Source organism: Arthrobacter sp. TmtSoilC77, from assembly GCF_059739415.1.
Genome location: NZ_AP046050.1, coordinates 4,476,893 through 4,530,386, shown reverse-complemented (window position 1 = coordinate 4,530,386; position 53,494 = coordinate 4,476,893). Strand labels below are relative to the sequence as shown.

The window sequence follows — 53,494 nt, the reverse complement described above, 5'->3', positions numbered from 1 at the left end:
TTCGATCCGACAGCGGCCAAGACCGCTACTCGTCCCGCCATTTGAGCCGGAGGATTTCGAAAGCTTCCTGGATGGCCGCAGACTCGTGAGGCAGCTGAACGTTTTGGGCGCCGGTGAGTTTCGGGCTGACTGCCCCATTATCTGGCCGTTCGAACATCGCCCATAGTTGAAGGTCGTCGCCGTGGCGGGAACTGAAGGTGACACCGTCCACTGCCGTGGATTCGTAAAGCCACGCTGCTATTGCCTGGGTCAGCTGTCTGGGGCGCGCGTCTTTCAGCGCCGCTGCGTCGAAATCAGCCAAGCCAAGGCTCAGTGCCATGCCGATGAAGTGCGGGTACAGCGCGCTAACACTCTTTGATGCCGTGACGGCGCAGTATTTGCCGGACAGCTCGGCACGTGCTGCCGCCCGGCTGTCGAGCCATTCGCGCGGCACTTCGCCAGGGCGGACTGAGGGATGAAGGATGTTATCTTCGTCGTCCTCCTCGATCTCGTCCAGTTCCGCAGTGAGCCGGGCGTCCGCGCGGAAGCCCGCCAGCACTTCGAGGAGGCATGCCTTCAGGCTGGAGCCGGCATAGACAGTGCGGAAGTTGCCGTGCAGATCATCCCACCGCCCGGGAAACCTGCCGTCCGTGGCCCATTCCCACCCACTCCATGCCCAGGGCTCCGGATGGAATCCAATGCGCCACACTGTTCCTGCTGCAGGGAGTAGGGTCAGTTCGTCCTGGGTCACCGTCAGCCCGCTGCCGCGAACGCCCGGGCAGCGGCAAGGACCGCTTGTGCAGCCTCGTCCACGTGGCCTTCACGAAGCAGCCGTGCAGGAGGGACGTCATCCAGTTGGGGGTTCATGCCTTGGAACCAGGCCTGCACCACGACCCTGGAATCCCGTTCGGCCAACAGTGCTGCCACGTGATAGGCATGCCGCAGCCGGGTCATGACCTCGGCGGATGGCTTCCGGTCGCCGTCGGCCCACTGGCGTACGGCGCGGGTTTCCTTCACTGATCCGATGTAGGCAACGAGTTTAGCGCCGAGGATGTCCCTGAGGTCGCGGACCAACTCGGCCTCAGGCAGCCTGATGGAATCTTGATGCGCTTTCAGCCCTCCACGGGCTCCTGCGACTGCTGTCATAGGGTCATACTTTCATAGATCGCAGGCCTGATCAACGGCTGAATCACACCCTCGATCACATGTGCTAGAGCGGTCCCGGCGAACGCTTAGGCTTCATCCCCGGTCCGTTACCCCCGCCAAGGCGTCAGCCGCGGCCACCACCCCGGAACGTTGCGCCGGTACTCGAGGTACTGCTCACCGTACGTGTCAGTGAGGGTCGGTTCCTCGTAACCCTTCACGAAAGTGACGACGGCGATGAGGGCTATCGCAGCATAGATCACGAGCCACCAACTGCCGAAGAGCAGCGCCTGGCCGAGGATGATTGTGAGCACCGCAAGGTACATGGGATTGCGCACGAATCGATAAACCCCGGTGACAACCAGCCTTCGGGTGGGCGCAACCGGCGCGGGCGTTCCCTGGTGAAGGGCGAACAGCGCGAAGGCGTGAAGCAGGAAAGCTACCCCCAGGGTGATCGCGATCCAGGCGACCGGCACCACCAGCCACGTGCCGCCGTCCCAGTCGTAAAGCCGCCATCCGGAGATGAGCCAGGGGATGAGACCCGCCACGATGCCAGGCGCGAGGAACAGGAAGACGATGGTCCCGATCCATGCGCGCGCTGACTGAGCCATGTCAGTCAGGTTAGTCCTCGGCTTGAGGGCTGACGTAGCTCACGCCGCCAGCCCGGCCCCCGCCAACGCCGGAACAGCATCAACCCGAACAGGCAACTCGTGAAGCATCGCGTAACCCTGCAGTTGTTCAAGCGCATCCGGTTCGATCAAGGCACCAGTAAGGTCCATCTCGACGTCCCTGCCGTCGGCCAGGCTGTTGGTGCGTTGAACGATTGGATACAGCGCGTGGAGATTGGAGGTGGTCACATGACCTGTTGCTGCGATCTGGATCTGTGCTCCGTCAAGGTCGACTCGAACAACTACAGAGAGCTTCTCGCTGGTCAATATGCTGCCTTTCATCCGTTCGCTGCCACGCTGCAGCCACCCCAGCGTAGGCAGCAAATGTGATCTGCGCAACATTACGGCCCTGCGGCGCGGCACCATGAGAGCCCGCCGGGAATGCGCTATGCCATGAACGCCAGGTCTTCCGCCGCCACTGGAAATTGCAGCGCTTCCCCCCTGGACAACCGCAAAGCTTCGCCTACTGCGCTCGCCGCCATCCGCTCCAGCTCGTTACCCAGCGACCCCGCCAGATGGGGTGTCAGCAACACGTTGGGATGCGTGTAGAACCGGGAATCGGAAGGCAGCACCCACGGCGTCGTCACGTCCAGCACAGCATATAGATCGCCGCGCTCAAGCCGGGCCAAGAGGGCGTCCTGGTCCACCAACTCGCCGCGCGAGGTGTTGATAAAAGTAGCCCCCGGACGCATCCGATCGATGCGACCGGCGTCGATCAGGTTCTTTGTGGACGGTAACGACGGCGCGTGGAGGCTGACGATGTCGCAGCCCGCCACCAGTTCATCCAGGCTTACAAGCTCGACGCCGAGAGCGCCCGCCTCAGCGGCGGACAGGTACGGGTCGGCCACCACGATGTCCAGATCGTAAGCGGTAAGCAGCCGGATGACGTGACGGCCGATCTTTGACGCCCCGATAATTCCGACGCGCTTGCGGTAGTTGCCCATGTCGGGGAAGAGCTGTTCAGGGAGGACCTCCATCCGGGTGCTGTGCAGGGCGCGGGCTATTTGCAGGACCCGTTTGTTGGCCAGGACGATCATGGCCACGGTGTATTCGGCCACGGGAATGGCATTGGCGTCCGCGGCGGAACTCACCAACAAGCCCCGCTCCCAGCACGGGCCACTGATGTGGTGCTTGACGCTTCCGGCGGCGTGCAGGACGTAATGTAACCGTGGGGCAGCGTCCAGCACGTCGTCGTCGATCATTGGACAACCCCAACCAGTGATGAGGATGTCCGCTTCAGCCAGGAGTGCCCGGCCGGATACTGAACCAAAGTCCTCGATCGGATTCCGGCTGAGGAGGTTCAAAGCAGGCTCCAGCGGGTCCAGGCTTCGGGGCGGGAACACGGCCCGGGCAGTGTGGACAGGCATGGCCAAGGCAACGTTCAGGCTCATTTAACGCTCCCTGCCGTGAGACCGGATTTCCAGAAGCGCTGGAGCATGATGAACGCGAGCAGCAACGGAATGATGGACAAAAGTGATCCTGTGATGACCATCGGCGTGAACTCGGGCTGGGGGAGTGAGTATCCCTGCCAGATCGAAATTCCGACGCTGACAGGCAGCAGCTGCTGGTCCTGGAGCATTACCAGCGGGAGCATGAAGTTGTTCCACACGCCAACAAACTGGAACAACGCAATGGTGATGTACCCCGGCATCATCATGGGCAACCCCAGGGAAAAGAAGGAGCGGATCGGTCCGGCTCCGTCCACGCGCGCTGCCTCCAACGTTTCGCCTGGAACGTACGCCGCCGAATAAACGCGGGCCAAGTACACGCCGAACGGGTTGCAGAGTACGGGGATGAGGATGGCCCACATGGTGTTGGTGATGCCAAATACGGAGGCCAGCAGATACATCGGAAGGACTGTGGCTGTGTTGGGAATCAGCACGCCCACAAGGACCAGACCGAAGAATGAGTCCTTGCCGCGGAACTGGAATTTATCGAAGGCGTAGCCAGCCATGACAGAGACCAGTCCACCAAAGATGGCCCCGAACGCGGCATAGAACATGGAGTTGGCCATCCAGCGGAGGAACACGCCACCATCCTGCCCAAGAACCGCGCCAACGTTCTCCACAAAGGAAGGTTGCCCGAAAGCATAAGCACCGGTGGAATAGAGGTCGGCGGCGTTCTTGGTGGAGGCAAAGAACAACCACAGGACAGGCAGCACCATGTAGGCGCAACCCAGTATCAGCAGCGCGTTCACGGTGAACGCACTTGCCAGGCCGCCGCGGGTGCCACGACTCCGGCGGCGTTTCCTCGACGGCGCAACCGGACCGGTAACCCCTGGACGGGACAACGTTGAGGTGCTCATGCTTTGTTCATCCTTGAGCTGAAGCGGGTGACGGCCCAGGACAGCACCGCTGCCATGAGCGCGATGATGATGGAGGCCGCGGCGGCCTGGTTGAGGTTGTGCCGGTTGAAGGCGGCATCGTAGGCCCACATGTTGGGAACCCAGGTGCTGGTTACGGAGGCCGTTGCTTTGGAAATGATGGACGGCTCCGTGAACAACTGCAGGGTTCCGATCACTGTAAAGAGCATGATGACGCCAAGTGCAGGCAGGATCAGCGGCAGCTTGATGCTGATGGCGGCACGGATTTCGCCTGCGCCGTCCACCCGGGCGGCTTCCAGGGTTTCCCGTGGAACCGCCTGAAGCGCGGTGAACAGCACAATGACGTTGTAGCCCGTCCACTCCCACACCGCGATGTTCACGATGGACGGCAGGATCATGTGGTTGTCCAGGAAGTCCAGGGAAATGCCGCCGGTTTCCAGGACCGAAACGATCGGGCTGACACCGGGGGTGTAGAGGTAGGCCCAGATCAATGCAGCGATGACGCCCGGCACCGCGTGGGGGAGGAAGACGAGGAGCTGGAACAGCTTCCGGGCACGCGCTGCCGCAGCATCAAGCAGCAGTGCGAAGGCCAAGGCGCCGCCCACCATGCACGGGATGTACAGCAGGCAGTACATGATGAGGCGACCTATGCCGCCCACAAAACTTTCCGATTGCAGGACCTGCAGATAGTTCTCAAGTCCCACGAACGAGGTCTTGGCCTGGCCGAAGCCGAGTCCGGACTTCTGCTGGGCGAAGAAGCTGAGCACGATCGAGTAGATGACGGGTGCCACCATCGCCAGGGTAAACACCGCGAAGAACGGGGTCAGAAAGAGAGCGGCTGTGCGGCCGCCGGTTCCGGACATCGTGAGGGGTTTACTCCGGGAGGTAGCAGGTGCCTGGTTGGCCATGATGATTCTCCTCGCTGGTGGGGCGCCCCTATGAAGAGGCCGCCCCACCGTGCGGGCCTACTCCTTGACGGAGAGGCCGTTCTGCTTGAGTCCGGCTACGGTTGCGGTCTGGGCGGTATCAACGGCGTCCGCGACCTTGCCGCCGGTGGTCAACTTTCCGTAGGCGTCCTTGAGAGCCGTGTTGGTGATGTCCCAATTGGGACCCCATTGCCACCCCGGGGTAATGGTGGAGTAGGCGTTGTCGAAGACCTCGTAGATGTCGTTGCCGAAGTAGCTGGCATCGAATGCCTGCTGCGCAACCGGTGTCAGTCCCGGGAAGGCGAGGAAAGCCGAACCGGTGTTGCCGCGCGCTTTGATGGCGTCCGGGTTGGTTGCGAGGAACTCGATGAACTTGGCCGCAGCGGCCGGGTTCTTGCTGCTCTTGGTGATGTTGAAGCTCGAGCCGCCATAGAACGCATCTGCCGGAGTTCCCCAGTTGGGCACCTCCGCTGCGATCCACTGTCCTTTCTGGCCGCTTGCTTCGGTACGCTTCTGGATGCCGGTGGCACTCCAATTGGCGCCCAGAACACCGACGACGGCGCCGCTCGCCAAATCTGCCGACCATTCGTCGCTGAAGGACTGTTGGACCTTGACGATCTTTTGGTCGATCAGCTTCTGCCAGAAAGCAGCGACTTTTTGGGTGGGCTCATCGTTCACGCCAACCTTCCAGCTGTCGCCTTCGGTACCGAACCATTTGGCGCCGGCCTGCCATGACAAGGCGGCAGTAAGTGCGGCTTCGTTGGGGTTGAAGCTGGCCAGGTGTGCTTCGGGGGCTACTGCCTTCAGCTTCCTGCCGGCCTCTTCGAATTCGTCCCAGGTTTTGGGGACGCCGACGCCGGCCTTGTCCAGCATGTCCTTGCGGTACCACATGATCATCGGCGCGGCGTCGTAAGGGAGTGCGTACGTCTCTTCGCCGAATTGAACCAGGGCTTTGGTCCCGTCCGTTAGCTTGTCCACTGTTTCGGCCTTGTTGATCAGCCCGTCCAGTGGCTGGAGCTGGCCGTTGCTGACGAACTGGGGAAGCTGTGGGTATTCGATGGTGGCAACGTCCGGGCCGTTGCCGGCGGTGATTGCTGTGGACAACTTGGCGTAGCCGCCGCTCGCTCCGTTGGGGACGGTTTCGAAGTTGACCTTGATTTTGCCCTGGCTCGCGTTAAAGGCTGCGGCCACCTTGTCCATCCCGGCCATCGACGACCAGAAAGTGATGGTCCCGGACGGGTCTTCAGTGGGCGTTGGCGTGGCTGCCGGGGTGCTGCCACAGCCGGTGATGAGGGCAGCACTTGCCATGATGCTGGCTGCTCCTAGCAGAAGCTGGCAACGCTTCATTCTGTTCTCCTTTGAAGTTCACGATGCGAAGTCGTGGTGTGCGCTGGGGGCACCTTGGACTAGACACAATGAAAGCCACAAAAGTGAACACAGACAACGAAGTGAACAGAAGTAAACAAACGATGAGGCGGGCTCTACACCTGTGTTGAGTCCCGAACCACCAACTCGGGCGAGAGGTTCACGCGCTGCAGCGCGGACGTGCTTCCACGACGTGCGCCGATCCGGTTCAGGCACATCACCAGGGCCTGATGCCCGACGTCGTACTTCGGTGGTGCCACCGCGGTCAGGGGAACGGCCCCCAGGGCGGCGATTTCGTCGTCGTACGCAATGATCGCAAAGTCCTCCGGAATGCGAAGCTGCCGTTCCTGGCAGGCGCTGGCGAACTGGAGTGCGTCCTCATCAGTGTGGACAATCGCGGCTGTGACGTCGGTTTTTGTACACCAATCGAGGATGCCGCCCACCACCAGTCGATGGGCCTCGGGATCATTCAGGGCCCGGGACATCGAACGAACCATTGAATCAACGTCGCGATGTCCGGCACGCTGCATGGCCAGGTGGTAGCCATCGATAAGCTGCGGCGCAGTCGGGCTGTTCTCGCGAAGACACATGGCGATCTTGCGGTGGCCAAGGCCCAGGAGATGGTTGACGGCGATTTCCGCGCCGCGCACGTGATCACTTCGCACGGCTTCGAGGCGGCCGTGGTCCAGTGCGTTGTCAATGGAACGCTCGACGACGACTACCGGCACCACAGCTTCAGCCAACAGGTCCATCGTCTCTGTGCCAGCCAAGGATTGCTCGCTCGGCGTGATCAGGATCCCGTCCACGCCGTGTTCATAAAGGCGGCGGAGCTGGCGGCGTTCCTCCTCGCTTGAGTAGTTGGTCACGCCCAGCACCAACCGCACGCCCGCTTCCTTGGCAGCCGCCTCGGCGCCGCGGATCACCCCCGGGAAGTAGTACGACGCCGAGGGAACGATCATGCCGATCGTCGCCAAGGGTCGCCTCCCGCCCGGTCGCCAGGACGTTGATTGCTGTGGTGTCGCACTACTTCCGGAAGCACGGCCGCCGATGGGAACAGCTCCACCATGGACCCGCTCGAGCAAGCCCTGTCCGGCAAGTAGCGCGAGGTCCCGGCGCACTGTCATGCCGGACGTTCCAAGCTTGGCCGCGAACTCGGCAGCGTTCAGGGATCCGTGAAGGGCCAATTCCCTCAGGATGAGCTGTTGACGATCCTCGGACAGCATGCAGGTTCCCGCCTTCAAGTTCACTTGTGTTCAGTTTGTTCATTATGAACTATCACGCAACATTCGGTCGGGTATGAGAGGTGCACGTTCGGTTTTGTTCAACTCGCGCCATGAGGCCGATGAGGAGCCTAAGGTTAGGGCTCACCGTGTCCGCACCCCCGCAGGAGACCCATGGCCACCGGCTTCACCATGCCCGCACCGGATTACCAGCTCAGCCCCATCACCGGATGGACGCGCGAGCACTGGGTCGCTTTCGCGGATCAGCAACTTCTCGCGGTGCGCCCCTGCTTCTCCGCGCAGAAGGCACTGATCCGGCTAAACGGCCGCCCGTCGTCGTCGGGTGTTTTTTCCGACGGCATGGAGGGGTTCGCGCGCACCTTTATGCTGGCCGCCTTCCGGGTGGCGGGAGAGCAGGGCAACGACCCGCACGGCCATCTTGACCTGTACAGGACGGGCCTCCTTGAGGGGACGCGGCCAGGTAGTTCTGAAGCGTGGCTGCCCATTTGTGACCGCTCGCAGCCGATGGTGGAAGCCGCCTCCATTGCACTGGGCCTGCAACTGACCAAACCCTGGCTATGGGACACACTGTCCGGGGACGAGCGGGCCCAGGTGGCCGAGTGGCTGCAGGGTTCCTCGCGGAGCACCTGCGTGGACAACAACTGGGTGCTCTTCCAGGTCCTGATCGCCGAGTTCCTGGCTGGCGCCGGATTCGAGCACAACGCGGCGCAGATCGAACATGGACTGAAGCGGCTCGAAGACTGGTACGTCGGCGGCGGCTGGTACCGGGACGGGGACAACGACGGCACGGGCGATTTCTTCGACTACTACTGCGGCTGGGCCCTTCATCTTTATCCGGTGTTGTGGGCCGGGTTTGCGGCCAACCGGCACCCGGAAGCCCAAGCAAGGTCCGAAATCTACAGGTCGCGGCTCGCCAGGTTCCTGGCCGATCACGTGAGTTTTTTCGGCGGGAACGGCGCCCCGGTTTTCCAGGGCCGCTCCCTGATCTACCGCTATGCCGCCGTGGCTCCCTTGTTCCTCGGGGAGGCCATCGGCGCGACACCCCTCAACCCCGGACAGACCCGCCGCATCGCCAGCGGCGCAGCAAAATACTTCCTCGATGGCGGCGCTTACGACGACGGGCTGCCGTCGCTCGGTTGGCTCGGCGCCTTTGAGCCGATGACCCAGGAATACTCCGGTCCAGCGTCGCCGTACTGGACCTCCAAGGCGTTCGTGGGACTTCTCCTCCCCGCCGACCATCCAGTGTGGACCGCCGTCGAACAGCCCTCGCCCCTGGAGGGCATTGACGCCGTTCAACACGCAGAAGGCCCTAATTACCTGCTCCACTCCACTGCCGTGGACGGTATCGCCCGCGTGCTCAACCACGGCAGCGACAAGTACTACGCCCCCGGACCGGACGACCCCCACTACCGCCGCCTCGCATACTCGAGCCACACCGCGCCGCTCTTCACCAAGGACCCCGTGGACAACCACTTCGCCGTCCTCGATGCCACTGGAACACCCAGCCGTCGCGCGAGGATTCACCGGCTCAAAGCCGGGCATCTTCAAGCCGGGCATCTCCAAGCCGGGCATCGCCAAGCCGCAAGCTGGCATGCGCCAGTCTGGAGCGACGAGGAGGATTCCGCCAATTCCCGCTGGCGGGTGGCAACAGCGACAACTGCTGCCAGCGGATATGAGCTCAGGGTCCACCTTGTTGAGGCGCCCAAAGTGGAGGCGACCAACCCAGGGCCCGCGCGGTCCGGGCTGCGCGTCCGCGACGCCGGATATGCGCTCGCAGATACCCGGCCGCCTGAGCTGCATGACCACGTTCTTGGAGTCGGCGGACTTTACACAGGCATATGGCCTTTGCACGGATACTTCGACAACGGCACGTTCCGGGCCGAGGGCGTCTCGCCGTTGGGTGGGCACGCTGCGTGCGGATACCTGGAAGGCCGTTTGGCAGGCGGCCGCAGCATCTTCGCCTCACTGGTCTACCTGGGACGCGAGGCACCCGCAGCGGTTCCTGCCGACGTCGTGATTAACGACGACGGCACGCATGTAAGGGGGCACGTTACCCTGTCGACGGGGCAACAACTGGAGGTCCTTTTCGCCTTCTGAACCTGCCTTCGAAGCACGGCGGATTCTTGAGGGAATCTTGAGATGACCCGGCGTCCTTCTTGAGGGCCCCGTCCCATGGTTGAACTATCAGCCAATGGAGTTGATGGGAACTCTCAGGAAGGACCACCGAAATGCCTGACCAGATCGCAGCCACGTCCCTGAATACCGGAGCTGCCCACGTGAAGTCCGACCCCCTCGCGGGTACCGGGGAAGCTGACGGCCGTGGAGGCGAAGTCCCTGGCCAGGCCCGTGCCGTCACCAGCGTCCGCGAGCAGTTCAACCCTTTGGGTGTAGGGCTTCGGAGCATCTGGCCACAGTCGGTGTGTGGCTTCTAGCAAGCCACTTGCGCCCCGTGGTCTTGTGCTCGTTCGAGTGGCACCATGGTGACAAGTCACAAAATAATAAGGAGGCTTGTCATCAAAGAGGAGATGAAGAAGGCCGCTGATGTGGCCGAGGAAGCCTCAAACTCACGTGCCCTGGTTGTTGTAGCGAGGGCTGGATACGCCGTCAGCGGACTCCTGCACTTACTCATCGGGGTTATTGCGTTTCAGCTCGCCTTTGGGCGTGGTGGTGAAGCCGACGTCAGTGGCGCTGTTGCCGAACTGGCCGCCCAACCGGTGGGTCCCATCCTGCTCTGGGCGTGCTTCGGCGCCTGCGCTGCCTTGGCCCTGTGGCAATTGGGCAACGCAACCCTCGGCTACCGCAGGGCATCGGACAACAAACCATCCAAGCGGCTTTCCGCTGTGGCCCAGGCAATCGTGTTTGCCGGCCTGGCGGCCACCATCCTGTCTTTCACTATGGGGCAGGGAAAAAACAGTCGGGAGTCTGCCAGCGATGTAACAGTGACGCTCATGAAGGCGCCGTTCGGCATAGTCCTGCTTGTCGCAATTGGCGCCGGCATCATGATCACCGGCGTTGTGTTCGCGGTCCGCGGCTTTATGCGGACCTTCGAAAAGGACCTCGCGCTCTCGGTAAAGGAGCCGACCCGCAAGCTGCAATCGGGTGTTGGAGTGGTGGGCTACATCGCCAAAGGCATTGCCCTGTTGCTCGTTGGCCTACTGGTGGTCATTGCCGCGGTCCGTGTTCAGCCCGAGCAATCCACAGGACTTGATGGAAGCCTGCGGGCTTTGAGGGAGCAACCGTATGGGCCGTACCTTCTGGCGGCCGTTGCCGTGGGCCTGATCGCCTACGGAATATTCCTCATGGTGAAGGCCAAAACGCTGCGGACCTAGCCCTTTGCGCGCGTTTAGAGTCCAATGTGCCTGGGTACAGCCAACGGTAGCCTCGCAAGCCGGGAATCAGACATCTGAGAAAGGCCAGAACCATGACTCAAGCCGACCCAAACCACAGTGGACAGCAAGGAAGCGGGGATCATCGCCTCACCTCTGCCCCGAAGGATCCCCGCAGCGGATATCACTCCGACGAATTTCCCCAACAGGAGCAAGAACAGCCCGGCCTGACCAAGCCCTTGAACCCCCAGCCCGATCATGGCGAGTCCAGCTATGTGGGGCACGGCCGCCTGCAGGGCAAGAAAGCCCTGATCACCGGCGGTGATTCAGGCATCGGTGCCGCTGTAGCCATCGCGTATGCCCGAGAAGGCGCGGATGTGGCCATCAGCTACCTTCCGGAGGAGGAAGAAGACGCGAAGTCGACGGCGGAATGGATCCGTGAGTGCGGGGCGCAGGCACTGTTGCTGCCCGGCGACGCGCGCGACGAAAAGTTTGCTGCTGAGATTGTGGAGCGAACGGTGCAGGAGCTCGGCGGCCTCAACGTTGTGGTCCTGAACGCCGCGTACCAAAAGAACCGCGAGGGTTTGGAGACCATTCCTACCGAGGAATTCGATCGGGTCTTCAAAACCAACCTGTACTCCTTGATCTGGACAGCACAGGCTGCGATTCCGCACCTGCGCCCGGGGGCGTCGATCATCGTCACGGCGTCTATCCAGGCCTTTAATCCTTCCGCCCAGCTGGTGGACTACGCCATGACCAAGGCCGCCCAGGTGGCATTCACCAAAGCCATGGCAGAGGAACTCGGGCCTAAGGGAATCCGTGTCAACGCTGTGGCCCCGGGCCCTATTTGGACGCCGTTGATCCCCGCCACCGAGTGGCCGGACAAGCTTCCCACCTTCGGCCAGGACACGCCGCTGGGCCGTGCCGGACAACCTGCTGAGCTGGCACCGGCCTATGTGCTCCTCGCATCCGACGAAGGATCCTACATCTCAGGCGCTGTGCTTCCGGTGACAGGCGGCAAGGGTCTCTGACCCAGGATTGGAAAGGGTATGCCCGCATGATTGCTGTGCTGGTAATCGATATGCAGAACGCCTTTTTTGAGGAACCGGCCCTGAAACGGCGTCAGGAAGAAGTTGTTGCTGCGTGCAACTCATTGACCAGTGCAGCGCGCGCTGCAGGGGCAAACGTGCTCCTGGTTGCTACCCAGCACGAGCGGGACAAGTCCACGTGGAGCCTGAACATGCTGGACGATAACCAAGGCTTCATCTTCAGGGGAAGCGAGCAGGCCAACTTCGTTCCAGGCCTGGTGACGGCCGACTTCCCGCAGATGGTCAAAACCCGCGACAGCGCGTTCTTCGGTACGGACTTGGGGATGCGCCTCAGGAACTGGGGTGTCGAAACTGTGGTTCTGGCCGGCGTCTCGGCCCACAACTGCATTGCCCAGACTGCCGCTGACGCTTTCGCCCATAACATTCGGGTGATCTATGCGGCCGAAGCCGTGGCAACAGAGAACCCGGAGGCTGCCGAAGCAGTCCTCCGGGTTCTTACCCGTGAATATCGTCAGAGGGTCTTGCCGCTTGACGAGGTGCTGAAACTCTTGAAGGCGCCCTAAGGGTGGCCCGAGCCGGAAGCTTCGTCATCCGGCTCGGACGAGAACGGCCTGTCCTCGGGCGTGTCCTCCGTATTGTGCTCGTCGAGCTCCGCATCCGCAGACGGGACCGTTTTCTCGGCGTAGTCACCTGCGGTGTAGTCCCCGCCGGCGTCCTCTTTCAGGGCTTCAGGCGATGCTCCGGCAGCGCCGTAATCACCTTCTGCGTATTGACCCTCAAGGTCGTCCTGGTTGGTGTTGGGCGTGGTTTCGTCAGCCATGGTGGGCCCGGCGTCCTCCTGTGGCCAGCCCGTAGATCAGCAGAACGATGATGGATCCGCCGATGGCCAGGAGCCACGTTCGAATGGCGAAGAATTCTGTCAGGCCCTCGCCGAAGATCAGGCCGCCGATCCAGCCGCCCAACAGGGCGCCGACGACGCCCAGCAGCAAGGTGACCAACCAGCCGCCTCCCTGGCGTCCCGGAAGAATAAGCTTTGCGATAGCCCCAGCCAAAAGGCCGAGCAAAAGAAAACCAAAGAAACCCATTTTTGCTCCTACTTTCTTGTTGATGGAAATTCCATGAACTCGGTGAAGCGGTTCCGTTCATCGGTTGTCAGTTCCAGCGGCTAAGCGCTGTAACAGGGCCACAAGAGGCCCAGTGGAATATGGGGCGGGACATTATTTTGCAAACGTCGATGAATTATTAAATGCAGCCAAAAGCACTCCTGTCCAAGGGGCCGGACCGTAGTACTACAACAGCAACGCTAGCTGGTCCCGGGAACAACAGCAAGTAACCTTGCTATTTTTGCCGGTCAGGGCCCTTGCCCCTCGGACGGGGTCGTGTGGCCGTGAAATCCGGCTACTTATCGCCGAAGGCGTCCTTCGCGGCGTCCTTGACCTTCTCGCCAGCCTGCTTCACATTGGCCGACGCCTGGTCGCCCATGCCCTCGGCCTGGAGGTCCCGGTCGCCAGTTGCTTCGCCGGTCTTTTCCTTGACCTTGCCCGTTGCTTCTTCCGTGGCATTCTTGATCTTGTCATCCAGTCCCATGGTTTTCACTCCTCGGGTTGCCATGTGGTTGTAGCCTGCGGGATTTCCGCTGGTTGGCATTAAAGTTTAGTCCTCTTTCTCAATTCAGCAAATGTCCATTAACCGTCCGCCCTTGAAAGCACACGTGACAGTGGGTGAAGGCCGGACTAGTGTCGTAGGAATAGCACCTCGAAAGGAGTGGGTCCCGTGAAAGGGAAAGCATTGTTCGCCGCCGGCATCGCTGTTGGCTATGTGTGGGGGTCCAAGTCTTGGCCGGAGGTGTATCGGCGCGTTCGCGGAGGGGCCCAAAAGGTCTGGAAGAACCCGGAGGTTCAAGAGAACGTCCATCACGCCACGGAAACCGTCCAGGAATCAGTCCCGGACATCCTGGACAATCTGTACGCCGCGGGCAAGAAGCTCCTGGAGAAGGCGGAGACCATGTTTCCGGGCATCCTGGAGACAAAGTCCGGGCACCAAGGCAACTCCAGCACGGGTTCTTCTGCTTCTGCTTCCGCTCCGGCTTCCACCTCAACGCCACCGGTCAGGTCGGACGTAGTATCCGATCCTGCACTCGACGATCAGACAGGAAGCGATTGGACGGACGAAGGCGGTGCAGCGCCGGAAGGGCCCGCTACCAACACGCCCGCCAAGCCCTGACGCATTACGGGCACGCCTCAGAATCTCGGCGTTTCAGGGGTGGCTCTGCCCCGAAAGGCTTATCCCGGCGTCGAGCGCTATTTCGTGCGCTCGACGGCCGACAGGATGGCTTCACCCAGTTCGCGTGGCTTGGTGAACTGTGGCCAGTGTCCGGTGGGTAGGTCGATGAAGTCAACGTCCCGGATCCGCGCGAGTTCCTCCGTGAACGGGTGCCCGGCATCCATCCATTCCTGAAGCAGTGATGATGGGAACTGGCAGGCGATGATGGTGGCCGGGACGTCATAGCGCCGGACATCGTGAAGGTGTTGTTGGTCGAAGGCAACGCCCTTCGGTTCGGGGATGGCCCGTGAACGGAAACCTTCCTTGAGTTCGTCAGTCAGGTCGATGAGATCCGCATCTTCAAACCCTTCCCAGGGCGGGAGGGGGATTTCGTCGCCGTCGTCGGGCAGTTCGTCGTTGATCACGCCGCCCTCACCCAGTGGCCCGCTGTCCACATAGATGGCCCGATCCACGCGATCCGGACGGGCGTCGACAACGCCGTGGATGATTGCGCCCCCGCCGGAATGGCCCACCAGGACCACATCGCCGCCGAGGGAATCCACCTTGTCCACCACGGCGTCGATATGTGTGCGAAGGCCAATCCCGGCGCGTGGCGCGTCAACGGACTCCAGACCGGGAAGTGTGATGGGGTGAACCGAGTGCCCGGCTGCGACAAGGGGCGGCGTCACCTCCGCCCATGATGACGCGTCCAACCAGAAACCAGGTACCAGGATGATGTCCATGCGGGTACCCTACGGGAGTCCATGCAGGGGATGCACGCATTTCTTGATGGATGATTTGGCAGGCCGCCTCGTCATGTGCGCGCCGATCCAGCAGAAATTACGCTTCCCCCATCAGCTTCCCAAGGGAGCGTGCCATTGCCTTGGCTCGTGAGTCCGCAGTACGGGCCTTGAGCAACTGCAGGATGATGAGGTAACGCTGCGTCTTCCCGAGGCTTTCGAATGCTTCGCGGGCTGCTGGGTTGCTGGCCAAGGCAGTCGCGAGGTCTTCCGGAACTTCCGCGTTGGCCTGGGAAACGTACGCAGCTTCCCAGCGGCCATCAGCCTTGGCGGCGTCGATCTCAGCCAACCCCGCGGGATGCATGCGACCGGATTCGATCAACGCCTCCGCCTTGCCGACGTTCACTTGTGACCATGAGCTTCGCGGCCGGCGCCGGGAGTATCGCTGCAGGAAAGTCGAGTCGTCATTGCCTTGGCGCTGCCCGTCGATCCAGCCGAAACACAGGGCGCCGTCCAGGGCCTCCCCAATGCTGAGTAGTTGGGCACCGGCGTTCTTCTTGCCGATCACGAGCCAGGCTTCGGCCGTTTTTTCGTAGTTCGCGGCGAGCCATGACTCCCATTCGGAACCGTTGGCAAACCTGAGCAACTGGACGTCGTTCTTTTCCGGCACGTACTTCCTTCCACTGCTTTGGGGCTCAAAACAACCACTATGGCCTGATGAATGCGTTTGGGAAAGGGGGTTGACGACTTGCGCTTCAAGGGCAATAGTTATCGTATACGATTTCGTACTTGATGGATGTTCGATCAGATATTTACAAGAGGAGGCGCCGTGACACTGGAGTTTCGGACCGGGGAAGTCAGCCAGGACATGCTGGCCCGTACGCGCAAAGTCATTGCGGTCCACATCAACTACCCCAGCCGTGCAGCGCAGCGCGGGCGTACTCCCGGGCAGCCGTCGTACTTCCTGAAGCCGTCCACGTCCCTGGCGCTCGGCTCCGCTGATGCTCCCGGCACTGTTGAACGTCCGGTCGGCTGCGAACTGCTTGGATACGAGGGCGAGATTGCGTTGGTGATCGGCAAGTCCGCCCGCCGCATTGGCCTCGAGGATGCCTGGAGCCACGTCGAGTGGGTGACCGCTTCCAACGATCTGGGAGTCTACGACCTCCGTTATGCGGACAAGGGCTCCAACGTCCGCTCCAAGGGCGGCGACGGGTTCACGCCCGTGGGTCCCGCGCTGATCCCCGCCGACGCGGTCGATCCCGCGGCCCTGCGGATCCGCACCTGGCACAACGGCGACCTCGTCCAGGACGATACCACCGAAGACCTGCTCTTCCCGTTCGCGCAGCTCGTCGCGGACCTCTCCCAGCTGCTCACGCTCGAAGAGGGCGACATCATCCTGACCGGCACCCCTGCCGGCGCGTCGGTTGCCAAGCCGGGTGACGTCGTCGAGGTTGAGGTCAGTGGCGGTCGCTTCACCAGCGGCCGCCTGACCACCAAAGTAACGGAAGGCACGACGCCGTTCGCGGACTTTGGTGCCAAGCCCAAGACTGATGACACCCAGCGGGAAGAGGCATACGGATCCCGTGAAGCTGCGGGGCTCCCTACTTATGTCTCCGTCCTGACGCCCGAGCTGAGGGCGAAGCTGGAAAGCGTCGCAACGGCTACGCTTTCTTCGCAGCTCCGCAAACGCGGACTGAACAACGTGAGCATCGACGGCCTGCAGGCTACGCGCCCGGACCGCAAAGTGGTGGGCCTCGCCCGGACCCTCCGCTATGTGCCCAACCGCGAGGATCTGTTCAAGACCCACGGCGGCGGATTCAATGCACAGAAACGCGCGATTGATTCCGTGAACGAAGGCGAAATCCTCGTGATGGAGGCCCGCGGGGAGAAGGGCACCGGCACGGTTGGCGACATCCTGGCGCTGCGTGCCCAGGTGCGGGGGGCCGCTGCGATCATCACCGACGGTGGGGTCCGCGACTACTCAGCAGTGGCCGAGCTGGAGATGCCAACGTATTTCGCGAACCCGCATCCGGCAGTCCTGGGTCGCCGGCACATTCCCTGGGATACGGACATCACCATTGCCTGCGGCGGAGCCACGGTGCAGCCCGGCGACATCATCGTTGCCGATTCGGACGGCATCCTGGTGATCCCGCCAGCCATCGCCGAGGAACTGGTGGATGACTGCATCAGACAAGAGCAGGAAGAGGCTTTCATCTTCCAGATGGTCAAGGAAGGGAACAGCGTGGATGGGCTTTACCCGATGAACAAGGAATGGCAGGCACGCTACGAGAAATGGGTTGACTGGCAGAGCCGACAAGTCCCGGAAGGAGCCCAAGGTGACTGAAACCGCCGTCGAAAGCGCCGCTGCCCAAAGCAAGTCGCAACAGGCGTATGACGCCGTCAAGGCCAGGATCGTGGAAGGCGTCTACACGCCGGGTTACCGGCTGGTGCTCGCGAAGATTGCCGAGGACCTGGGCTTCAGCGTGGTCCCCGTGCGGGAAGCGATCCGCCGTTTGGAAGCCGAAGGCCTGGTGAAGTTCGAGCGGAACGTTGGCGCCACCGTCTCCGGAATTGATCCCACCGAGTACCTGTACACCATGCAGACCCTAAGCATCGTGGAGGGTGCGGCTACCGCGTTGTCCGCACCGTTGATTGATTCCGTTGCGATCGCCCGGGCCCGCGCCGTGAACGAGGAAATGCGGGAATGTCTGGAGCACTTCGATCCGGTTCGTTTCACTGCTTTGAACCAGGACTTCCACAGTGTCTTGTTTGAGCATTGCCCCAATCCGCACATCCTGGACCTGGTACATCGTGGATGGAACCGGCTGGCCTCCCTGAGGTCCTCCACGTTCCGCTTCGTTCCCGGCCGCGCCCAGGAATCGGTGCGCGAACACGAGGCGCTGCTCCAGCTCATCGAAACAGGAGCGGACGCAGACACGATCGAAAAAGCAGCCCGACGACACCGCGCCGCCACCCTCGACGCATACCTGGCCACCACCAACTAAAAGCAACCCGGGGTCACTTACGGCCCATAAACGCACCGCACATGGGCCATAAGTGACCCCGCGTTGGATGAAAGAGGAAGACAACGATGACGACCCCTGTAGAAACAACAGCAAAGCATTACGTACCCGAGAATCTGCCCACGCACATCCAGCACTTCATCAACGGTGAGTTCGTTGACTCGGTGTCGGGCAAGACCTTCGATGTCCTGGACCCGGTGTCCAACCAGAACTACGCCACGGCCGCGGCTGGTCAGAAGGAAGACATCGACCTCGCTGTCGCCGCCGCGCGCGAAGCGTTCGTCAACGGTCCGTGGCCGAGGATGAAGCCGCGCGAACGTGCCCGTGTGCTGAACAGGATCGCCGACGCCGTGGAGGCCCAGGAAGAGCGCCTCGCGGAGCTGGAGACCTTTGATACGGGCCTGCCGATCACGCAGGCGAAGGGCCAGGCGTTGCGTTCAGCCGAGAACTTCCGCTTCTTCGCGGACCTGATCGTGGCACAGTTCGACGACGCCATGAAGGTCCCCGGCTCACAGATCAACTACGTGAACCGCAAGCCGATCGGCGTCGCGGGCTTGATCACGCCGTGGAACACTCCTTTCATGCTCGAGTCCTGGAAACTCGCCCCGGCCCTGGCCACCGGCAACACCGTCGTGTTGAAGCCTGCCGAGTTCACGCCTTTGTCCGCGTCTCTGTGGGCAACCATTTTCAAGGACGCGGGCCTGCCCGACGGCGTGTTCAACCTGGTCAACGGCCTGGGCGAGGAAGCCGGTGACGCCCTGGTGAAGCACCCGGACGTGCCGCTGATCTCCTTCACTGGCGAGACCACCACGGGACAGACGATCTTCCGCAACGCAGCAGCCAATCTCAAGGGCCTGTCCATGGAGCTCGGCGGCAAATCCCCGTGCGTCGTCTTTGCTGACGCTGATCTTGATGCCGCGATCGACTCCGCCCTATTCGGTGTGTTCTCCCTCAACGGCGAACGCTGCACTGCTGGCTCCCGCATCCTCGTCGAGCGGGCCATCTACGACGAATTCTGCGAAAAGTACGCCGCCCGTGCCAAGAACATCGTGGTGGGTGACCCGCACGATCCCAAGACCCAGGTCGGCGCGCTGGTCCACCCGGAGCACTACGAAAAGGTGGCCTCCTACGTGGAGATCGGCAAGTCCGAAGGTCGGCTCCTGGCCGGTGGCGGGCGACCCGACCACCTGCCCGAAGGCAACTACATCGCACCCACGGTGTTTGCCGACGTCGCGCCTGATGCGCGGATCTTCCAGGAGGAAATCTTCGGTCCCGTCGTGGCCATCACGCCGTTCGAGAACGACGACGAAGCCCTCGCCTTGGCGAACAACACGAAGTACGGCCTGGCGGCCTACATTTGGACGCAGAACCTGACCCGGGCCCACAACTTCTCCCAGAACGTGGAAGCCGGCATGGTGTGGCTGAACAGCCACAACGTCCGTGATCTGCGTACCCCGTTTGGCGGCGTCAAAGCTTCCGGCCTGGGCCACGAGGGCGGCTACCGTTCCATCGATTTCTATACCGACCAGCAGGCTGTGCACATCACGCTCGGCTCCGTTCATACGCCCAAGTTCGGCGCCTAGTACCCAACTAGGTCGCAATGGTGCGCGTTTTGAACCCCCAAAACGGCATCTACTGCGACTCAGTTGGGTCCCCACAACCAACCCTTTCAACGAAGAGAGACCACCATGAGCAACCCGTTCACCGGCCCCATCCCCACACCGTCAGTCCCGGCTCCGGACATCGTCCGCTGCGCCTACCTTGAACTCGTGGTCACGGACCTCGCCAAGTCCCGCGCGTTCTACGTCGACCTGCTCGGCCTGCACGTCACCGAGGAAGACGAGAACACCATTTACCTGCGCTCCTTCGAGGAGTTCATCCACCACAACCTGGTCCTCCGCAAGGGCCCGGTCGCCGCAGCAGCCGCCTTCGCTTACCGGGTGAAGTCCCCGGCCGAGGTTGACGCCGCTGAAGCGTATTACCGCGAACTCGGTTGCCGGGTTGAGCGCCGCAAGGAGGGCTTCACCAAGGGCGTTGGCGACTCCGTCCGCGTGGAGGACCCGCTGGGCTTCCCGTACGAATTCTTCTACGACGTTGAGCACGTTGAGCGTCTCACCCAGCGCTACGACCTCTACTCCGCCGGCGAGCTGGTCCGCCTGGACCACTTCAACCAGGTCACCCCGGACGTCCCGCGCGGACGCAAGTACCTCGAAGACCTCGGCTTCCGTGTCTCGGAAGACATCAAGGACTCCGACGGCGTCACTTACGCCGCGTGGATGCACCGGAAGCAGACCGTGCACGACACTGCGTTGACGGGCGGCAACGGACCCCGCCTGCACCACATCGCCTTCTCCACGCACGAGAAGCACAACATCATCCAGATCTGCGACAAGATGGGCGCCCTGCGCATCTCCGACCGCATCGAACGTGGACCCGGACGCCACGGCGTGTCCAACGCGTTCTACCTCTACATCCTTGACCCGGACGGTCACCGCGTGGAGATCTACACCCAGGACTACTACACCGGCGATCCGGACAACCCCACCGTCACCTGGGACGTCCACGACAACCAGCGCCGCGACTGGTGGGGCAACCCCGTCGTCCCGTCCTGGTACACCGAAGCCTCCCTGGTCCTGGACCTGGACGGCAACCCCCAGCCCGTCATCGAACGCGAAGAGAAATCCGAAATGGCCGTCACGGTGGGCGCCGACGGCTTCTCCTACACCCGGCCGGAAGGCGCCGCGGGTGAGGCCGCTGAAGGCTTCAAGCTGGGGGCGCAGGTCTAAACCATGATGGACGCGAAGACGATCGAAGCAATTGCCGACGAACTGCTCGAAGCCGGCCGGAACCGCAAGCCGGTTCCGCGCCTCACCGCCCGCTACCCTGACATGACGGTGGAGGACTCCTACGCCGTGCAGCAGCTGTGGCGTAGGCGGAACGAGGAAGCCGGTCGCACGTTGGTGGGGCGGAAGATCGGCCTCACGTCCAAAGCCATGCAGGCCGCCACGGGCATCACCGAACCGGACTACGGGGCGATCTTCGATGACATGGTGCTGGAAACCGGGTGCTCCGTGCAATGGGACCAGTACACGCACCCCCGCGTTGAGGTGGAGCTCGCCTTCGTGCTGAAGGACGCACTCAAAGGGCCTGGTTGCACGATTTTCGATGTCCTCAATGCCACCGACTACGTGGTTCCGGCCCTCGAAATCCTGGACTCCAGGATCGAAATGGAGGGCCGGACCATCGTGGACACCATCTCGGACAATGCAGCTATGGGGGCCATGGTGATCGGTGGCCGACCAGTGCGTCCCGACGCCGTCGATCTCCGCTGGGTCTCTGCGATTCTCTACAAAAACCAGACCGTGGAAGAGACCGGAGTAGCCGCGGGAGTGCTGGATCATCCGGCAAACGGGGTGCACTGGCTGGCCAACAAAATCGCCGCGCACGGGGACGCAATGAAGGCCGGAGATATTATTCTTGCGGGCTCGTTTACCCGGCCCTTGTGGGTGTACAAAGGTGATACCGTGCACGCGGACTACGGACCGTTGGGAGTCGTGACATGCAATTTCGACTGAGCCCCACCTTCTATTCGGCCCTCTCAGAGGCTGGCCGTCCCTTGGCTGGCATGTGGGTTTGTTCCGGTAGCCCATTGGTGGCTGAGGTGTGTGCGGGATCCGGGCTGGACTGGCTGTTGATCGACGCCGAGCACAGTCCCAACGGCCTCGAATCGATTCTTGCGCAACTCCATGCCGTGAGTGGCTACCCCGTGCAGGCCATGGTCCGGCCGCCGGTCAACGACACCGTGGTCATCAAGCAATACCTTGACCTCGGAGTGCAGAATCTCCTGATTCCCATGGTGAATTCTGCGTTCGAAGCCGCTTCCGCAGTGGCAGCCGTCCGCTATCCGCCGCTGGGTGTACGTGGTGTGGGTTCTGCTTTGGCCAGGGCGTCACGCTGGAACCGTGTTCCTGATTACCTTGCTGCTGCTTCAGAATCGATCAGCCTCACAGTTCAGATTGAATCCGAGGCAGCGGCTTCGGCTGTGGAGGAAATCCTGTCTGTCGACGGCGTGGACGGCATCTTCCTTGGCCCCTCGGACCTCGCGGCCTCCATGGGTTTGCTGGGTCAGCAGGAGAATCCCTTGGTGAGGGCCGTCGTCGAGCATTGCCTTGAAGCCGCCAAGGCGGCCGGCAAACCAGCCGGCGTCAATGCCTTCAATGAGTCCACCGCCCGCGCCTATCTCGACGCCGGTGCCTCCTTTGTGCTGGTGGGCGCCGATGTTGCTGTTCTGGCCCGCGCCTCGGAAGGGTTCGCCTCGACGTTCATTCCTGTGTCCGAAACGGCGGAGCGCGACAGCTACTGAGCCATTTCCCCGGTTGTACTGTCGGGCTCGGTGTCGGGCGTTGATTCCTTCCTGGCCATGTACCACTCGGTGAATTCGCGCGCACGTCCATCCTGGGCAAAGCGGATGACCCAAAGGTTGTCGTAGGTAGGCTCGCCGTTGAGGTAGGTGGTCACGGCCTGGACGAAAGCCGTGTCACCATCCTGGCCAAGGAGCGTCCACTCGAAGGTCCAATCATCGGGCGTGTCGCCGGCGTCCAACCATGCTTTCACGATTTCTTCATGGCCGTTCCACGGTGATTCAGTGTTCGGCTTGTCGTAGTAGATGGCATCCTCAGTGAACAACGCCCGGATGTCATCGGGCTCATTCGAGGTCCACGCGCGGATATATTGGCTCATCCAGGAGTTCACGTCGGTCATGCCTCCGTTCTACCCTCCACGACTCGTGGGTTCAACGGTGGGGGCTTACGTTCCGTCCCAGTTAGCGGGCCGGCAGTGGGACTCCGACGGAGCGTCGCGCTACGCCGACCGCGCAAGGCCCCGGGATGCCCGTCGGATGTGGTCAGGAGTGAGCCCGGTCAACGAGGCGAGTTCGAGGTCATCGAAAACCTGGGTGCGGAGAGCCATGACGATCAGGGCCTCGCGTGCCTCCGTGATCCGGTCACGATGTAGTCCAGCTGCTTTCAATTCGTCACTCTTGGCCTTCAACCTAGCCACGTGCGCATCGCGGGGGACGCCGCTCGCGTGGAGGTCGTCATAAGCCAAACCGATGGTCCGGACAGTCCGCAGGTTCTCCCCGGTGACTGCGGCAACTGTGGTCAAGGGCAGCCCGTCTTCGAAGGCTTGGGCGATCATGTCGTTCCGCGCTGCGGTCAGGGTCCTGATGGCGCTGGAAGCATGGGACAGGAGCTGGCGATGCGCTGCAAGTGCATGGGCGAGCCTGGCGCGCTCACCTTTGGCCGCTGCATGAGACGGGGCTTCTGACCGTGACGCCTTGGCCCGGTAGGTGTAGCGGCCGGTGGCTGACCGGCCTTGAACGGAAACGGTTGCGGCTCGCATGGGCTCCTTTCCGACGAGTGGCGAACACTTCTGAGCTATGAATCTAGGCATCCTTCAGCCGCCGGAGGAAATACCAATACCGCGTGAACCCATAAGCAAAGTGCATGTAAGCGCGTCATAAGAGTCCCTTATTGATCCACGCACATTAGGTCTTATCCACAGCGCCCGCGAATCCCTAGTCTCGAAAAAGGGGATGCGCGAATCCGCGCGTCCTGAGTTCCACATTCCTGGAGGAGACATGTCCGACTACGTGCCGGCGTCGAGGGTCACCCGCATCAAGTCCTCAGCGAGCGTCGCCGCCGCCGCCCGGGTCCGCGAACTGAAAGCTGAAGGCATCCCGATCATCGACCTGACCGTCGGCGAGCCGGACTTCGACACCCCGGACCACATCAAGGCTGCCGCCATCGAAGCGATCAACGCCGGCGAGACCAAGTACACCTCGGTGACCGGTACGCCCGAGCTACAGACCGCGATCCTCCGCAAGATCGAGAACCACACCGGGCATCACTATAAGCCCAATCAGCTGACCATCGGCGGCGGTGCCAAGCAGGTCCTCTATGTTGCCCTGATGGCTTCGCTCAACGAAGGCGACGAAGTGATCGTCCCCGCGCCGTACTGGGTTTCCTACCCGGATATGGTCCTCGCCAACGACGGCACGCCTGTGATCGTCCCTTGCGGCGAAGACAAAGACTTCAAGCTGACGCCGGCTGCCTTGGAACAGGCCATCACCCCCGAGACCAAATGGCTCATCCTCAACGCGCCATCCAACCCGACCGGCGCCGTTTACTCACGCGAGGAACTGCGGGCACTGGGGGCGGTCCTTGAGGAGCACCCGCATGTCTTCATTCTCACCGACGAGATCTACGACGAAATCCACTTCGGCGATGGCCGCGTCACCAGCCTGGTCACCGCTTCGCCGGCGCTCAAGGACCGCATCCTGCTGGTCAATGGAGTCTCCAAGGCGTATGCCATGACTGGCTGGCGACTCGGCTACGGCGTAGGTCCGGGGCCCCTGATCGCGGCAATGAACAAGCTGCAATCGCAGACATCCTCGTGCCCCTCGTCCATCAGCCAGGCCGCAGCAACAGCTGCGCTGAACGGCGACCAGTCCTTCGTCCGCGACAGCGTGGAGGTGTATCGCAAGCGCCGGGACGCCGCCGTCGAAGGTCTCAACGCCATCAACGGACTGTCCGTCGCTCCAGCGGAAGGTGCCTTCTATGCGTACGTGAACTGCAGCGGCGTTATCGGCAAAACCGCACCCGATGGCAAGGTCATCGAGAACGACCAGGACTTCACGCTCTACCTGCTGGACGCGGCCCGCGTGGCCGTCATCCAGGGCTCGGCCTACGGCTTGGGCCCTTACTTCCGGATCTCCTTCGCCACCTCGCTGGAGACCATCAACGCCGGCGTGGACTCAATCCGCGACGCCGTCAACGCCCTGTCCCAGGCCCCACAGAAAGATCCCTCAAATGATCCACGTTAAGACCAAGTTCGAGCGCCCTGATGCCGACGTCGTCAGCCGCCTCGCTGCCTTTTCCTCAGCGACCATCCATGAAGCACAGGGCCGCCGCGGCGCGTTGAGTTCCAGGATCAAGCCGATCGACCGTTCCATGTCTTTCTGCGGCCCGGCCGTTACCGTCGCTTGTGCGCCGCAGGACAACCTCATGCTTCAGGTCGCCATCCACTACGCCCAGGCAGGCGACGTCGTCCTGGTAGGGGCGCAGGAAATGACCGAGGCCGGCACGTTCGGCGACGTCCTGGGCAACGCCATGAAGGCAAAGGGCATCGCCGCGATGGTCACCGATTCCGGCGTGCGCGACACCCAGGACCTGATCGAACTCGGCCTGCCCGTGTTCTCCGGCAGCGTCAGCATCAAGGGCACAGTCAAGGAAACCCTCGGCCCGATCAACCACCCCATCGTCTTCGGCGACGAAATCATCTACCCCGGCGACATCCTCCGCGGTGACGCCGACGGCGTGGTGGTTGTCCGTCGTGAGGAGGCCGAGGAAGTCATCGCACTGTCCCAGGCCCGCGACGACCACGAGCGCGAACTCATCAAGCTGTACCACGACGGCGGCAACACCATCGAGCTCTGCGGCCTGACAGAGAAGCTCAAGGAGAAGGGCCTCCTGGTCGAAGACTAACCGTCCGCACAGGGCCGGTCGCGCGTCTTGGAAGGCGTTGCGTCCGGCCCTTTGGCGTGCCTTTTTGGGCATGGTAAAGGCGCCTTGCCAGTGGCAGGGCGCCTTAAGGTGCTACGGCTTTTGTTGATGTACGACGGCGGCTGGCCGGGTTTCGCGGGAGGCTTGGGACGGGTGGGTCAGTCAAGTCCGGAGTGTCCGGGGCGGGTGTCCACGAGGTGCCATTCGATGCTGTTGCCGGCGTGGGCGGGCATCAGGCTTCCTTCGAAGACGAACAATGGTTCACCAATGCCACCGATCGGACGCCAAAAACCATTCCGTGGGCAGTGAAATCCGGTTCGTGCGCTTAGCGTTCCGCGGGTTGGATTGGAAACCCATCCGGCCGTGCTGATCTTTTTCACCGTTTTTTCCTTTGAACTTGCCCGCGGAATCCGTGAGCTGCTTTCGAATTTCTTGCTAATTCGATAGTAGGAAATTAAAACGGCATTGAATAAGACCAAAGCTGACTGTCCGGATAAGGCTTTGTTATGGATGGGCCGGTAGCTGCACGGGGTCGGTTCCGTACTTGTTGATCAGTTGTTGGTGCAGCATCTCCTTGACCACCAGGAGCACGGCCGAGGCAGCTTCGGAGAGCGGCTCGTGGTCCGGTGTGCAGAGGGCAATCTTGCTCTGCAGGCCGGGTTCCACGATCCGCAGCACCTTGAAGTCCTGGTCCGGGAAGAGGGCATCGGCAGCGGATTTGGGTAGGACAGTGCCGCCCAGGTTCGCTCGGATAAGCCGGATCAGCGAAGGGACAGACTCCACTTCCCCCACCAGGCGGAGCGGCAGGTCCTGGTCGGCCAGACCTTTCTCAATGAGCTGCCGCAGGGTGTGGTTCTTCTCCGGAAGGAAGAGTCCCACCGTGCTCGCTTCCGCGAGCGTGATGGTGTCCTTGCCGTCTTTGCCGAGGGCGAGGTCCACGTCCGGGTGCACCACCAGATGAAGGTCCTCAACAATCATGGTGGTGAACTGAACCCCTCGGATCTTCCCGGGCTCGTAGATGAGGGCCATGTCGAGGCGGCCGTTCTTGATGGCTTCGCTCAACACGCCGCCGAAAATCTCTGTCAGGTGGACCACGATATCCGGGTAACGCCGTCCCACTTCCCTGATGATCTGGGGCGTCAGGCTGGAAGCCATGCTGTAGGGCGCGATCGCGATGGAGACCCTGCCGGAGGGTGCAGCTCCGGAGGTGGCAACGTCCTGCCGGGCCTGCTCAACCAGGCGCAGGATCGACTGGGCATGGCGGTATAGCGTATGCCCGGCTGCGGTCGGCTCAACACCTTGCTTGCTCCGGATCAGGAGCCGCTGTTTGAGGTCGTTCTCCAGTGCGGATACTTGCTGGCTGAGAGCAGGCTGGGCAACGTGCAGGGCGGCGGCGGCCTTGGTAATGCTTCCCGAATCAACGATCTGCACGAAGTATGAAAGCTTTCGTGTGTCCATGATCTGCCTTCCTAGAGAGCCACGTCCCCGGGTGGCATGCCATAAGGAAATTCTATCCGGGGCAGCACTGGGACCCCTGCCACAGTACAGGGTGGTGCAGGTCATAACGGAGAGCTATCACGGGATAGCTATTAGGTCTTTGTGCAACGTGGTTGACCGGTGCGAGACTTTTGGAAAGAACTTCAGGCAACGCTTTGGAATCCATAAGCGTCAGACATTTACCGGGAATTCAACTAATCCTCGAGCGGATTATTTATGCCCTTCCCGGACTTGAATGCAAAACCACGAAAAGAGAACCACGTGAACCCGACAATTGATCTTGTAGCGGATCTTGGGGAGGGATTCGGCGCCTACACCATTGGCGACGATTCCGAGCTCCTGGAGATCGTCACAAGCGCCAATATCGCATGCGGGTTCCACGCCGGTGATCCCGACATCATGGCCTCCACTGTTGCTGAATGCGTTCGCCGCGGCGTAGGCATCGGCGCCCACCCGAGCTTCCCGGACCTGCGTGGCTTTGGTCGCCGTGACATTGGCCTGAGTGCTCAGGAAGTACAGAACGATGTGCTCTACCAGCTCGGCGCCCTGAACGGCTTTGCCGCCTTCCACGGCACCAAGGTCACCCACATTGCTCCTCACGGCCGGCTGGGCAACCTCGTGGCCGTCCGCGCCGACTATGCACAGGCCGTGGCGGAAGCCGCTGCCTCTGTGGACAACGAGCTCATCGTGGTGGCGCAGGAAGGCGAACTGGCCAGGGCAGCGCGCAACGCGGGACTGGACGTGGCAATCGTTGGCATCGTGGACCGTGGCTATCAGGAAGACGGCACGTTGGTTCCCCGGAGCCAACCGGGCGCCGTCTTGCAAGAACCGGCAGAGATCGTGGAGCGGACCCTGCGCATGGTTGTCGAAGGCAAGATCCGCTGCGCCAACGGCGTGGACATGGATATCGATGTCGACACCGTCCTCCTCCACGGCGATAACCCCGGTGCGGTGGAACTTGCCCGTCTGATCCGCTCGGAGCTCGTCTCCGCCGGCGTGCGCGTCGCCCCGCTGGCCGAGGTCATGGACGCCAAGAGGAAGGCGGCCTGACATGTCCGTGCTCTCAACGGCTCCCACCGAGATCTACGAGTCAGGAGACTCAGCGCTGCGCGTCGTGGCGATCTCGGAGGCCAGCGAAGACAACTGGCTGACCGTCCACAGCTTGGCCGACTGGCTGGAAAGCTGCGGCGCCGAGGGCCTTCACGGTGCGGTTCCTACGTACGACTCCGTGCTGGTTGAGTTCGATCCCATCCTGGTTTCCGCCCGCCAGGTTCGCGCGTTCGTCAAGCTCGGGCTCCTGGAGATCGCCCACGCGGGCGGGTCACAGAGGGCGCCCCGGGAGTTCGATGTCCCCGTGGTTTACGGCGGCGAATACGGCCCGGATTTGGTGCGTGTTGCTGAGCACCAGGGCATCCCAGCGGACGAGGTCATCCGCCTCCACACCGAAAAGACCTACACAGTCCGCTGCCTGGGTGCGCCCGCGGGCTCGCCCATGATGGACGGGCCCATGTTTCCCAAGCCCGTCCCGCGTTTGAAGGATCCCCGGCTCAGCGTGCCTGCGGGCGCCGTGGCGGTGGCCGGGCGCCAGGCAGTTATCGCGCCTGCTGTTGCCCCGGGCGGCTGGTGCGTCATCGGCCAGACCCCGTTGTCCGTACTGAATATCCGGCGCGAACCGCTGGTCCCGTACAAGCCAGGCGACATCCTCAGGTTCCGCCAGATCCGCGCGGAGGACTTCCACACCTTCGCTGGGGTGGAATTGGAGCCACTGGAGTTGGAGGTGCAGCCATGAGCGGGGCAATCCTGATCCAGCAGCCGGGCAACTCCGTGGTCACCGACCTCGGCAGGACCCGCGGACCGCGTTTCGGGCTTCCGGTCAACGGCGCCCTGGACCAGTACTCGGCCCGGGCCGCCAATATCCTGGCCGGCAATCCGGACAACGATCCCCTGGTGGAGATCACGGCCCTTGATTTTCGGATGAAGGCCGACGCCGACATCCTGATTGCCGTCACCGGTGCCCCGCTCACGCTCACGGTCGGTGGACGACCGTGCAGTCAGTGGGAACCGGTGTCCGTCCGGGCAGGGGAAACGGTGTCCATTCGCGGAATCCACCGCGGGCTCCGCGCCTACCTGGCTATCCACGGCTCGCTGGAAGCCGAAACTCTGCTAGGCAGCTGCGCACCGGACACCGTGGTGGGATTCGGACTTCAGCTTCGGGAAGGAACCACGCTCCCCACCCGTAGGAGCGTTGGCCCGGTACGCCAGCCGTACTTTGACCTTCCACTCTTCAGGCTGGGCCTTGAACGGCCAAGCATGGGAACAGATCTGTTGGTCGATGTGACCGATGGGCCGGATGTCGCCGAATTTGGCGAATCCGGTGAACTGCTCTTCACCTCGGAATACGCCGTCAGTGGCCGCAGCAACCACATTGGCCTGCGGCTCGGCGGAGAACTTCCGGAAAGAACTTCCAGCGGTGAGGTGCTGTCCCGCGGAGTGCCAGTGGGCGCCGTCGAGGTTCCCTCACGGGAAGAGTTGCTGGTACTGCACCGGGGACGAGGCGTCACCGCCGGGTATCCCGTACTTGCAGTAGCAACCAGCACCGGACTGGATGTCCTGGCCCAAGCAAGGCCAGGGGACAAAGTCCGTTTTCGGAAAACCACAGTGGCAGAAGCAACTGCCGCCCACAGGCGCTCGCGGGCCCAACTGGAAACCCTCCGCGAATCCGTCAACACCGTCTTCGGACTTCTCGGTATCGGATGCCGACCCCAGTGGCAGGACCTACCAGTTGCGGCATGCAGCTAAAAACCCTGTCGTCATACCAGTAGGCGTTGCTACGCTCATCTCAGTAAGGAAAAGTCATGACCGCAAGCACCAACGCTGCGCCAGCGCAGCATGAGCGGCTCACGGGCCGCCAAACCCGCAAGGTTGTCACCGCAGGTTGTGTTGGCATCTTCGTGGAACTCTACGACAACGGCATTTTCGCCTTCATGGCGGGAACGCTGGCCCTGGTCTTCCTGGCCCCCGGCAACCCGGACAATGCACTGCTCTTCGTGTTTGCCGGTTACGCGGTCTCGTTCTTCGTTCGACCTCTCGGCGCTGTTGTTTGTGGCTACCTCGGAGACCGGATCGGCAGGCAAAAGCTACTGGTCTTTGTGATCCTCCTGATCAGTGTTGCCACGGCAGGCATCGGGCTCTTGCCGCCATATGCGGCCATTGGCATTGCCGCGCCGATCCTGCTGGTGCTCCTGCGCATGCTGCAGGGCTTCTCCGTTGGTGGCGAAGCTGCCGGCGCCATGACCTTCCTTGCCGAGCACGCCCCTGAAGGCAAGCGCGGTGTCATCACGTCATACGCCCAGATCGCCTCCTTCGCAGCACTGCTCACCGGTACCCTTGTGGCGTTCTCCATGTCGCCGTGGCTCACCCAGGCAGCGATCGACGGCGGTGGCTTCGGTTCCTTCGCATGGCGCATCCCCTTCCTCGTTGCCATCCCCATGGGCATCATCGGCTGGTACATCCGCAAGGCCATCGCCGATACCCCCAACTTCGTAAAGCTCAAGGAAGAGGGCGGACTCTCCAAGAACCCGCTGAAGGAAGCCTTCAAATCCGCCGAGCACCGCCGTGCCATGCTCCTGGCCCTCTTCATTCCGCTCATGAACGGCTCCGGCTACTACGTCCTCTTCTCCTACATGCCCACGTTCCTCAAGGGCAAGCAGCTGAACTTCACTATCGGCCAAGCCCTTCTGGTCACTGCCTGCAGCCTGGTGGTCATCTGTATCGCCATCCCCTTCATGGGTGCCCTCTCGGACCGTGTTGGACGCAAGAAGGTCATCGCCGGGTCCGCAATCGCCATGGCTGTCCTCGGCATCCCCTCCTACGCCCTCATTGCAACCGGTGAAATGGGCCTCGCAATCCTCGGCGCCTGCATCATGGCAGTCGTTTTCGCCGGCCACACCGCCGTCATCCACATCCTTATCGTTGAACTGTTCCCCACCCGGGTCCGCTACTCCGCTTACGGCCTTGGCTACAACATCTCCTCTGCGCTGTTCGGCGGCACGGCTCCGTTGCTCATGACCTGGCTGATTTCATCCACGGGGAACATCTACATGCCGGCCTTCTACGCAGTGATCACGGCCTTGGGCACGCTGATCGCCGTCAGCACCGTCAAGGACCGCGCCCACGAACCGCTGCGCGACGCCTAGCCATCACTGACCTCCGGCTCTTACGTCCGGCCACGTGGCTGGACGTAAGAGCCCCTACCAATCCCCACCTTTTGGAGGACCAATGTCTTTTTCCGACTACACCACAGCCCTCGTCACCGGAGCTTCGACCGGTATGGGTGCAGCCATCGCTGAACGCCTCGCCAAGCGCGGCCTGACCGTCCACGCCGTGGCCCGCAACGAGGAACGCCTTGCGGAACTGGCCGACCGCACCGGAGCAGTCCCGCATGTGGTGGACCTGACCGACACAACCGCGCTGGCCGCCGTCGTAGGCGGACTCAAGGTGGACGTCCTGGTGAACTGCGCCGGAGTGTCCCGGCCGGGCAACATCCTGGACTCGTCCGAAGAGGACATCGACGAGCTCGTGGACGTGAACCTCCGCGGCCTGCTGCAGCTCACGCGCCTGGTCCTGCCCGGTATGGTGGAGCGCGATCTCGGCCACGTCATCAACATCAGCTCGATTGCCGGCGTCTACAACTTCTACGGCCACACCGTCTATCACGCCACGAAGGCGGCCGTGCACCAAATCTCCCGCCAACTCCGAAACGACACCGTGGGTAAGCGGATCCGCGTTACCGAGATCTGCCCGGGACGGGTGGAAACCGAGATCTTCGGGCGCAACATGGGCGGTACGCCCGAAGCCATGGAAGAAGCCTGGAAGACCTACTACGAGGGCTATGAGTCGCTGACCACCGACGACATCGTCAATGCCCTGGATTACGCGATCGAAACGCCGCGCCACGTCAACGTGGGCATGCTTGAGCTCATGCCGACGTTCCAGGTGCCCGGCGGGCTGACGTTCGATCGGCGCTGATTTTCTGAATCAGGCGCCCCATAGGTTCCGGTGACACTCACTCCCGTCACCGGAAAACATAGGCTGGCGGCCGCGTTCCCGCGGCCGCCAGCACCCGTTAACGCAGTAGGTCCGACGTTCCTGCCCACTTACTGCGTACTCCATCCCGCAGACCTAACGGGGTTCCGCGGGATTCCAGGGCGAACTTGGGCCTGGACAGGTGGCATTCAGGGCTCCGGGGGAGCTAACTGGGCGGGAGCCCTGGCTCGGTGCGCGTACGACGCCGGGTGGTTCAGTCCTCGTGCAGGGTCTCCGTGAGGTGGTGCGTGGGGATGCGGTCGCGATCATACGTGATTTCCGTGTAGCCGTGCGGCTGCGGGCGGCCATCAGCGCCCATGTTCACGAACACGATCTCCTCGATGGTCAGGATGCTCTGCCGGGTGATCATATTCCGGACCTCGGCGCGCATGGTCAAGGACGTGCGCCCGAAGCGTTTGGCCGTCAGTCCCATTTCGATGAGGTCGCCCTGAACGGCTGAACTCACGAAGTTGATTTCGGAGATGTACTTGGTGACCGCGCGGCCATTGCCCAACTGGAGGATGGCGTAGATCGCTGCCTCTTCATCGATCCACTTCAGCAGGCTTCCACCGAAGAGTGTGCCGTTGGCATTGAGGTCCTCGGGCCGCACCCATTTACGCGTGCGGAAGGTGATGTCTGCTTTTTCCATTTTCCGAGATTATCCGACTACCGCAGCGTGTGCTTGATGTTGCGCGACGCCTGGTTGCTGCCGGGGCTCAGGTGTTTACGCCATCGCCGTGTGGGAGGCGCTGTGGGAGTTGATCCGCTTGGAGTAGCAGTAAGACCCATTTACGCCGATGTACGGTCCAAAATTGGGAACTTCGGCGAATCCGGCGCTTACATAGAAGCTTCGTCCATCAGACTGCGCTGATCCCGCCTCAGCTGCGATGACGCTGAATCCGTGTGAGTGGGCCTGTGCTTCGAGTGCGGCGAGGATGGAGCTTGCAACTCCTGATCCGCGTGCGTAGGGAACCACGTACAGTCGCTTGATTTCAGCTGTCTTCTCGTCCAACATCCTCAGGCCGCCGCATCCGAGCGGCTGTCCGGAGCATTTCTCGTAAGCCACAACAAAAACGGCCGTGTCAGCTTCCGAGGGCGGGGGACCGGGCTCGTGATCCGTGGTTCCGAACCGGGCGTCCAGTTCGGCCTGTTGCGCGGCGCGGAGGTCAGCGCCTACCGGGTTCGCCCAGGTGACCTGCCGGATATTGAGCCGGGGGTTGGTCTGCATCGATGCCTCATTTCGCTTGGTTTCGCTGAGGTGTTTATGCGTCTTAAGCCTAGGAAGCTGTGGTTACCGCCGTGTTTCCTGCGCGTAAGCTTCGGGAGAATTGCTGAATTTCCTGCGTTGCGGGGCCTGCTCTGCGCCTTCCCGTGGGAATTTGGCGCGCAGAACAGGCCTCACAACATGCTTAGAGCGCCTCGCCTGTTGGGTCCTCGGCCGTCTGGTCTGCCAATGCCAGGCCACCCACTGGAATCTGGTCCCAATGCAGGACCCGCCACCCTGATTCCGGATCACCTTCGAGTGCCACGATTCCGGTATTGGGCAATTGATGGGTCTCAGCGAAGAGCGTGTCGATATCCTCTGCCCTGCGGCCGGCCCAACAGCGGATGGCGGCGCCGTGGCTGACGATGGCGGCGGTCGAATGTCCTGCGGCCGCAACCTTTTCCACTGAGGCATCGAAGCGGGCAAAGAAGTCATGGCCGTTGAAAGCGCCCGGCATGCGAACGTCGAGGTCGCCGTCAGACCAAGCGAACACCGTGCTCATGTACCGCATATGCGATTCATGATCCGTCTTCTTCTCCAAGGCTCCTGCCTCAATCTCATGGACGCCGTCCAGGATTTCCGGTTCCAGTCCCGTGGCGGCGGCGAGCGGTATCACCGTCCGCTGGGTCCGGAGCAGGGTGGAAGTGTAGAGGGCCTGAATGGACTCGTCCGCTAGAGCCTCCGGGAGCGCGGCCGCTTGCCGCTCGCCGAGTTCCGTCAATCCCGGGCCGGGAAAGGCAGTATCCAGTTGGCCCGCCACGTTGCCGGGGGTCTGTCCGTGCCTGATCAGTAGGAGCTTCATGGGTGCTCCGCTCCTTACGTCGTTGCTGTCTTGGCCATGCGTTCCTGCCCGGTGCGTTCTTACTCGGTGCGTTCCTGCCCAGTTGCTCCAGCCAATCAGCGGCCAACGCAAGCGAACGCCCCGACACGCCGTGTCTCCGCACATGGAAGGGCATGCCCCGGTGACAAAGCGGGAGGGAACGCGCCGGGTGCCCACTAGTTTAAACGCCGACGGCGGGCCTGGTTAAACGCCGACGGCGGGCCTGGGCATCCAGCCCCGGCCCGCCGTCGTCCAGCGTTTGTTGCTACTTCAGCCTTTGTTGCTACTTCAGGTGGTCCACCAATTTGTCAGCGATGCCGGTGTACTTGCCCGGGGTGAGGGCGAGCAGGCGGGCTTCGGCGTCGGCGGACAGGCCGAGCCCCTGCACGAACTCCTGCATCCTGGCGCCGTCCACGCGCTGCCCCCGGGTGAGATCCTTCAGGCGCTCGTAGGGGTTTTCCATGCCTTCCACACCGGCAATGGCCTCTGCACGCATGACCATTTGGATGGCTTCGCCCAGGACCTCCCAGTTGGTGTCGAGGTCACCCGCAAGGACTTCCTCGGCCACGTCCAGGGCCTTGAGACCCTTGGCGACATTGGAGATTGCCAGCAGGGAGTGACCAAAGGCGACGCCGATGTTGCGCTGTGACGAGGAGTCCGTGAGATCGCGCTGCCAGCGGGAAGTAACCAAGGTTGCGCCCAGAGTGTCCAGCAGGCCGTTGGAGATCTCCAGGTTGGCCTCGGCGTTTTCGAAGCGGATCGGATTGACTTTGTGCGGCATCGTGGAGGACCCGGTGGCACCAGCTACAGGAATCTGCCGGAAGTATCCGATGGAGATGTAGCTCCAGATGTCCGTGCAGACGTTGTGCAGGATGCGGTTGAAGCGGGCAATATCGGCGTAGAGCTCCGCCTGCCAATCGTGGCTTTCGATCTGCGTGGTGAGCGGGTTCCAGGTGAGCCCCAGTCCTTCGACGAAGGTCTTGGCAACAGCTTCCCAGTCGGCACTCGGGACGGAAGCAACGTGTGCCGCGTATGTGCCGGTGGCACCGTTGATCTTGCCGAGGTATTCGGTCTTGGCGATCCGTGCCAGCTGTCGGTTCAGGCGGTGCGCGATGACCGCCAGTTCCTTGCCGAGTGTGGTGGGCGTGGCGGGCTGGCCATGTGTGCGGGACAGCATGGGCACGGAGCGGTTGGCTTCGGCCATGGCCTCGATCTGCTGGACCAGTGCGGTGGCGTTGGGGAGCCAGACATTCTCTACGGCGCCCTTGATGCCAACGGCGTACGAGAGGTTGTTGATGTCCTCCGACGTGCAGCCGAAGTGGACCATGGCTGTCAGGTTTTCGATGCCAATCGCGGGCAGCCGGCGGCCGATGTAGTACTCCACTGCCTTGACGTCGTGGACGGTGACGGCCTCGATCTCGGCGAGTTCGTCGACCGATGCGGCGTTGAATTCGGTGACGATGGCACGGAGCTGCGAAACCTGCTCGTCCGTCAGGGGACCCGCGCCAGGCAGCACGGACTGGCTGGTCAGGTGGATCAGCCACTCAACCTCAACGTGAACGCGATCGCGGTTCAATGCGGCCTCGGACAAGTAGTCAACGAGGGGCGCGACGGCGGCACGGTACCGGCCATCGAGGGCGCCAAGAGCGAGGGGTTCGGAAGCGAGGGACACGCGAGGGGATTCAGCCATGGTGCCTATTCTTTCATGTTCCTTGGAGGCGCCCGAGTTGATGACTGCGCTATGTGGACAGCCGTGCGCGTTATCCACATAGCCAACGGCGGCACTTCCGCCCGGTTTCCGGGCTCCGTAGCGTCATACCTACCGATCAGCAGAACAATCAATGGAGTACACGGACATGAGCGTCGGCCTGATGCCTGCAGCCACCCCACCCACCTTCGATCCCCTGGAGTGTGCCTCGCGCAGCCACGAGGTCCAGAGGCTCGCTTGGCGTATTAAGTCGTGCGTGGACCAGACGGATGCCGTGCTGGCATCCTTGCGGCGGACCCAGTTGGAGGAGTGGCAGTCTCCCGCCGGAAGTGCATACAGGACAACTATTGCCCTTCACGCGTCGGCGTTAATGCGTGCACGGGAATCATTGGAAGTCGCTGCTGCCTCCGTTCTCCGTCATTCCCAGAACGTAGCTGTCTCCGGTGGGAGGGGCAACTGATGGCTGATGTTGCTCCTGTTGGTGCGGGTTCAGCCCCCCAACCTACGGCGCCCGCCCCCGATGGGATCCTTGGCATTCGTGGCGGAGTGGGCGGAATATCCTGCCAGTTCGAAGAGCTCCTGCGTGGAGCGGCACTGCTTGACGAGTTGGTCCAACAGTTAGTTGGTGTGGAAGCGGAAGCCCGCCGGGTGAAGGCAGATTTGGGGTCCTACCTCTTCGACTCGTACGCCTCGGGGTGCGCCGCGATCGATGCGGTGGCCATAAGTGGTCAAGAGGTAGGCAGGGTACGGCAGGAATTGGTTGGTGTCAGCTCGAGTGTGCGGTCCAGCCATCACGATTACGTGCAAACAGAGGTCAAGAATCTGTTCCCGCGGATGTTGAGGCTTGATGAGATGAAGATGTCAGGTGCTCCCTGGGTACCTGGCCCGGACATCACGCAAAACGTGGTCACAAGCATCATTCCACCGGGCATGGATGCGGGGGACATCATGCGTGGGCTTCTGCAGTCACCCGTCGTCCCCGGACTAAGGCCGCGCCCGGTGAGCATCGAGAAGATCGACGAGTCGATCGAGCAAGTGGATCCATCCATGGCGCAAAGCATCCGGCGACTCGAGCAACTCCATGCCCGGGGCGATGGAGAGATTGAGATCATCCAGCTCGACCACGATGGCTCGTCCTCGTGGATGGTGTTGATTCCGGGAACACAACCCGAAGCACCAGATACCAATCCTTTCGATATTCCCGGCGTTGGTGAAGCCCTCGGTTATGACTCGGAAGAAGTGGTGCCTGCTATTGGTCAGGCGTTGAGGGAAGCCGGAGCTGAAGCCGGCGAGCAGGTGGTAGCAGTCGGGCATAGCCAAGGAGGGGCACACGCCATGAACCTCAGCCGGAACAAGGCGTTCCTCAGCGAATTCGACGTCAGGTATGTCCTCACAGCTGGAGCTCCTGCTGGCGGCATTAGCTCGGAACCGGGAATTGCTGCGTTGCATCTGGAGCACGTCCAGGACTGGGTCCCGGGTTCGGATGGCCGCGTGAACCCGGATACCAAGGACAGGGTCACGGTCACGCTGAACAATGACGTAAAAACACCCGAGGGGGAGGACCCAGGCCTGGGGCCCGGTCACCGCCTGGAGAACTACGCGGCAGGTGCCGAATTGGTCACGGCGAGTCGGGATGCCTCGCTTGCAGCTTCAACAGCGGCGTTCGCTGGTGTTGTTGGTGTGGGCGGGGCGGCGAAGGTAACGCACTTCAAACTGGAACGGGCACCCTTGCCGGACAAGAGGCCGGGCCTTCGTAATCCCAATCTTCCAGAGACACGATCCGTGGCCGGGGCGCGGTAAGTCCAGCGTGATGGTGGGCGCAGCCCAAACGGTGCCGGGAGCGCGAGCGACGGGAACTGCTTCTAGCGTTTGCGGGCGCCTGGGATGAGTCCGGCAACCAGGCTGATGATGCTGATGATGATTGAGGCAAGGATGGCTGTCCAGAAGAACGAGTCAATGGTGAGGTGCACAGGCGTAAAGCTGCTCAGCCACGCTGTCAGGTACAGCATTGCCGCATTGATGATGATCGTAAACAGGCCCAGGGTCAGGATCGTCACAGGGAGGGACAGAATCTTCACCAGCGGGCGCACGAACGCGTTGACCACTCCAAAAATCAGGCCGATAAAGAGGTAAGCCAAGACGATGCCTGCTGCATCCGCGCCTTCAGTAATCCCCGCGTTGGCTGCCGCCTTTTCAGTGGCGGAGGAGGATATCTCCAGTCCCTCCAACAGCCAGCTGGCGACCCACAGGGCCAGGCCATTGATCAGGACGCGAACTATGAATGAACCCATGCGCCCATGCTTTCACACTCGTCTGTGGCTCGGCTGGGACATCGCCAAGGAGAGGGAACTTGAAGAGGATGAAGGTTGGGCGGGAGAACACCCAAACGCCGCAGGGGTACAAGTAGGCTTGAATCCATGACTACTACTGACAACGCACCGGAGGGCGTACTCCCTCGACCGGTCGTGGACAGGCTCCCCAAGTACGCGGCTGGTAAACCCCCCGCTGCGATTGAAGGCCTCACCAGCTACAAATTGTCGTCCAATGAAAACCCGCTGCCTCCGATCCCTGCAGTGTTGCAGGCCATCGCAGACCAGACTGACATCAACCGATACCCAGACCCCCTGGCAACCAAATTGCGCAATGCTTTGGCTGGTTTCCTGGACGTCCCCGCTGACGACGTCGTCACCGGTGCAGGAAGCCTCGGCGCACTCAACCAGATTCTTGCCACTTTTGCGGGCCAGAATGATGACGGCAAGTCGGACGAGGTGATCTACGCCTGGCGCTCCTTCGAGGCTTACCCCATTTGTGTGGGCCTTGCCGGGGCGGCCAGCGTGCAGATCCCGTTGCTTCCGGATGGCCGTCACGATCTCGAAACCATGGCCGCAGCGGTGACGGTGCGCACCAAGGTGATCTTGCTCTGCACCCCGAACAACCCCACCGGACCCATCCTCACGGCTGAGGAAACGGAGCGTTTCATCCAGTCGGTGCCACCCAACGTGGTGGTGGTCATCGATGAGGCGTACCAGGAATTCGTCCGCGACCAGGCTGCTGTAGACGGGATCAAGCTCTACCGGAAATACCCCAATGTCGTTGTGCTGAGGACTTTCTCCAAAGCCCACGGGCTGGCGGGACTGCGCGTTGGCTACAGCGTTTCCGGCCCGCAGCTCACCCAGCACCTTCGCGTCACGGCTACACCTTTCGCCGTTTCGCAAATTGCAGAGCGCGCCGCGATTACATCCCTTGAGAATTTCGACCAGGTTGTCGAAAGGGTACAAAGCCTGGTGGACGAGAGAGACCGCGTCACTTCGGGTCTTCGAGATCTCGGATGGTTCGTGCCGGAAGCCCAAGGGAACTTCGTTTGGTTGAACCTGGGTGCGAACAGTGGCGAGTTTGCGGCGTTGGCAGCCGAGCAGGCCTTGTCTGTCCGGGCCTTCGGAAATGAGGGAGTGCGGGTCAGCATCGGCGAAGTGGAAGCCAATACGCGGTTCCTGAAACTCTGTGCAGGTTATACAAAGGCTCCGCACAGTTCCTAGCGGTTAACAAATGCGCCTACGCTACTTACTGCCGATAAAGTAAGGACGAAAGCCAAAATATATGCCCATTCCGGAATGCATTCCGGAATGGGCATATATCCCAGCGACAGACATTGCCCGGCACTAGCTGCGGCAAGCAAGGAGACGGAATGGGCTCGACACAACTGCCCCCCGGGACCGATGAAACTCTGGCGGCAACCTCAGCGGCTGTAGCTGCCTCGGGTGAACCCGTAGAGATGGTCCAGTTGCTCGGCCCTGACGGAAAACTAGGTACCGATCCCGTCTTCTCTGACTATGCCAAGCGGATAGACCCCGAAAAGCTCCGCGTCTTTTATGCCGACATGGCCAGAATCCGCCGTTTTGACCAGGAAGCTACTGCCCTGCAGCGCCAAGGCGAACTCGCACTGTGGGTGCCCCTGACCGGTCAGGAGGCCGCCCAGATAGGCTCGGCCCACGCCAGCCAGCCGCAGGACTACATTTTCCCCACTTATCGTGAACACGGTGTCGCACTGGTGCGAAACGTGGACCTGGCCGAATTGTTGAAGCAGTTCCGCGGAGTCTCCAATGGAGGCTGGGACCCGCGGGGGAACAACTTCCACCTCTACACCCTGGTCCTGGCCGCCCAAACGCTTCACGCCGTGGGCTACGCCATGGGCATCCAGCGGGACCAGAAGCTCGCGGTTGCCGGTGATTCCAATGATCCCAAGGCTGCGGTGATTGCCTACTTCGGTGACGGCGCCAGCTCCGAAGGCGACGTCCACGAATCGATGGTTTTCGCTGCCTCCTACGATGCCCCGGTTGTCTTCTTCTGCCAGAACAATCACTGGGCCATCTCCGTGCCTACCGAAGTCCAGACCAAGGTCCCGTTGGCCAACCGCGCCAAGGGCTACGGTTTCCCGGGAATCCGTGTGGACGGCAACGACGTCATTGCCGTCCACGCCGTCACTGAATGGGCCCTTGAGCATGCCCGTGAAGGCAGGGGCCCTGTGCTCATCGAGGCTTACACCTACCGGGTTGGCGCACACACCACAGCGGACGACCCCACCAAGTACCGCGAACTGGCTGAAGAAGCCGCGTGGCGTGAGAAGGATCCGCTGGAGCGTTTGGAGAAATACCTGCGTACGGAGGGGCTCGCCGATGAGGCCTTCTTCGAACAGGTGCAGGCCGACGGCGATGAGCTGGCCAAGTATGTCCGCAGCACAACGCATGGCCTTGAGGTGCCGGACATCCGGGATTCATTCGCCAACGTCTACGCCGAAGCACACCCGCTGATTGCAGAGGAACAGGCGTGGTTCGAAGAATATTCGGCAGGCTTCGAAGCCGACCAGGAGGCAGCTAACTGATGGCAACAATGACCATTGCAAAGGCCATCAACGAAGGTCTCCGCGCATCGCTGAAGAGCAACCCCAAGTCCCTCTTGATGGGCGAGGACATCGGGCACCTTGGTGGTGTTTACCGGGTGACCGACGGCCTGATCAAGGAATTCGGGGCGGACCGGGTCGTCGATAGCCCGCTGGCTGAGTCCGGCATTGTTGGTACCGCTATTGGGCTCGCTTTGCGTGGCTACTTTCCGGTGTGCGAGATCCAGTTTGATGGCTTCGTCTATCCGGCTTTCAACCAGATCACCACGCAGTTGGCCAAGATCCATGCCCGCAGCCATGGCCGCCTGACTGTTCCTGTGGTTATTCGGATCCCGTACGGTGGCGGCATCGGTTCCATCGAGCATCACTCCGAATCCCCGGAAGCGTTGTTCGCCCACACCGCTGGCCTCCGTATCATTTCGCCGTCCAACGCGCACGATGCTTATTGGATGATCCAGAAGGCCATTGAGTGCCAGGACCCCGTGATCTTCTTCGAGCCCAAGCGCCGCTACTGGCTCAAAGGCGAGGTGGATGTTGAGAATGCCGGTCTGTCAGAAGACCCCTTCAAGGCACACGTGGTCCGTGAAGGGACGGACGCCACGATTGTGGCTTACGGGCCGTTGGTTCCGGTTGCCCTTGCTGCAGCAAACGCCGCAATTGAGGATGGACGCAGCATCGAGGTCATCGACCTCCGTTCCATCTCGCCTGTGGATTTCGACACCGTTGAGGCGTCGGTCAAGAAGACCGGCCGGCTGATCGTCGCCCACGAAGCACCCACGTTCGGTGGCATCGGCGGAGAAATCGCCGCCCGGATCAGCGAACGGGCGTTCCTGCACCTTGAAGCCCCTGTGATCCGCGTTGGCGGTTTCCACATGCCGTATCCCGTGGCCAAGGTTGAAGAGGACTACTTGCCGGATATCGACAAGATCCTCGAAGCGCTCGACCGCTCCCTGGCTTACTAAACCGCCCTGATCCAGTCCGGCTCCACAGCCGGGCAGACGGAAATCGAGGACCACCGTGACTGTAAAGAAATTCAACCTGCCGGACGTCGGCGAAGGCCTGACCGAGGCCGAGGTAGTGGCTTGGAAGGTCAAGCCGGGCGACACCGTTGCCATCAACGACGTCCTGTGCGAGATCGAGACAGCGAAATCGCTCGTTGAGCTCCCTTCGCCCTTCGCCGGAACGGTCACCGAGCTGTTGGTCGAGGAAGGCATCACGGTGGAGGTCGGCACGGCAATCATCGCCGTTTCGGACAACCAGCCCGGGGACGCAGGACCGGTGACCCAGGCTCCGGCGTCGGCTCCCACGGTCGATGCCCCTCTCTACGGCAAGCTTCCCGCTGATACCGACAACGGCGAAAACGGCCCGGCAGGCGGACCGCTGGTGGGTTCCGGCCCCAAAGCCGACGCCGTGAAGCGCCGTGCGCGCAAGCGTCCAGCGGGTACTGGCGAGGCAACTACGGTCGCCGAAAACGCCGAAGGTACAGTCCAGGACCACCAAGCGGTTCTGGCTGCCCAAGCAGCCCAGGCGCCGGTGCCTCATCGCCCGACGTCGACACGTGCCGCCGTCGCGCAGGTCACCCATGCGCCGGTCACCCAAGCGGCCGCAACCCAAGCGCCGGTCACCCAAGCGCCGGAAGTCACGACGCCAGAAGGCACGGCGCCGGGAGTGTCTACGGCCCAGACCGCCGCATCACGCGGTGCCGCCATCAGCGGCACCATCAGCGGGCTCGTCAACAAAGTCCTGGCGAAGCCGCCGGTGCGCAAGTTCGCCCGTGATCTCGGCATTGACCTTGCCGACGTCGTAGCCACGGGGCAGCGCGGCGAGGTGACCCGCGAGGACCTGGTCAGCTATCAGGCGCAGCGTGACGCTGAGCTGGATCAGGCGGAGTCTTTCTGGGGTGCTTCCAAGAAGCCGCAGGACCAGAGGATCGAGCGCGTACCCGTTAAGGGTGTGCGTAAGGCGACCGCCAAGGCCATGGTGGAGTCCGCGTTCACGGCACCGCACGTCAGCATCTTTGTTGACGTCGATGCGAGCCGGACCATGGAGTTCGTCAAACGGCTCAAGGTTTCGAGGGACTTCGAGGGAATCAAGGTATCCCCGCTGCTTATTTTGGCCAAGGCAGTCATTTGGGCGGCCGCGCGGAACCCCAGTGTCAACGCCACGTGGGTGGAGAACGCTGATGGCAACGGCGGTGCGGAGATCCAGATCAAGCACTTCATGAACCTGGGCATTGCAGCTGCAACACCGCGTGGCTTGATGGTGCCCAATATCAAAGACGCACAGGACCTCTCCCTCAAGGAGCTGGCCCTCGCCCTGAACGATCTCGCCACCAAGGCCCGGGCGGGCAAGACGCAGCCCGCCGAGATGCAGGGCGGCAGCCTGACCATCACCAACATCGGTGCGCTTGGCATTGATACGGGTACGCCCATCATCAACCCGGGCGAGGTTGCCATCATTGCGTTTGGAACCATCAAGCAGAAGCCGTGGGTTTTGGACGGGGAAGTGATTCCGCGGTGGATCACCACGCTGGGTGGCTCCTTTGACCACCGGGTGGTGGACGGCGACCTCTCGGCCCGCTTCATGGCCGATGTGGCTGCCATCCTTGAAGAACCGGCCCTATTGCTTGACTGATCGGGGTTGCTTGACTGATCGGGGTTGCTTTGACTGATCGCCCGGCCGCCAACACGGCGGCTTCAGGGTCGAACACCGCTGTGGCTTCTGGCAACTCTGGTCATGTGCCTGTCCGGTTGCTGTCAGGACCCTGGCGCGTTGTTGCCCGGGTCCTGACGGAAGCCTTCCAGCCGCCCATCGTAGTGACGGCTCTCCTGTTGATCAGTCCGGCTATCGAACCCGGCTTTCCCGGGACCATGGGTTTTGGGCTGCTGGGAGCTCTCTTCGTCTGTGTCCTGCCGTTGGCGTACGTGCTGGTGATGGTCAGGCTGGGCAGAATCACCGATCATCATGTCAGCGACCGCCGGCAGCGGCCGCCGTTGCTGTTGCTTGCCTTGATTTCCGTGCTGGCGGGCGTGGGGGTGCTCCAGCTGGTCGGGGGTCCGACGAGCGTTTCACTGATGATCATTGCGCTGCTCGGAGGCATTGCTGTTCTTGCGGTGGTGAGTGCTTTTTGGAAGATGAGTGGACACACTTCGGCCATCGCAGCCGCTGCCGTCATTACCGTTTTGATGTTTGGGCCAGCTTGGCTGTCCGTGTTGGTGATTGTTCCGGCCGTGGGGTGGTCGCGGGTGGTGCTTCGCGCCCATACCCTCGGTCAAGTCGTCGCCGGGTCTCTGTTCGGCGGCACCGTCATCGCGGGTTTGTGGTGGCTGCTGCGGGAGTGGATGCTCTGAGGCCAGGCCAGCATCTGCTGTAAGGGGCACCTGCTGTGAGGGACACCTGCCGTAAGGGCGGCCCCGCTTTAGAACGCGGGGTAGTTGACCAGCAATGCCTGAAGTTCCGTGGTGGACATGTGGTTTGCCATCTCCACGCTGATGCCCATAGCCATGGCTGCGAAGGTGATCATTGCGACGCAGGCAAGGGAGAGGAACCGCCAGTCCTTACGCATGATGCTGGTGAGAGTTTCCGGCATGTTCAGGCTGGGGGAAATCATGTTGGGGGCGCTGTCCCAGGAGCCGTCGTCGAGCATCGCGATGATGCGGTCATTCGCGCGGTCAAAACGCATCGTGCTGATGCTGTTGCCGTGGCGGGCAAGCAGGATGTCGTGTCCAACGCGCTGGCGCGGCTGCAAAGTAAGCAAGTGAAGTCCCCTGAAGTCAGTTGATGGAGGATGGCTCACGCCATTGGGGGCATCTCAATTTTATAACGATGACTTCGGGGGACAGGCCAAAATCACGCCAAAAGCCGGGTGAGGCTCCCCACCCGGCGGCGTGATTCAGGTCGCTTACGGTTGGTCGGTCTTGGCGATGTAGACATCGCAGGGGGCATTGTGGGCCACCGTGTTGGCTACGCTGCCAAGGACACGACCAAGGCCTTGCATGCGCCGGTTGCCCACCACGATCAACCGCGCTTCGAGCATTTCTGCTTCTTTGACCAAGGCTTCGCCGGGCTTGCCGCGGGCAGCCGAGTACGTTACCTCGAGGCGCTCATCAGCCAGGCGCTCCGCCACTGTGCGGGCGACGGCTTCGGCTTCCGCAGCGTCTGACACGATCCATTTATCGGTCCCGATCTCAACTACCTCGGTCTTGTTGCTATCAAATGCGCTCACCACGCGAAGACTGGCGCCAATCCCGATGGCCAGTTGCTGGGCAGCCTTGGCCGCCCTCATCGCCGTCTCGCTACCGTCTACTCCTACAATGACAACCCCGGTCATAGTGCTGCTCCTTCAGTGGTGGCTTTGATGGCCTCTGCGAGAACAGGGGCCAGACGACGTACGCCTTCGGCAATCGTATCCGGCGGTACAGCACTGAACGCCAGACGAAGCTTGTTGGACGGGCCATCTGCCGGCGAGAACGCTGCGCCGGGTATGAAGACAACCCCCGCATCGATGGCCTTCTTCAACAAAGGGTAGGTGTCCACGTTTTGGGGCAACGTGACCCAGACGAAGAATCCACCATCGGGACGTGTCCACGAGAGCCCCGCTGGCATGTATTCGTCCAGGGCGCTGAGAAGGGCTTTGCAGCGTTCCGCATACAGGCCGCGGTAGGTTTCGATTTGCCCCCGCCAGTCGTAGTCACGCAAATATGCGGAGACAAGCATTTGGTTCAGGGGCGGCGGGCAAAGCGTGACTGCTTCGGAGGCCAGGTAGAACCGACGCTGCAGGTGTGCGGGCACCAAGGCCCAGCCAATGCGGAGACCCGGCGCGAAGATCTTGGAGAAGGACCCCAGATAGATGACGTCATCGGGATTTGCAGCCCGCATCGGTGCGATCGGGTGGCCGTCAAACCGCAGCAGGCCGTAGGGGTTGTCCTCCAGCACGATGATATTCGCCTTGCGGCATATATCTACGATCCTCTGCCTGCGCGACTCTGCCAGGGTGATGCCCGAGGGATTGTTGAAGTTGGGGATCGTATAGAGGAACTTGATGCTCTTGCCTTCTGCCTGGAGCGCGGCGATCCTGGCCTCAAGCAACTCAGGTACCAACCCGTCGTCGTCCATTTCGATTGGCTCCACCTGCACCTGGTAGGCCTCGAACGTATTCAGGGCCCCGACGTAAGTGGGGTTTTCGACGAGGACAACGTCGCCGGGATTGCAGAAGACCTTGGTGGCCACATCCTGCGCTGACTGGGAACCAGCAGTAATCACGATGTTTTCAGGCTGGGCGTCCATGATGCCTTCTGCGCCCATGATCGCGCAGACTTGCTGGCGCAGTTCAGCGGTCCCTTGGCCCCCGCCGTATTGCAGGGCGGTCATCCCGTCTTCGGCGATGATCCTGGCGGCGGTCTGGCCAAGCTTTTCCAGCGGCAGCGACTGCAGGTACGGGTTGCCGCCTGCGAGCGAGACAAGGCCGGGCCGCATGGAGATATCGAAGACGTCGCGGACAGCGGACTGCTTGATGTTGGCGGCCCGCGCGGAGAACAGTTCCTCGTGCGGGTGGGCGGCGGCCGTGGCGGCCCGCTCAATGGCGTCGATGGCTTCAGCGGGCAGCTTGGTGCCGGCATCCAATGTTTCGTGGGTCACAGTGACAGGATACTCCTGAAGGTTGCTAATTAGGCAACATATGTTTTCAAGAACGCGCCGGTTTGCGTGGTTTCCTTTACGCCGGGAACGGTAGGGGCTGGAATGTAGCTATGACACTGCACCGGGGATCCGTGACCAAAGCCGAACTCTTCCACAAGCTTCACGACGCCGGACCCACGCCGCTGGTCCTGGTGAACGTTTGGGACGCGGCTTCCGCCCGCGTGGTGCAGGAGGCTGGTGCGACGGCGATAGCTACCTCAAGCTCGGCAGTTTCCTGGAGCCTGGGCTTCCGGGACGGGGACCACGTGCCTTGGGGACTGGCGATGGCGGCGCTTGGGCGGGTGGTAGGGGCAACCAAACTGCCGGTAACTGCCGACATCGAAACTGGATACGGGCGCACGGACGATGAACTTCGGGCCACCGTGCACGGAGTGCTGGATGCCGGTGCGATCGGCATCAACATCGAGGACTCGGCTGCAGAACCACTGACGGACATCAACGAACAATCGCGGCGTATCGCTTTGATCCGTGCCGTGGCGGACGAGCGTGGAATCCCGTTGTTCATCAATGCCCGAACCGACACATACCTCTCCGGACAATATTCGGACAACGCTTACGACGAGACCTTGCGCCGTGCTGAGTCCTACCTCACGGCGGGTGCGGACGGCATCTTCGTTCCCGGGGTCGTGGACCTTCACGTCCTGCACGAACTCTCCAGTAAGATCCCCGCGCCCCTTAATGCCCTTGCGGGAGTAGGCGCGCCTTCGCCACTCGAACTTCACGACGCCGGCATACGGCGCGTCAGCATCGGCGGCAATACGGCTAAAGCTGCCTACGCAAAAGTCGCACGGGTGGCGAAGGAAATTCTGGGCGACGGTAACTGGGCAGGATTGGCAGGCACCCGCAGCCACGACGAGATGGATGCGCTCTTCGCCCAAGGGCCCAAATACAGGCCGTAAGCAGCGCGGTTTGCGGCAGATGAAAGCGCACGACGCCGGAACCCGGCTTTAATGTCTGACCCCGCCATTAGCTTGGAATCAGTAGCAAAGACCGCAGGCAGGGGAGGGCGGATGGCAAGACGCAGTGTGCAGTTCTGGCGCATTGACCAACTGAATGGCGAGGATCTGCGCGCTCCGTTTCCGGCGCGCCGCGTAGCGGAGGTACTCAAGAAGGCCCAGGAAGCTGGGACGGACCGGCATTTCATCGGCATGGACGGCACGGTGTTGGTTGCCCAGACCGCATCTTTCTCACCGCATCCGGTGATCCTCCTGGATCGGGTCCGCGATACGAACCTGCCCAGCGTCGGGGATGCGCTTGGACGCCGCAAGCCCCTCCCCTTGGAGCCGGGTGACCATCTTCTGGAAACCACCTACTTTGCCTTCCTGAAGCGGAACGTCATCGCCGTGTTGACCAGTGGCAACGGCCCCCGGGCTTCCAGGATGGGGGAGTACCTCGAAGGCATGCTGGGGCTTGAACCCGGACTGGTCCCGGTGGTCCGTGAGGATATCGAGGAGATCCTTACCAGGCTTGAGGTGAGTCGCTTCGAGTTCGCGCTTCCTGCTGAACGCCTCTCCGGAAAGTTAATGGAGGGTGAATGGGCTGACGTTCTGGAGAGCGCCTCACGCCTGGTGACTGAGGGAACCTTCCGGATTTCCCTCACTGTGGGCCGTTCGGGAGGGGCCGGGGACAAGCAGCGGATCCGGGAACGCATCCAGCAGCTCATTGACCTCTTCCGCAGGGCGGGATCCGTAGAGCACTTCGACTACGTCGTGGCCGAGGGCAAGGACTCCCTGACCGGTGACCGCGAGGTGGTTGACCTGCTGAAAGAGCGTTTCATCTCCCATATCGAGGTGGACCCCGATGTGTTCAACGATCCCCGGAAGTCCGCTGCCGAGGCAGTCGCCATCCTGAACAAGCAGGCCAGGGACAACGAAGCATTCTTCGCCCTCACGCTGCCGGAAATCAGAGGCTCAGCAGACTCGGTCCCTGTGCCGGACATCGTCGCAGGTGGAATGGCGGCAGTGCGGGAAGCTCTGGCAGCGTCCACAAAGGAGGAAGCCGCCAAGGCAAAGCCCGGGGATGTTAAACCAGCGGAGGGATCAGAAGGCAGCGCGGATCATGAGCTTGTACGAGGTTGACGTAGAGCACGCCGGGCGACGCCGGACGGTGTGGAGGTGGTTTCTGCTCCATCCGCCGGCAGACTATGCGTGGGCGGTAGTGGCTGTGCTGATGTGGCTTGGCTTGGCCCGGCTTTTGGAGCAGCCCTTGATGCTGGAGGGCGTCGATCCAGGTGCCCGTCGAACCCTGTTCCAAACCCTCGCTACGTTGGCTGGTGCTACCGCTGGCCTCACGCTCACCAGCGTCTCCATGCTGATCAACGTGCTCGGCAAAAAGGCGGCGCCCGGGCAGCGTGAGCTTCCCCTGGAGAAGCTCACCGCCTTGCATCGTCGCCAAATCGGAGAAGTGTTCCTGTTCGCCATCCCGGGGCTTGGCCTGCTGGTGGTGGCTGCCCTCGTCACCGTGGTGCTGGAGGGCGATGGGCCCAGGGGCCTCTGGATCCCGGAGGCGGTTGTCTTCGTTCTCGCCTTCGCGTCCGTGCTTGCGCTGCTCCGCGTGGCGTGGGCGCTCCGGCGGGTGCTGGCCATCGCAACGGCTTGAGAGGCTGCGGCCCCAGGCCTTAACAAATCCGGACGGTCCGCGCGCACAAAGCGCACTAACCCCACTGACTGCAGTAACCGCACTAACGCAGGCTCAGCGCCTCAGCCAAAGTCTTGCCATTGATGTAGATTTCGGCCCGGGATGCTCCGCTGGCGGAGACGATGGTGTGGGTCAACTGGGCTTCAATGCGCGGGATGTCGCAGACTCCTCCGGGGCGCAGCGTTCCACTCAAATTCACCACCACGGTTGCTCCGCTGACGTATCCCGACGCGAAGTGCAACGAGGAATCAGCCAGCGAATCGTAGAGGCCCGCGCCGGTGTCCAGGGGCATGCCGGCTTCCAGCAGGCGGCTCAGGGCCAGCGTCAAAGGGTCGCCGGGCGCCAGGGCGCCCCGGACAGGCACCAGGCTGTCGTTGCATCCGAAGCGGACACCTCTTGAGCCCCCGTCGTCAACGGCAACGTAGTAGACAGCCGGCCCCAAATTCAGGTCCTGGGGTACGGTCGCAGCCCGGGCGACGGGAGCAACAGCCGTCGGTGAAGGGCTCGGCGTAGCGACGGGTACAGGCTCGACGGCGTCGCCTTGCTTGGGCGTTTCGGTCGCCCCAATGCCAGGGGTACCCGTGCCGGAACTGCCGGAACTGCCCCCGCCCCCAGGGCCCGAAGTGCTGGAAGGTTCGGCTGTCGAATCACGGTCCGCAGTGCCCCCGGTCGTCGTGGACGGCAGAGACGGAGCGCCGGAGGCCCCATCCGCGGCAGCATTGCCATCACGCGCCGAACTCGAGGGGCCCGCCACGGGAACAGGCGAACCAGCCTCGGGCGATGGCAAACGACCCGGGTCCGAAGTGCAGCCGGCCAGCAGCAGACCCAGCACGAGGCAGGCAGCCGGGATCGCCGTCGTACTTGTTGGCCTCCGCCCGGCACGCATGACAGCCCCACGCTCCTGTCCGTCCACCTGTAGTTCAACGTTAGGCCCGTGTGACTTGGAGCAAAATGCCGCTACGGTGACGGTTCGGACAAGAGTTGATCACGCTGCGTCCCGTAGACACGGGAAACGCAAATGCCCCCGCTCCATCCTGAAAATTCGCAGGCGCGGAGCGGGGGCAACGAAAGCGCTAAGGCTAGGCTGCGGCTTCTTCTTCCTGAACGGCAGTCAGGGGCTCGAAGATAGCCTTGATCTGCTCGACAACCTCGGCGTCGTCCTTCGGGTGGAGTTCAGCGAAGCGGATCATGGAACCCGGGACGGCCAGCTTGACGTCGTCAAGGACCTTGGCGCCGGCGATCCCGACAGCCTTGCGGGCCTCGTCCTGTGCCCAGACTCCGCCGAACTGGCCGAAAGCGGTTCCGACGACGGCGGTCGGCTTGCCGCTGAGTGCGCCGGCGCCGTAGGGGCGGGACAGCCAGTCAATGGCGTTCTTCAGCGATGCGGGCATGGTGCCGTTGTGCTCGGGGGTGACGAGGAGAAGGGTGTCGGCGTTTGCTGCAGCGGCGCGCAGGGCCGCAGCTTCGGCGGGAACCTGGCCTTCGACGTCGATGTCCTCGTTGTAGAACGGGATGGTGCCCAGGGAATCGTGGATCTGGACTTCGACGTTCTCCGGTGCGTTCAGCTGGATGGCTTCGGCGAGCTTCTTGTTGTGGGAATCAGCGCGGAGGCTGCCGACGAGGGTAAGAACGGTGCTCTTTGACATGGTGTCTCCTTTGTAAGTGTTGGGACCTTCACTGATACTAAACGGACTGCGGTCCGGTTTCTATTCCCGGGTCTAGAATGTTTCTTGTGAGCTCGATCCCAATCCAGCCGGACGTGCCCTTCGGTCCGCCGCATGAGCGCAGCGATGCCGCCCGGAATCGCGAGCGGTTGCTCTGCGCTGCCCGCGAACTGGTTGACGAGTTCGGAGTAGAAGCGCTCACGATGGACGCGCTCGCCTGCAAGGCCAAAGTAGGTAAGGGAACCGTGTTCCGCCGCTTTGGTAGCCGGGCCGGCCTGATGATGACCCTTCTGAGCGACTCTGAATCTGAATTCCAGCGCGGCTTCATGTTTGGTCCGCCACCACTGGGCCCGGGCGCGACGCCGAGCGAGCGCCTGGTGGCCTTCGGCGAGGGCCGGATCTACTTCGTCCTGGAAAACGGTGAGCTCCTCAAAGCGGCCGCAACCAATGCCCGCAATCGCTTTGACGTGCCGGCCACCGTCCTTGCCCACCGACATGTAGAGGTCCTGCTGCGGGAGGCCGGCATCGCGGATCCGTGGGTCATGGCGATGTCACTGCTTTCCGCGCTGGATCCGGAACGAATCGTCAACGACGTGAGGGTTCACGGCATCTCGCCGAAGAGGCTCACGGACTCGTGGCGCGAACTCGTCACGCGCCTCATGCGATCTTCCTAGCTCACCTACGAGAGTAGGGCCGTAAGCGCCACAGTGCCGCGGACGTCGGGATCGTGACGCGAATACAGATAACAATCTGGCTGCAGGCTTGAAACGGGGCCTCTTTGAGCGAAACGTGAAGCAGTTATTGTGGTAGTTTCCTCTTGAATGTGACCCATGCCATAAAAGGGCGGTGTTCACGTGGAGGGGTCTGGGGGGCGATCACCCTTCATGCCAATTCGTAGCTGACGCCGGCCACAGCCGGGAACCGCGGAAGGACGAGCATTGAGCTTTGCCACGATCCAGGGCAGCCGCCCGACATGCTGAAATATCTGACGAAGCGGTCGGGCATCTACCTGATCATGATCTTCCTGACCACGAGCGCGGGCTATTTCCTGGCAGTATCAACGCTCAAACCGGCGGTCCTGGAACAGGAGAAGATCCCGCGGCCAACCCCGGAACAGGTGGCAGCCTCCTTCCGTGGCCTTGGACTGGACCCTGACGCCAGTCCCTGGGAACGCTATATTGGCTGGCTCGGCGGCATCATTACCCGCTGGGACTGGGGCCGCAGCCCAAACGGGGCATTCGTCAACGCCGAATTCGCTGACCGGGTACTTGTTTCCACAAGGCTGTTTATCGCCTCCATCATCCTGACGCTGATCATCGGCGTCGCGCTCGGCGTTTATTCAGCAGCGCGGCAGTACAAGTACCAGGACCGCGTCATCACGTCCTACAGCTACCTGGTGCACATCCTTCCCGCGCCGATCGCCTACTTCCTGGTGCAGTTGGGGGCCATCAGCGTCAACGAAACCGTAGGCCAGCGCATCTTTTTCGTCACCGGCATTTCGACGCCGGGGATCGAGCCGGGTTGGCCGGCTTTCGTTGACCTCGTGGCCCACTACGCCGTGCCCACCTTTGCGATGACCATCTTCGGCTGGGCCGGTTACCAGATCGCCCAGCGGCAGTATCTCCTGGACAACGTGAATGCCGACTTTGTCCGCACGGCCAGGGCAAAAGGCCTCACCCGCAACCAAGCCATCAGACGGCATGCCCTGCGGGTCTCCTTCATTCCCGTGGCGCAAAGCATCGCCTTCACCATCCCCGCGATCTTTACCGGTGGCTTCTTTGCCGAGGCGATATTCGCCTGGCCAGGCATCGGCCTGTGGAGTATCCAGGCAATCGGGCTTCAGGACGTCAACGTCGCCACGGCTACGCTGGCCTACGGCTCAGTGATCTTCGCAATCGGTGCCATCCTTGCCGATTTCGCCACAACGCTGGTCGACCCGCGAGTGAGGGTCCAGTAATGACGAACATCATTGACCCCATCGCGGAAATCGACGAATCCAGGGTTGCCGACCAGGACGTCGTTATCGGCAAGACCCGCATTATCTTCCGTCGCTTCATGCGGAACCGTACCGCCGTCGCCGGTTTGTTCATCTTCCTGGCGCTGTTCCTCTTCTCCCTGTTCGGCGGGTTCCTGACGCCCTGGGACAAGGACACGATTGATCCCCTCAACATCGGAATGGGACCATCACCGGATCACTTCCTGGGCACGTCCCAGGCAGGTATCGACCTCATGGCGCTCATCGTTGAAGGCACTCGGATCTCGATCTTCATCGGCCTGATCGTGGGCGGCGTATCTGTCCTGATTTCCGCCGTCTACGGCTGCACCATGGCGTTCTTCGGCGGCAAAGTGGACGCCGTGATGTTGTTCATCCTTGAAGCCCTCATCATGATGCCGGCCATCCTTGTGGTCGCCGTGGCCACCAGTGGGGGCGGCGGACTCAAGGACCTTCCCAGCTGGCTCCTGCTGATCATCGTGCTGCTGTTCTTCAGTTGGATGGGCACGGCCCGCCTGGTTCGCTCATTATCGATGTCCCTCATGCAGCGGGACTACGTCAAAGCCGCCAAGTACATGGGTGTCCCGTCCCGCAAGATCGTGTGGCGCCACCTCGTCCCGAACAT

The 53,494-nt window shown here is 62.1% G+C and carries 60 protein-coding genes (1 of these 60 only partly in view); 32 read left to right on the top strand and 28 right to left on the bottom strand.

The features are described from left to right. Positions 1-25 precede the first annotated feature (25 nt). The 9 genes from AC6I99_RS20965 to AC6I99_RS20925 form a co-directional block, all read right to left on the bottom strand. Positions 26-730 (bottom strand): RES domain-containing protein, encoded by a 705-nt coding sequence (locus tag AC6I99_RS20965; RefSeq protein WP_497944094.1) that lies wholly within the window; start codon positions 728-730, stop codon positions 26-28. A 2-nt stretch (positions 731-732) separates the two neighbouring features. Further along, positions 733-1,125: a hypothetical protein gene (locus tag AC6I99_RS20960; RefSeq protein WP_497961716.1), complete on the bottom strand. Its 393-nt coding sequence runs from the start codon at positions 1,123-1,125 to the stop codon at positions 733-735. Positions 1,126-1,232: 107 nt separating this feature from the next. Further along, the gene (locus AC6I99_RS20955) at positions 1,233-1,733 is read right to left on the bottom strand and encodes a methyltransferase family protein (protein ID WP_224093098.1); all 501 of its coding nucleotides are present in this window, start codon (positions 1,731-1,733) and stop codon (positions 1,233-1,235) included. A 39-nt stretch (positions 1,734-1,772) separates the two neighbouring features. Then, complete coding sequence (locus AC6I99_RS20950) at positions 1,773-2,057, bottom strand: hypothetical protein (protein WP_224093099.1); 285 nt, start codon at positions 2,055-2,057, stop codon at positions 1,773-1,775. Between the two features lie 119 nt (positions 2,058-2,176). Then, complete coding sequence (locus AC6I99_RS20945; protein WP_497961715.1) at positions 2,177-3,181, bottom strand: hydroxyacid dehydrogenase; 1,005 nt, start codon at positions 3,179-3,181, stop codon at positions 2,177-2,179. Beyond that, complete coding sequence (locus tag AC6I99_RS20940) at positions 3,178-4,095, bottom strand: carbohydrate ABC transporter permease (RefSeq protein ID WP_497961714.1); 918 nt, start codon at positions 4,093-4,095, stop codon at positions 3,178-3,180. Before AC6I99_RS20940 ends, AC6I99_RS20945 begins: the two co-directional genes overlap by 4 nt. Then, on the bottom strand, positions 4,092-5,021 hold the full coding sequence (locus AC6I99_RS20935) for a carbohydrate ABC transporter permease (RefSeq protein ID WP_497961713.1): 930 nt from the start codon (positions 5,019-5,021) through the stop codon (positions 4,092-4,094). Before AC6I99_RS20935 ends, AC6I99_RS20940 begins: the two co-directional genes overlap by 4 nt. Before the next feature lie 57 nt (positions 5,022-5,078). Continuing rightward, positions 5,079-6,386: an ABC transporter substrate-binding protein gene (locus AC6I99_RS20930; protein WP_497961712.1), complete on the bottom strand. Its 1,308-nt coding sequence runs from the start codon at positions 6,384-6,386 to the stop codon at positions 5,079-5,081. Between the two features lie 134 nt (positions 6,387-6,520). Further along, positions 6,521-7,627, bottom strand: a complete 1,107-nt coding sequence (locus AC6I99_RS20925; RefSeq protein WP_497961710.1) for a substrate-binding domain-containing protein — start codon at positions 7,625-7,627, stop codon at positions 6,521-6,523. Positions 7,628-7,798: 171 nt separating this feature from the next. On the opposite strand from AC6I99_RS20925, the gene AC6I99_RS20920 reads away from it, so the two are divergent. From AC6I99_RS20920 to AC6I99_RS20900, 5 genes are all read left to right on the top strand, one after another. Further along, a complete protein-coding gene (locus AC6I99_RS20920; protein WP_497961708.1) occupies positions 7,799-9,742 on the top strand; it encodes a DUF2264 domain-containing protein in 1,944 nt (647 codons plus the stop codon). Positions 9,743-9,873: 131 nt separating this feature from the next. After that, complete coding sequence (locus tag AC6I99_RS20915) at positions 9,874-10,077, top strand: hypothetical protein (RefSeq protein ID WP_224093121.1); 204 nt, start codon at positions 9,874-9,876, stop codon at positions 10,075-10,077. A gap of 93 nt (positions 10,078-10,170) precedes the next feature. After that, the gene (locus AC6I99_RS20910) at positions 10,171-10,974 is read left to right on the top strand and encodes a DUF1206 domain-containing protein (RefSeq protein ID WP_497961707.1); all 804 of its coding nucleotides are present in this window, start codon (positions 10,171-10,173) and stop codon (positions 10,972-10,974) included. Between the two features lie 92 nt (positions 10,975-11,066). Next, positions 11,067-12,002, top strand: a complete 936-nt coding sequence (locus AC6I99_RS20905) for an SDR family oxidoreductase (RefSeq protein ID WP_497961706.1) — start codon at positions 11,067-11,069, stop codon at positions 12,000-12,002. 26 nt (positions 12,003-12,028) lie between these two features. Next, entirely contained in the window at positions 12,029-12,583 is a 555-nt protein-coding gene (locus AC6I99_RS20900; protein ID WP_224093129.1) for a cysteine hydrolase family protein, read from the top strand. Here the strand turns inward: AC6I99_RS20900 and AC6I99_RS20895 are convergent. The 3 genes from AC6I99_RS20895 to AC6I99_RS20885 form a co-directional block, all read right to left on the bottom strand. After that, positions 12,580-12,840, bottom strand: coding sequence for a hypothetical protein (locus AC6I99_RS20895; protein WP_224093138.1), 261 nt, complete (start codon positions 12,838-12,840; stop codon positions 12,580-12,582). The two genes, AC6I99_RS20900 and AC6I99_RS20895, sit on opposite strands and share 4 nt — an antisense overlap. Next, a complete protein-coding gene (locus AC6I99_RS20890; protein WP_224093148.1) occupies positions 12,833-13,105 on the bottom strand; it encodes a GlsB/YeaQ/YmgE family stress response membrane protein in 273 nt (90 codons plus the stop codon). Before AC6I99_RS20890 ends, AC6I99_RS20895 begins: the two co-directional genes overlap by 8 nt. A 313-nt stretch (positions 13,106-13,418) precedes the next feature. Next, entirely contained in the window at positions 13,419-13,607 is a 189-nt protein-coding gene (locus tag AC6I99_RS20885; protein ID WP_224093815.1) for a CsbD family protein, read from the bottom strand. Positions 13,608-13,793: 186 nt separating this feature from the next. On the opposite strand from AC6I99_RS20885, the gene AC6I99_RS20880 reads away from it, so the two are divergent. Next, a complete protein-coding gene (locus tag AC6I99_RS20880; protein WP_224165735.1) occupies positions 13,794-14,243 on the top strand; it encodes a hypothetical protein in 450 nt (149 codons plus the stop codon). Between the two features lie 77 nt (positions 14,244-14,320). On the opposite strand, the gene AC6I99_RS20875 is transcribed toward AC6I99_RS20880, so the two are convergent. Both AC6I99_RS20875 and AC6I99_RS20870 read right to left on the bottom strand, forming a co-directional pair. Next, positions 14,321-15,025: an alpha/beta fold hydrolase gene (locus AC6I99_RS20875; protein WP_497961705.1), complete on the bottom strand. Its 705-nt coding sequence runs from the start codon at positions 15,023-15,025 to the stop codon at positions 14,321-14,323. Between the two features lie 97 nt (positions 15,026-15,122). Continuing rightward, positions 15,123-15,692 carry a YdeI/OmpD-associated family protein gene (locus AC6I99_RS20870; RefSeq protein ID WP_497961703.1) on the bottom strand — a complete coding sequence of 190 codons (570 nt, stop codon included), beginning with the start codon at positions 15,690-15,692 and terminating at the stop codon, positions 15,123-15,125. A gap of 159 nt (positions 15,693-15,851) precedes the next feature. On the opposite strand from AC6I99_RS20870, the gene AC6I99_RS20865 reads away from it, so the two are divergent. The 6 genes from AC6I99_RS20865 (at position 15,852) to AC6I99_RS20840 (ending at position 22,408) form a co-directional block, all read left to right on the top strand. Next, entirely contained in the window at positions 15,852-17,366 is a 1,515-nt protein-coding gene (locus AC6I99_RS20865) for a fumarylacetoacetate hydrolase family protein (protein WP_497961701.1), read from the top strand. Then, positions 17,359-18,027, top strand: coding sequence for a GntR family transcriptional regulator (locus tag AC6I99_RS20860; RefSeq protein ID WP_309928213.1), 669 nt, complete (start codon positions 17,359-17,361; stop codon positions 18,025-18,027). The genes AC6I99_RS20865 and AC6I99_RS20860 overlap by 8 nt, the downstream gene beginning before the upstream one ends. Positions 18,028-18,113: 86 nt before the next feature. After that, the gene (hpaE, locus tag AC6I99_RS20855; RefSeq protein WP_224093157.1) at positions 18,114-19,628 is read left to right on the top strand and encodes a 5-carboxymethyl-2-hydroxymuconate semialdehyde dehydrogenase; all 1,515 of its coding nucleotides are present in this window, start codon (positions 18,114-18,116) and stop codon (positions 19,626-19,628) included. A 105-nt stretch (positions 19,629-19,733) separates the two neighbouring features. Further along, the gene (hpaD, locus tag AC6I99_RS20850; protein WP_497961699.1) at positions 19,734-20,831 is read left to right on the top strand and encodes a 3,4-dihydroxyphenylacetate 2,3-dioxygenase; all 1,098 of its coding nucleotides are present in this window, start codon (positions 19,734-19,736) and stop codon (positions 20,829-20,831) included. Positions 20,832-20,834: 3 nt separating this feature from the next. After that, positions 20,835-21,620, top strand: coding sequence for a 2-oxo-hept-4-ene-1,7-dioate hydratase (gene hpaH, locus AC6I99_RS20845; RefSeq protein WP_497961697.1), 786 nt, complete (start codon positions 20,835-20,837; stop codon positions 21,618-21,620). Beyond that, complete coding sequence (locus AC6I99_RS20840) at positions 21,605-22,408, top strand: aldolase/citrate lyase family protein (RefSeq protein WP_224165730.1); 804 nt, start codon at positions 21,605-21,607, stop codon at positions 22,406-22,408. Before hpaH ends, AC6I99_RS20840 begins: the two co-directional genes overlap by 16 nt. On the opposite strand, the gene AC6I99_RS20835 is transcribed toward AC6I99_RS20840, so the two are convergent. Together AC6I99_RS20835 and AC6I99_RS20830 are read right to left on the bottom strand one after the other, a co-directional pair. Further along, positions 22,402-22,806 (bottom strand): nuclear transport factor 2 family protein, encoded by a 405-nt coding sequence (locus AC6I99_RS20835; RefSeq protein ID WP_497961695.1) that lies wholly within the window; start codon positions 22,804-22,806, stop codon positions 22,402-22,404. The genes AC6I99_RS20840 and AC6I99_RS20835 overlap by 7 nt on opposite strands. 99 nt (positions 22,807-22,905) lie before the next feature. Next, positions 22,906-23,445, bottom strand: coding sequence for a hypothetical protein (locus tag AC6I99_RS20830; RefSeq protein ID WP_497961693.1), 540 nt, complete (start codon positions 23,443-23,445; stop codon positions 22,906-22,908). A 238-nt stretch (positions 23,446-23,683) separates the two neighbouring features. On the opposite strand from AC6I99_RS20830, the gene AC6I99_RS20825 reads away from it, so the two are divergent. Continuing rightward, entirely contained in the window at positions 23,684-24,928 is a 1,245-nt protein-coding gene (locus AC6I99_RS20825; RefSeq protein WP_497961692.1) for an aspartate transaminase, read from the top strand. Beyond that, positions 24,915-25,589 (top strand): 4-carboxy-4-hydroxy-2-oxoadipate aldolase/oxaloacetate decarboxylase, encoded by a 675-nt coding sequence (locus AC6I99_RS20820; RefSeq protein ID WP_309928206.1) that lies wholly within the window; start codon positions 24,915-24,917, stop codon positions 25,587-25,589. The genes AC6I99_RS20825 and AC6I99_RS20820 overlap by 14 nt, the downstream gene beginning before the upstream one ends. A gap of 176 nt (positions 25,590-25,765) precedes the next feature. Here the strand turns inward: AC6I99_RS20820 and AC6I99_RS20815 are convergent, their stop codons facing one another. Both AC6I99_RS20815 and AC6I99_RS20810 read right to left on the bottom strand, forming a co-directional pair. Beyond that, a complete protein-coding gene (locus AC6I99_RS20815) occupies positions 25,766-25,987 on the bottom strand; it encodes a hypothetical protein (RefSeq protein ID WP_309928205.1) in 222 nt (73 codons plus the stop codon). A gap of 124 nt (positions 25,988-26,111) precedes the next feature. Then, positions 26,112-27,065, bottom strand: coding sequence for a LysR substrate-binding domain-containing protein (locus tag AC6I99_RS20810; protein WP_497961690.1), 954 nt, complete (start codon positions 27,063-27,065; stop codon positions 26,112-26,114). A gap of 300 nt (positions 27,066-27,365) precedes the next feature. Here AC6I99_RS20810 and AC6I99_RS20805 point away from each other — a divergent pair, with 300 nt between their 5' ends. From AC6I99_RS20805 to AC6I99_RS20785, 5 genes are all read left to right on the top strand, one after another. Then, positions 27,366-28,154, top strand: coding sequence for a LamB/YcsF family protein (locus AC6I99_RS20805; RefSeq protein ID WP_497961689.1), 789 nt, complete (start codon positions 27,366-27,368; stop codon positions 28,152-28,154). Between the two features lies 1 nt (position 28,155). Next, entirely contained in the window at positions 28,156-28,893 is a 738-nt protein-coding gene (locus tag AC6I99_RS20800; protein WP_497961687.1) for a 5-oxoprolinase subunit B family protein, read from the top strand. Continuing rightward, positions 28,890-29,903, top strand: a complete 1,014-nt coding sequence (locus AC6I99_RS20795; protein WP_309928202.1) for a 5-oxoprolinase subunit C family protein — start codon at positions 28,890-28,892, stop codon at positions 29,901-29,903. The genes AC6I99_RS20800 and AC6I99_RS20795 overlap by 4 nt, the downstream gene beginning before the upstream one ends. A 56-nt stretch (positions 29,904-29,959) precedes the next feature. Continuing rightward, positions 29,960-31,300, top strand: a complete 1,341-nt coding sequence (locus AC6I99_RS20790; RefSeq protein ID WP_223934937.1) for an MFS transporter — start codon at positions 29,960-29,962, stop codon at positions 31,298-31,300. Positions 31,301-31,382: 82 nt separating this feature from the next. Beyond that, a complete protein-coding gene (locus AC6I99_RS20785; protein WP_497961685.1) occupies positions 31,383-32,132 on the top strand; it encodes an SDR family oxidoreductase in 750 nt (249 codons plus the stop codon). Positions 32,133-32,403: 271 nt separating this feature from the next. Here the strand turns inward: AC6I99_RS20785 and AC6I99_RS20780 are convergent, their stop codons facing one another. From AC6I99_RS20780 to purB, 4 genes are all read right to left on the bottom strand, one after another. Further along, positions 32,404-32,838: an acyl-CoA thioesterase gene (locus AC6I99_RS20780; RefSeq protein WP_224093181.1), complete on the bottom strand. Its 435-nt coding sequence runs from the start codon at positions 32,836-32,838 to the stop codon at positions 32,404-32,406. Between the two features lie 75 nt (positions 32,839-32,913). Further along, complete coding sequence (locus tag AC6I99_RS20775) at positions 32,914-33,417, bottom strand: GNAT family N-acetyltransferase (protein ID WP_224093183.1); 504 nt, start codon at positions 33,415-33,417, stop codon at positions 32,914-32,916. 181 nt (positions 33,418-33,598) lie between these two features. Then, positions 33,599-34,255 carry a histidine phosphatase family protein gene (locus AC6I99_RS20770; protein WP_497944111.1) on the bottom strand — a complete coding sequence of 219 codons (657 nt, stop codon included), beginning with the start codon at positions 34,253-34,255 and terminating at the stop codon, positions 33,599-33,601. A 301-nt stretch (positions 34,256-34,556) separates the two neighbouring features. Further along, positions 34,557-35,963, bottom strand: a complete 1,407-nt coding sequence (gene purB, locus AC6I99_RS20765; protein ID WP_224093186.1) for an adenylosuccinate lyase — start codon at positions 35,961-35,963, stop codon at positions 34,557-34,559. Positions 35,964-36,129: 166 nt separating this feature from the next. Here purB and AC6I99_RS20760 point away from each other — a divergent pair, with 166 nt between their 5' ends. Together AC6I99_RS20760 and AC6I99_RS20755 are read left to right on the top strand one after the other, a co-directional pair. After that, positions 36,130-36,441 carry a hypothetical protein gene (locus AC6I99_RS20760; protein ID WP_224093189.1) on the top strand — a complete coding sequence of 104 codons (312 nt, stop codon included), beginning with the start codon at positions 36,130-36,132 and terminating at the stop codon, positions 36,439-36,441. Further along, a complete protein-coding gene (locus tag AC6I99_RS20755; protein WP_497961683.1) occupies positions 36,441-37,781 on the top strand; it encodes a hypothetical protein in 1,341 nt (446 codons plus the stop codon). The genes AC6I99_RS20760 and AC6I99_RS20755 overlap by 1 nt, the downstream gene beginning before the upstream one ends. 62 nt (positions 37,782-37,843) lie before the next feature. Here the strand turns inward: AC6I99_RS20755 and AC6I99_RS20750 are convergent, their stop codons facing one another. Further along, positions 37,844-38,272, bottom strand: a complete 429-nt coding sequence (locus AC6I99_RS20750; RefSeq protein ID WP_224093193.1) for a phage holin family protein — start codon at positions 38,270-38,272, stop codon at positions 37,844-37,846. Positions 38,273-38,398: 126 nt separating this feature from the next. Between AC6I99_RS20750 and AC6I99_RS20745 the strand changes: the two genes are divergently transcribed. The 5 genes from AC6I99_RS20745 (at position 38,399) to AC6I99_RS20725 (ending at position 44,228) form a co-directional block, all read left to right on the top strand. After that, positions 38,399-39,517 (top strand): histidinol-phosphate transaminase, encoded by a 1,119-nt coding sequence (locus AC6I99_RS20745; RefSeq protein ID WP_224165719.1) that lies wholly within the window; start codon positions 38,399-38,401, stop codon positions 39,515-39,517. A 149-nt stretch (positions 39,518-39,666) separates the two neighbouring features. After that, positions 39,667-40,860, top strand: coding sequence for a pyruvate dehydrogenase (acetyl-transferring) E1 component subunit alpha (pdhA, locus tag AC6I99_RS20740; protein WP_224093203.1), 1,194 nt, complete (start codon positions 39,667-39,669; stop codon positions 40,858-40,860). Beyond that, positions 40,860-41,840 carry an alpha-ketoacid dehydrogenase subunit beta gene (locus tag AC6I99_RS20735; protein WP_497961681.1) on the top strand — a complete coding sequence of 327 codons (981 nt, stop codon included), beginning with the start codon at positions 40,860-40,862 and terminating at the stop codon, positions 41,838-41,840. Before pdhA ends, AC6I99_RS20735 begins: the two co-directional genes overlap by 1 nt. A gap of 55 nt (positions 41,841-41,895) precedes the next feature. Then, positions 41,896-43,512: a dihydrolipoamide acetyltransferase family protein gene (locus AC6I99_RS20730; RefSeq protein WP_497944114.1), complete on the top strand. Its 1,617-nt coding sequence runs from the start codon at positions 41,896-41,898 to the stop codon at positions 43,510-43,512. 104 nt (positions 43,513-43,616) lie between these two features. After that, complete coding sequence (locus AC6I99_RS20725) at positions 43,617-44,228, top strand: phosphatase PAP2 family protein (RefSeq protein WP_497961680.1); 612 nt, start codon at positions 43,617-43,619, stop codon at positions 44,226-44,228. 68 nt (positions 44,229-44,296) lie between these two features. Here AC6I99_RS20725 and AC6I99_RS20720 read toward each other — a convergent pair whose 3' ends face one another. From AC6I99_RS20720 to AC6I99_RS20710, 3 genes are all read right to left on the bottom strand, one after another. Further along, positions 44,297-44,635 carry a hypothetical protein gene (locus AC6I99_RS20720; RefSeq protein WP_224093208.1) on the bottom strand — a complete coding sequence of 113 codons (339 nt, stop codon included), beginning with the start codon at positions 44,633-44,635 and terminating at the stop codon, positions 44,297-44,299. A gap of 144 nt (positions 44,636-44,779) precedes the next feature. Next, positions 44,780-45,208 (bottom strand): universal stress protein, encoded by a 429-nt coding sequence (locus AC6I99_RS20715; RefSeq protein WP_224165715.1) that lies wholly within the window; start codon positions 45,206-45,208, stop codon positions 44,780-44,782. Further along, positions 45,205-46,515 (bottom strand): aminotransferase-like domain-containing protein, encoded by a 1,311-nt coding sequence (locus tag AC6I99_RS20710; protein WP_497944116.1) that lies wholly within the window; start codon positions 46,513-46,515, stop codon positions 45,205-45,207. Before AC6I99_RS20710 ends, AC6I99_RS20715 begins: the two co-directional genes overlap by 4 nt. 110 nt (positions 46,516-46,625) lie before the next feature. Between AC6I99_RS20710 and AC6I99_RS20705 the strand changes: the two genes are divergently transcribed. The 3 genes from AC6I99_RS20705 to AC6I99_RS20695 all read left to right on the top strand — a co-directional run bounded on the left by AC6I99_RS20705 (position 46,626) and on the right by AC6I99_RS20695 (position 49,173). Further along, entirely contained in the window at positions 46,626-47,474 is an 849-nt protein-coding gene (locus tag AC6I99_RS20705; protein WP_224165713.1) for an isocitrate lyase/PEP mutase family protein, read from the top strand. A gap of 111 nt (positions 47,475-47,585) precedes the next feature. Next, complete coding sequence (locus tag AC6I99_RS20700; protein WP_497961678.1) at positions 47,586-48,653, top strand: hypothetical protein; 1,068 nt, start codon at positions 47,586-47,588, stop codon at positions 48,651-48,653. After that, a complete protein-coding gene (locus tag AC6I99_RS20695; RefSeq protein WP_309928179.1) occupies positions 48,634-49,173 on the top strand; it encodes a hypothetical protein in 540 nt (179 codons plus the stop codon). Before AC6I99_RS20700 ends, AC6I99_RS20695 begins: the two co-directional genes overlap by 20 nt. A gap of 82 nt (positions 49,174-49,255) precedes the next feature. Here AC6I99_RS20695 and AC6I99_RS20690 read toward each other — a convergent pair whose 3' ends face one another. Together AC6I99_RS20690 and AC6I99_RS20685 are read right to left on the bottom strand one after the other, a co-directional pair. Next, entirely contained in the window at positions 49,256-50,125 is an 870-nt protein-coding gene (locus tag AC6I99_RS20690) for a GerMN domain-containing protein (protein WP_497961676.1), read from the bottom strand. Positions 50,126-50,291: 166 nt separating this feature from the next. After that, positions 50,292-50,858, bottom strand: a complete 567-nt coding sequence (locus AC6I99_RS20685; protein ID WP_224093246.1) for an NAD(P)H-dependent oxidoreductase — start codon at positions 50,856-50,858, stop codon at positions 50,292-50,294. Between the two features lie 86 nt (positions 50,859-50,944). On the opposite strand from AC6I99_RS20685, the gene AC6I99_RS20680 reads away from it, so the two are divergent. The 3 genes from AC6I99_RS20680 to AC6I99_RS20670 all read left to right on the top strand — a co-directional run. Next, the gene (locus tag AC6I99_RS20680; protein WP_224165709.1) at positions 50,945-51,550 is read left to right on the top strand and encodes a TetR/AcrR family transcriptional regulator; all 606 of its coding nucleotides are present in this window, start codon (positions 50,945-50,947) and stop codon (positions 51,548-51,550) included. 299 nt (positions 51,551-51,849) lie between these two features. Beyond that, positions 51,850-52,833: an ABC transporter permease gene (locus tag AC6I99_RS20675; RefSeq protein ID WP_224093251.1), complete on the top strand. Its 984-nt coding sequence runs from the start codon at positions 51,850-51,852 to the stop codon at positions 52,831-52,833. Further along, positions 52,833-53,494 carry the 5' portion of an ABC transporter permease gene (locus tag AC6I99_RS20670; protein WP_309928177.1) on the top strand. The gene runs 310 nt beyond the window's last position, so the window shows 662 of its 972 coding nt (coding positions 1-662); the start codon lies at positions 52,833-52,835; its stop codon lies off the right edge, out of view. Before AC6I99_RS20675 ends, AC6I99_RS20670 begins: the two co-directional genes overlap by 1 nt.

What these genes read in the sequence shown, in the direction of transcription:
- AC6I99_RS20940 (WP_497961714.1), bottom strand. Translation starts at nt 4,095, where the DNA reads ATGAGCACCTCAACGTTGTCCCGTCCAGGGGTTACCGGTCCGGTTGCG.
- AC6I99_RS20700 (WP_497961678.1), top strand. Translation starts at nt 47,586, where the DNA reads ATGGCAAGACGCAGTGTGCAGTTCTGGCGCATTGACCAACTGAATGGC.
- AC6I99_RS20675 (WP_224093251.1), top strand. Translation starts at nt 51,850, where the DNA reads ATGCTGAAATATCTGACGAAGCGGTCGGGCATCTACCTGATCATGATC.
- AC6I99_RS20840 (WP_224165730.1), top strand. Translation starts at nt 21,605, where the DNA reads ATGCAATTTCGACTGAGCCCCACCTTCTATTCGGCCCTCTCAGAGGCT.
- AC6I99_RS20895 (WP_224093138.1), bottom strand. Translation starts at nt 12,840, where the DNA reads ATGGCTGACGAAACCACGCCCAACACCAACCAGGACGACCTTGAGGGT.
- AC6I99_RS20930 (WP_497961712.1), bottom strand. Translation starts at nt 6,386, where the DNA reads ATGAAGCGTTGCCAGCTTCTGCTAGGAGCAGCCAGCATCATGGCAAGT.
- AC6I99_RS20795 (WP_309928202.1), top strand. Translation starts at nt 28,890, where the DNA reads ATGAGCGGGGCAATCCTGATCCAGCAGCCGGGCAACTCCGTGGTCACC.
- pdhA (WP_224093203.1), top strand. Translation starts at nt 39,667, where the DNA reads ATGGGCTCGACACAACTGCCCCCCGGGACCGATGAAACTCTGGCGGCA.
- AC6I99_RS20945 (WP_497961715.1), bottom strand. Translation starts at nt 3,181, where the DNA reads ATGAGCCTGAACGTTGCCTTGGCCATGCCTGTCCACACTGCCCGGGCC.
- AC6I99_RS20830 (WP_497961693.1), bottom strand. Translation starts at nt 23,445, where the DNA reads ATGCGAGCCGCAACCGTTTCCGTTCAAGGCCGGTCAGCCACCGGCCGC.
- AC6I99_RS20955 (WP_224093098.1), bottom strand. Translation starts at nt 1,733, where the DNA reads ATGGCTCAGTCAGCGCGCGCATGGATCGGGACCATCGTCTTCCTGTTC.
- AC6I99_RS20760 (WP_224093189.1), top strand. Translation starts at nt 36,130, where the DNA reads ATGAGCGTCGGCCTGATGCCTGCAGCCACCCCACCCACCTTCGATCCC.
- AC6I99_RS20920 (WP_497961708.1), top strand. Translation starts at nt 7,799, where the DNA reads ATGGCCACCGGCTTCACCATGCCCGCACCGGATTACCAGCTCAGCCCC.
- AC6I99_RS20835 (WP_497961695.1), bottom strand. Translation starts at nt 22,806, where the DNA reads ATGACCGACGTGAACTCCTGGATGAGCCAATATATCCGCGCGTGGACC.
- AC6I99_RS20890 (WP_224093148.1), bottom strand. Translation starts at nt 13,105, where the DNA reads ATGGGTTTCTTTGGTTTTCTTTTGCTCGGCCTTTTGGCTGGGGCTATC.
- AC6I99_RS20705 (WP_224165713.1), top strand. Translation starts at nt 46,626, where the DNA reads ATGACACTGCACCGGGGATCCGTGACCAAAGCCGAACTCTTCCACAAG.
- AC6I99_RS20960 (WP_497961716.1), bottom strand. Translation starts at nt 1,125, where the DNA reads ATGACAGCAGTCGCAGGAGCCCGTGGAGGGCTGAAAGCGCATCAAGAT.
- AC6I99_RS20775 (WP_224093183.1), bottom strand. Translation starts at nt 33,417, where the DNA reads ATGCAGACCAACCCCCGGCTCAATATCCGGCAGGTCACCTGGGCGAAC.
- AC6I99_RS20915 (WP_224093121.1), top strand. Translation starts at nt 9,874, where the DNA reads ATGCCTGACCAGATCGCAGCCACGTCCCTGAATACCGGAGCTGCCCAC.
- AC6I99_RS20810 (WP_497961690.1), bottom strand. Translation starts at nt 27,065, where the DNA reads ATGGACACACGAAAGCTTTCATACTTCGTGCAGATCGTTGATTCGGGA.
- AC6I99_RS20780 (WP_224093181.1), bottom strand. Translation starts at nt 32,838, where the DNA reads ATGGAAAAAGCAGACATCACCTTCCGCACGCGTAAATGGGTGCGGCCC.
- hpaH (WP_497961697.1), top strand. Translation starts at nt 20,835, where the DNA reads ATGATGGACGCGAAGACGATCGAAGCAATTGCCGACGAACTGCTCGAA.
- AC6I99_RS20825 (WP_497961692.1), top strand. Translation starts at nt 23,684, where the DNA reads ATGTCCGACTACGTGCCGGCGTCGAGGGTCACCCGCATCAAGTCCTCA.
- AC6I99_RS20900 (WP_224093129.1), top strand. Translation starts at nt 12,029, where the DNA reads ATGATTGCTGTGCTGGTAATCGATATGCAGAACGCCTTTTTTGAGGAA.
- AC6I99_RS20750 (WP_224093193.1), bottom strand. Translation starts at nt 38,272, where the DNA reads ATGGGTTCATTCATAGTTCGCGTCCTGATCAATGGCCTGGCCCTGTGG.
- AC6I99_RS20885 (WP_224093815.1), bottom strand. Translation starts at nt 13,607, where the DNA reads ATGGGACTGGATGACAAGATCAAGAATGCCACGGAAGAAGCAACGGGC.
- hpaE (WP_224093157.1), top strand. Translation starts at nt 18,114, where the DNA reads ATGACGACCCCTGTAGAAACAACAGCAAAGCATTACGTACCCGAGAAT.
- AC6I99_RS20875 (WP_497961705.1), bottom strand. Translation starts at nt 15,025, where the DNA reads ATGGACATCATCCTGGTACCTGGTTTCTGGTTGGACGCGTCATCATGG.
- hpaD (WP_497961699.1), top strand. Translation starts at nt 19,734, where the DNA reads ATGAGCAACCCGTTCACCGGCCCCATCCCCACACCGTCAGTCCCGGCT.
- AC6I99_RS20935 (WP_497961713.1), bottom strand. Translation starts at nt 5,021, where the DNA reads ATGGCCAACCAGGCACCTGCTACCTCCCGGAGTAAACCCCTCACGATG.
- AC6I99_RS20790 (WP_223934937.1), top strand. Translation starts at nt 29,960, where the DNA reads ATGACCGCAAGCACCAACGCTGCGCCAGCGCAGCATGAGCGGCTCACG.
- AC6I99_RS20785 (WP_497961685.1), top strand. Translation starts at nt 31,383, where the DNA reads ATGTCTTTTTCCGACTACACCACAGCCCTCGTCACCGGAGCTTCGACC.
- AC6I99_RS20800 (WP_497961687.1), top strand. Translation starts at nt 28,156, where the DNA reads ATGTCCGTGCTCTCAACGGCTCCCACCGAGATCTACGAGTCAGGAGAC.
- AC6I99_RS20925 (WP_497961710.1), bottom strand. Translation starts at nt 7,627, where the DNA reads ATGCTGTCCGAGGATCGTCAACAGCTCATCCTGAGGGAATTGGCCCTT.
- AC6I99_RS20910 (WP_497961707.1), top strand. Translation starts at nt 10,171, where the DNA reads ATGAAGAAGGCCGCTGATGTGGCCGAGGAAGCCTCAAACTCACGTGCC.
- AC6I99_RS20905 (WP_497961706.1), top strand. Translation starts at nt 11,067, where the DNA reads ATGACTCAAGCCGACCCAAACCACAGTGGACAGCAAGGAAGCGGGGAT.
- purB (WP_224093186.1), bottom strand. Translation starts at nt 35,963, where the DNA reads ATGGCTGAATCCCCTCGCGTGTCCCTCGCTTCCGAACCCCTCGCTCTT.
- AC6I99_RS20770 (WP_497944111.1), bottom strand. Translation starts at nt 34,255, where the DNA reads ATGAAGCTCCTACTGATCAGGCACGGACAGACCCCCGGCAACGTGGCG.
- AC6I99_RS20820 (WP_309928206.1), top strand. Translation starts at nt 24,915, where the DNA reads ATGATCCACGTTAAGACCAAGTTCGAGCGCCCTGATGCCGACGTCGTC.
- AC6I99_RS20755 (WP_497961683.1), top strand. Translation starts at nt 36,441, where the DNA reads ATGGCTGATGTTGCTCCTGTTGGTGCGGGTTCAGCCCCCCAACCTACG.
- AC6I99_RS20685 (WP_224093246.1), bottom strand. Translation starts at nt 50,858, where the DNA reads ATGTCAAAGAGCACCGTTCTTACCCTCGTCGGCAGCCTCCGCGCTGAT.
- AC6I99_RS20735 (WP_497961681.1), top strand. Translation starts at nt 40,860, where the DNA reads ATGGCAACAATGACCATTGCAAAGGCCATCAACGAAGGTCTCCGCGCA.
- AC6I99_RS20745 (WP_224165719.1), top strand. Translation starts at nt 38,399, where the DNA reads ATGACTACTACTGACAACGCACCGGAGGGCGTACTCCCTCGACCGGTC.
- AC6I99_RS20715 (WP_224165715.1), bottom strand. Translation starts at nt 45,208, where the DNA reads ATGACCGGGGTTGTCATTGTAGGAGTAGACGGTAGCGAGACGGCGATG.
- AC6I99_RS20695 (WP_309928179.1), top strand. Translation starts at nt 48,634, where the DNA reads ATGAGCTTGTACGAGGTTGACGTAGAGCACGCCGGGCGACGCCGGACG.